The organism is Saccharopolyspora spinosa NRRL 18395, assembly GCF_000194155.1.
In the GTDB taxonomy this organism is placed as follows: Bacteria; Actinomycetota; Actinomycetes; order Mycobacteriales; family Pseudonocardiaceae; genus Saccharopolyspora; species Saccharopolyspora spinosa.
The window spans coordinates 502032-559144 of record NZ_GL877878.1 but is presented as its reverse complement, the minus strand read 5'-3'; the positions used below and the strand labels follow the sequence as shown (position 1 = coordinate 559144).

Below are 57113 nucleotides of genomic sequence, written 5' to 3'. Positions count from 1 at the left end.
CTCGCGGCGCGCGTACGCGCGCTCAGCCGCCGCCGACCGCGTCCGCGGCTTCTCGGTCTTCTGCCCGGACTTCTGGGTCGTCTTCTGCCCGGACTTCTGCCCGGTTTTCTGCGCGGACTTCTGGCTGCTCTTCTGCGCAGACTTCTGGGCGGCCTGACCCGTCCGCGAAGCGGCTTTGCCGACGCGCGTAGGTGCAGTCATCTCGCCTCCCTCGCCTTGCAGCTCATGCGTCCCCCCGGCCGATCCGCTCCGCGGCCCGCAGCCGCACCGACGCGGCCCGGGGGTTGGCCTCTATCTCCTGCTCCCCGGCAAGCTCGGCGCCCCTGGTGAGCAATCGGAATTCCGGTCCGTGTCCTGGCAGTTCCACCGGCAGGTCGACCGGGGTCCGCGACTTCGCCCGCTCGGCTAAGGCCCGCTTGACCATCCGGTCCTCCAGCGAGTGGTAGGACATCACTACGATCCGACCGCCCCCGGCCAGCGAATCCAATGCCGCCGGAAGCGCGCGGTCCAGCACGTCAAGCTCTGCGTTGACCTCGATACGCAGCGCCTGGAACGTGCGCTTGGCCGGATGTCCGCCGGTGCGCCGACTCGCCGCCGGCACCGTGTCGTAGAGCAGCTGGACCAGCCGAGCGCTGCTAGCGAAGGGCTCCTTCTGGCGTTCCCGGACGATCGCGGCGGCGATCTTGCCCGCGAACTTCTCCTCGCCATAGGTGCGCAACACTCGCGCCAGCTCGTCCGCGCTGTAGGTGTTGAGCACCTCCGCGGCGGTGCGCGGCGCCCCCGGGTCCATCCGCATGTCCAGCGGCGCGTCGTGCGCGTAGGCGAAGCCTCGGCCGGTCTCGTCCAGCTGGAGCGAGGACACCCCGAGGTCGAACAGCGCGCCGTCCACTTCGGACATTCCCAGGCCGTCGAGCACCTCCGCCCACTGGTCGTACACCGCGTGCACCAGGTGGATCCGGGAGGCGTACGGCGCCAGGCGCTCACCGGCCAGCCGGAGGGCGTCCGGGTCCCGGTCCAGGCCGACCAGGGTCAGGCCCGGGTACGCGGCGAGCATCGCCTCCGAGTGCCCGCCCATGCCGAGCGTGGCGTCGACGACCACCGCGCCCTCGCGGGATAGCGCCGGCGCTAGCAGCTCCAGCGTGCGGTCGAGCAGTACTGGCACGTGCTTGTCGCGGGCGGATCCGCCCTGATCATGCCGCTGTTCGGCCACGGCGGTCCCTCCCTCCCGCGTGCCCGTTCTCATTGAACATCGCGATCGAATACCCAGATCGCCACGCGCGGAACCACGCGTGGCGACCATCGGTAAGCCCCCTGGTCGTCCGGATCCCGTCAGGTCCCCGCCCGCCCGTCGCGTCCTGATGCCGGGGAAGATGCACCAGGCATGCGATAGCCGAGCGGACCGAGGCCTCACGAAACCCGGATCACTTGCCGTCAACTCCCGTCCCGCCGGTCGGCGGAACGCTCAGAACACGCCGGGCAGCACCTCCTCCTGCGCCTTCGCATAGCTCTCCTCGTGTTCGTCGAGGTATCTCTGCCACCTCTCCGCGTGCCAGATCTCGAGGCGGTTGATCGCGCCGATGACCACGCACTCCTTGGTCAACCCGGCGTAGCGCCGCAGTTCCGCCGCGATCGAGATCCGCCCCTGCCCGTCGGGCTGCTGCTCGTCGGTGCCGGCGAACAGGTACCGCTGGTAGGCGCGGACCGCCTCGTTGGTGAACGGTGCCTCGGCGACCTTGCGCGCCATCTGCTCGAACTCGTCGCGCGGGAAGACGTAGAGGCAGTGGTCCTGTCCCTTGGTGACCATCAACCCCCCCGCCAATGCCTCCCGGAACTTCGCCGGCAGCGTCAGACGCCCCTTGTCGTCGAGCTTCGGGTGGTGGGTGCCGAGAAACATCCCGGTCCACCTCCCCCGCCCAGGCCGCCCGCGTGACGGCCCCGGACCCGCCCCGACGGCGCCCACTCCCTGAACGACGACCGGGCCGGCACTTCCGCTGGACTCGATGATCTGTGGCCATCGGAAGAGGCAGGACCCCCGTTTGCCCCACCTTCCCCCACAGTACCCCACTTCACTCCACCGTCAACACGAGTTGCCACGGTTCCCCCAGCAGGATTGGCACCGTTTGCGCTGGTAGCACAGCGTGGCGGCGAGGTGGGGGGACGGCAGGCCCAACCTTGATCAACCCGTCGGGGTGCGCGGTTATGCTCGTGACCCGCCCGACCCGGTCCCCGGCGGCCGCCGCGGTGGGGCGAAGTGGGGAGGCCGTCCGCCGCGTTCGGCCCTGGTTCGATGTGGGTGTCCCACCGGGCATCGCTGGTTTGGCACACTGCACGTGCACGCCGGACTCGATCAGGCGATCGTTGCCGCTTCGCCGGAGGACGCCGGCGCGGACCACCAGAGCCGCCCACCGGCCGCAGACTTTGGAGGTTTGCATGCGCGACCGCCCCGGCGAGCCGACCCCGCCGCACCAGGTGATCGCGCGCCGCAACGCTCAGGAGGTGGCGTGACGCCGAAAACCCAGCTGTCCGACGCCGCGGCCGACGCCGCGACGCCGAGCATCGACCAACTGCACAGCACCATCCAGCGCATCGCCGCCAACGTCGAGCAGGTGCTGGTCGGCAAGCCCGAGGTGGTGCGGGTCGCGCTGGTCACCATGCTCGCCGAGGGCCACCTGCTGGTCGAGGACGTGCCGGGCGTCGGCAAGACCTCGCTGGCCAAGGCGCTGGCCCGGTCCATCGACTGCACGGTCAGCCGGATCCAGTTCACCCCGGACCTGCTGCCCAGCGACATCACCGGCGTGTCCATCTACAACCGGCAGACCGAGTCTTTCGAGTTCCGGCCCGGCCCGGTGTTCGCCAACATCGTCGTCGGCGACGAGATCAACCGGGCCTCGCCGAAAACCCAGTCGGCGCTGCTGGAGTGCATGGAGGAGCACCAGGTCACCGTCGACGGCGAGACCTACCCGCTCAGCGCCCCGTTCATGGTCATCGCCACCCAGAACCCCATCGAGATGGAGGGCACCTACGCGCTGCCCGAGGCGCAGCGGGACCGCTTCACCACCCGCGTGTCCATCGGCTACCCGGATGCCAAGGCGGAGCTGGCGATGGTGGACGAGCACGCCGGGCACGATCCGCTGCGCGACCTGCGCCCTGTCGCCGACAGCGGCGAGGTGCAGGCCCTGTTGCGGGCCGTGCGCCGGGTGCACCTGTCCATCGATCTCCGGCGCTACGTGATCGACCTGGTCACCGCGACGCGCCAGCTGCCCGAGCTGCGGCTGGGCGCTTCGCCCCGGTCGACCCTGCAGTTGGTCCGCGCCGCCCGGGCGCAGGCCGCGCTGGCCGGACGCGAGTTCGTCGTCCCGGACGACGTCCGGGCGATCGCCGTCCCGGTGCTGGCCCACCGGCTGGTGCTGACCAGCGAGGCGCGCGCCGCGCGCCGCTCGGCGTCCGACCTGGTGTGGCAGCTGCTCAACCGGATCCCGGTGCCGCGCGGCGACAGCGACCGCGAACGCAGGTAGTCGTGCTCTCCGGGCTGACCATCCGCGGGCGCTGCCTGTTGGCAGCGGGCGCGGCCGCCGGCATCTGCGCTCTCGTGCTGGACGAACGGGATCTGCTGCGCGTGTCAGCGTTCGTAATCGCGCTACCGCTGCTGGCGCTGCTGCTGTCCAGCCGCATCCGGTTCGGCATCGCCGCCCGCCGGAAAGTGGTGCCGCCGCGGATCCCAGTCGGCTCAAAGGCCACCGTTGAGCTGCACGTCACCGGCAACGGACGGCTCCCGGTAGACGGTTTGGTGCTGGAGGACAACACCCCGCACGCGCTCGGCGGGCGGCCGCGGTTCCGGCTGGACGCGGTGCCCCGGCACGGCGGCACGCTACTGAAGTACGCGGTGACGCCGACGCTGCGTGGCATTCACCACATCGGGCCGCTGCGCACCCGGATCGGCGATCCGTTCGGGCTCTCCGAGTTCGAGCGGGACCTCGCCGACCGCAGCCGCCTGGTGGCCGTGCCGAAGGTCTTCCCGCTCACCGGACTGCCCGCCGGTTCCGGGCTGGGCACCGGCGACGACGGCACTACCCGCCTGCGCTCCGGGCACGGCGAGGACGACGCGATGGTGCGGCAGTACCGGCACGGCGACGACATCCGGCGCGTGCACTGGAAGTCCACCGCGCGCCGCGACGAGTTGATGGTGCGCGTCGAGGAACGCCCCTGGCACGGCGGCGTCACGGTGCTCCTGGACCGGCGGTCGGCCGCGCACCGGGGCAGCGGCGCGGGGAGCAGCGTCGAGTGGGCGATCTCCGCGGTGGCCAGCATCTGCCTGCACCTGCACCAGAGCGGCCAGCAGGTCCGGCTGGTCACCGAGGACGGGCAGGTGCTGGCGGGCGGCGCCGGGCCGTCCGACGGCGGGCACGACGACGATGCGGTGCTCGACTCGCTGGCCACGGTCCGCAGCTCGCCGCAGCGCGACCTGGTGGCCACCCGCGATCCGGGCTACGGCCACGAGCTCATCGCGGTCCTCGGCGAAACGACCACCGCGGCGGTCACCGAGCTGACCAAGCTCCGTCCACAAGAGACTCGGAGCCTCGCGTTGCTGCTCGACGTCGGGGCCTGGAACGGGGAGAACGGCGGCGGTTTCGACCCGCGGCAGACCGCCCGGCGGTTGCGCGCGGCCGGCTGGACCGTGGTCATCGCGGGCGGCCCCCGGGCCTCGATCGCCGAGGTCTGGCAGCGGCTCTGCCGGGGGACCACGGCACCCGAATCTGAGGTCGTGACGTGACCGCGAACCGGAAGACCGCCGCCATCGACATGTCGTTGGTGGCTACCGCGGCCGGTGCGCTGTCCGTGCTGTGCGCGTCGACGGCGTTCGGGGGCGTGCTGGCCGACGGCCGGTGGGTCTTCCCGGCGATGGTCACCGTGGTGGCCGTCGCCGCGATCGGGGCGTTGGGCCGGCGGTTCCGCAGGCCGGTCGCGGCCACCGTGATGATCCAGCTGGTCGGCCTGCTGCTGGTCCTGACCGCGCAGTTCGCCGAGCACGCGATCCTCGGGTTGCTGCCGGGCCCGGCGGCGATCGCGGATCTCGGCAAGCTGCTCGGCGACGCCTCCGAACTGGTGCGCACCGGCGTTCCGCCGGTGCCCGCCGAACCGGCCTTGCAGGCCGTGGTGTGCCTCGGGCTAGGCCTGGTCGCGCTGGTCGCGGACCTCATCGTGGTGACATACCGCAGCCCGGCGGTGGCCGGGCTGCTACTGCTGTGCGTGTTCGCCATCCCCGCGTCGCTGGCCGACGACATGCTGCCGTGGTGGTCCTTCGTCGCCGGGGCGCTGGGCTACGCCGTGCTGCTGGCCTCGGGCGGGCAGCATCGCAGGTGGCGCCGGCACGAAGACCGCAGCCAGGTCGCGCAGACCCTGTTCGGCCGCACCACGGGCACGGTCGCCGGCACCGCCGGGGTGATCGCGCTGCTCACCGGCGTGGTGTTCACCGGGGTCGGGACCGAAGGCCGGCTGCCCGGGGCGGTGCCGGAGGAGTTCGGCGGCACCGACGGGATCGGGCTGCAACCGTTCACGTCGCTGCGCGGCCAGCTCAACCGGGACCGCGTCGTCGAGCTGTTCCGGGTTCGCGGTCTGCGGGAGGGCACCTACCTGCGGGCGATGACGCTGCGGAAGTTCGACCCGGAACGCGGCTGGGAGTTGGAGGGCCTCACGCAGGGCGTCGACGCCAACGCCAAGCTCGCGCTGCCGGAGGGCACCGGCATCATGCGCGGCGACAGCGAGCGGGTCGAGATCCAGCCAATCGGCTACCGCGATCCGTGGCTGCCGGTGTTCGGCATCCCGCTGTTCGTCTCCGGGATGGGCAGAAACTGGCGTTACGACCCGGCCGCGGGGATCGTGTTCACCCAGACCAACCAGGAAAGCCACCCCTACGTCGAGCAGTTCCTCGTCCAGCGGCCCACTCCGGACCAGCTGCGCGAGGCCCAGGGCCCGATGCCGATCGCCCCGCCCTACCTGGACACCGCGGGAATCCCGCCCCAGGTGGCCGACTTGGCCAGGCGGTTGACCGCGAACGCGCCCACCGCTTTCGACAAGGCCGTCGCGCTCAACCGGTACTTCACCAATCCGTCGAACGGTTTCCGCTACGACCTGAAGACCGCCCCGGCGACCGGCAGCGACGCCCTGTCGGACTTCCTGTTCCGCGGCAAGCGTGGGTTCTGCGAACAGTACGCCTCGTCGATGGCGGTCCTGCTGCGCGCCGTGGGCATCCCGTCCCGGGTGGCGATCGGCTTCACCCCCGGCTACCGCGACGGCGACGAGCGGGTGATCACCACCGAGGACGCGCACGCCTGGGTCGAGGCGTACTTCCCGGGCTGGGGCTGGCAGACCTTCGACCCGACGCCGCTGAGCGACGGCCGCACCGCGCTGCCGGAGTTCCTCAACAGCGAGCTGAACCCGTCGCAGCCGCAAGCACAGGTGCCGGGGCAGCCGGTGCCGAGCACGCCGCCCACCGCGGGTTCGCAGCCCGGGTCGGCGCATCCGGACGGCGCCGATGTCGGCGCGGCGCGCACGCCGCGCGAAGCGGAGGGCACGAACCCGTGGCCGATCACGATCGGCGTCCTCGTGCTCGGCTTGGCGCTGCTGGTGACGCCCGCGCTGGCGCGTGAGGTGCGCAGGCGGCGGCGACTGCGGGCGGTCGCCGAAGGCGCGGAAGGTGCTGCGGGGATCGCGTGGCGAGAGGTGCTGGACGAGTTCCAGGACCGGGGTACCCGACCGGCGGCAACCCACACCGCGCGACGCGTCGCGACGGGCTTCATCGACGATCACGGTCTGGACGAATCCGGGGCCAAGGCGATGCGGGCGCTGGTGGTGGCAGTGGAGCGGGAGTGGTACGCGCCAGCGGGGCAGGAGCCGGACGCGACGCTCCTGGAGACGCTGCATGGTGTGCTGGACAGCCTGCGCCGCGCAGCGCCGCTGGACTGGCGCTCGCGCCTGTTCCCACGCTCGGTGCTGCAGTTCCGCCACGCCAACCGGTAATGCCAAGGCATTCCGCGAAGATCGGTGTGCTTTGCGGCGCGACGTTCCGCTACCCGCACCGCCACGCGAAACGAGCCTGGGGACAGACGCCGGCGCACAGCGATGATCGCCGCCGGTCTGCTCGTTGGCAGCCGACGGCGATCATCAGGTCATCAGCCGTTATTGATCGAAGCGCTTGCGGAAGCGCTCCTCCATTCGCTGGGCGAAGGAACTGCGTCCAGCACTGCGGTTCGCGCCCCTCTTCGGCCGGTCACCACCGCCGTGTTCCAGCCCCGATTCGATGTCGTCCCCGCCACCGCGCAACGCGGACAGGACGATCACTGCTCCGCCGAACATCACGAGGAAGCCGACCACGCTCAACACGGGGATGTCGGCCGGCCTGAGGGCCGGGATCACCGCGCCGATTACCAGCAGGGCCAACCCCAGGACGAAGACGGCTATGCCCTGCAGCCGCCGGCGTCTGGATGGTCGATGCAGTCGTCCTCCGCGCACGGTGGAGGCAAACTTGGGGTCCTCGGCATAGAGCGCGCGCTCGATTTGTTCGAGCTGTCGCTGCTCGTGCTCGGAGAGTGGCATGACTCCTCCTCCGGCACAGGTTTCTCAGTGGCGCCGGAGACCCGGTGAGGTTGCCCACACAGGCTGGGGACCGGCGAACGCTTGGGGGCGTCACCCACGAGGATACGGTTCCCGAGACTGGACGACTACCCGGTCCCAGCACCGGAACTGTGCGAGGTTGCCGACATCATCCCCTCGGGGCAGTAACCGTTTCACGTTCAGGCATCCACCCAGCGGAAAGGGCGGCTCCGAAGGCCCGCCTCGCCGTTTTCGCTCCTCGTTTTCGAGGCGGCGCGGCCAGCTTGGAAGCAGTTGTCAGGCGGGCCTGCGGGCGATTGCGTGCAGTCGGGTTGCGATGTCGCGCAGCGGGGAACGCAGCGCTGCCACTCGCTCCAGCTCGGCCATCGCGTCGGCCGCCCTGGGGTTGTTGTCCAGCACCGATCCGGGCACCAGGTCGCTGAGCACCGCCTGCCCCTGCACCAATTCCACCGAGAGCCCGGCTCCTGCCCCCCCCGCCGCTGCAAGGTGTCCGAGGCCGCGTCGAGCCGGCCGTCCGCGTCCTGGATCAGTTGCAGCGCCTCGGCGACCCGCCCGGCAAGCGCCCACCCGAGGACCGCCGCGTACCGGTTGGCGACCAGCACCGAAACGGCGCCGCCCGGTGCGGTTGCGGCCGCCAGCGCCGCAACCGCGGCCTGGACGTCGTCGACGACCTCCAGGAGGCCGTGCGCGAGCACGAGATCGGCGCCGCCTTCCGGGCTGAGCACGGCCAGCGCGTCGGTGTCGCCCTGCAATGGGGTGATCTGGTCGGCCACCCCTGCGTCGACGGCCCGGCGCTGGAGCATCGCCAGCGCGTTCGGGCTCGGATCGACCACCGTCACCGAGCATCCCGCCGATGCCAGCGGCACGGCCCACACGCCGCTGCCGCCACCGACGTCGAGCACCCGCGGCGGGCGCCCGCCGCGGCGACGCCGAGCGTCGTCGAGTTCGGTTTCCAGCACCTGGTGGACGGCGTCGGATCTCATGGTGAGCAGCGTAATGCGGGGTCGTGGGCGGGTTTCACCGGCGTGCGGAACCCGGGAGGCCGTGGCGCTGCGGGGTTCCGCCTTCGAACGGAGCGAGACGGCGACAGCGGCTCCTGCAGGGGGCCGCCACCCGCGCCGCCAAGCGGATCAAGTTTCAGGTAGAAGTTCTGGGGCGGCCGCCGGTTCCGTAGGCTACGACCGTGCAGACGGTGGCAGTGCTGAGTCTCAAGGGTGGCGTGGGCAAGACGACCGTGGTGCTCGGACTTGCCTCGGCCGCCATGCGCCGAGGGGTTCGGACGCTGGTCGTCGACCTCGATCCGCAGTGCAACGCGACCGCATGCCTGGAGCCGGACAAGACCACCAAGGGCCTCAGCGACGTGCTGGCCGATCCGCGCCCGGAGGTTCTGCGGGCGGCGGTGTCCGGCAGCTCGTGGGGCGAAGAGGTCGACGTCCTGGTGGGCTCCGAGGACGCCGAAAGCCTCAACGGCCAGCACTCCGACGGCGATCACCTGTCCCACCTCACCGACGCGCTGTCCGAACTGGACGGTCTGATCGCCGAGGGCGAGCTGCCGTACCAGCTGGTGCTGCTGGACTGCCCGCCGTCCCTGGGGCGGCTGACCCGATCCGCGCTGATCGCCGCCGACCGCGCGCTGCTGGTCACCGAGCCGACGATCTTCGCGGTCTCCGGCGTGCAGCGGGCGTTCGAGGCCGTGCAGGCCGAGCGCCAGTCGAACAACCCCGATCTGCAGCCGCTGGGCGTCATCGTCAACCGGGTCCGGCCGCGCTCCCACGAGCACCAGTTCCGCATCGACGAGCTGCGGGACATCTTCGGTCCGCTGGTGCTGCCGGTCGCGCTGCCCGATCGGTTGGCCGTGCAGCAAGCACAAGGCGCGTGCATGCCGATCCACCAGTGGGGCACGCCGGGCGCGCGGGAGGTCGCGCTAGCGTTCAACCTGGTGCTCGCCCGCACCCTGCGAGCCGGTCGGCAGCGCCGCTTCGAGCCGGACGACGACGAATTCCTGGAGGAGACCGAGTGAGCACGACGTCGTACTCCGCGTTCCTAGTCGTGGCGCTGATCGGCATCATGACGCCGGGGCTGGACACGATGCTGATCCTGCGGCATTCGCTGCTCGGCGGGCGCCGCGCCGGGGTCACGACGTTCCTCGGCATCAACCTCGGCTGCGTGATCTGGGGCACCGCGAGCGTCGCGGGGCTGACCGCGCTGCTCACCGCCTCCCAGATCGCCTACGACATCGTGCGGGTGGGGGGCGCGGCCTACCTGCTGTGGCTGGGCGGCTCGGCGATCTGGAAGTCCTTGCCCCGCAACAAGGTTCAACAGCCCGAAGACGTCCCTGCCGAACCGGTCCGGCTGACCGGTTGGACGGCGCTGCGGGCCGGGATGACCACGAACCTGCTCAACCCCAAGGTGGGCGTGTTCTACATCAGCTTGCTGCCGCAGTTCCTGCCTGCCGGGCCGGCGGCGTTCGCCTGGGGCCCGCTGCTGGTCGCCACGCACGTCTCCATCGGCCTGCTGTGGGGAACCGCGCTGGTGTGGGTCGCCAGCCGGGCCCGCACGCTGTTCCAGAAGCAGCGGGTGCGCGCCTGGCTGGACCGGGTCACCGCGACGGTGCTGATCGGCCTGGGGCTGAAGCTGGCGGTCGAGGGGCGGTGAGCCGGTCCTGCCCGAAGGCGACACGGTATTCCTCACCTGCCACCGGTTGCACGAGGCGCTGGCCGGGCAGGTCCTGACCCGCGGCGAACTGCGGCACCCGCGGCTGTCCACCTTGGACCTCGCCGGACGCGGGGTGCGCGAGGTGCGGCCGGCGGGCAAGCATCTGCTGATCCGTTTCGACGACGGCCAAACCCTCCACAGCCACCTGCGCATGGACGGCGCCTGGCACCTCTACTCGCCCGGCGCCCGGTGGCGGCGACCGGCGCACCAGGTCAGGGCGGTGCTGGGCACGGCCGAACGGGTCGCGGTCGGGTTCAACCTGCACGACCTGCGCTGGCTGCCGACCTCGGCGGAATCCCGGCTAGTCGGCCACCTGGGGCCGGACCTGCTCGCTCCGGAGTGGGGCGACGAACACGCGGCCGAGGCGGTCCGGCGGCTGACCGCCGACCCGGACCGGGAACTCGGCCTCGCGTTGCTGGACCAGACCGTCATGGCCGGGGTCGGCAACCTCTACAAGACGGAAGTGTGCTTCCTGCTCGGCCGGTCGCCGTGGACGCCGGTCGCGGAGGTCGACGCGGCCCAGGCGGTGCGGCTGTGCCGGGAACTGCTGCTGCGCAACGCCTGGCATCCCGAGCAGTCCACCACCAAGAGCCTGCGGCGCGGCACCCAGCACTGGGTCTACGGCCGCCGCACCTGCCTGCGCTGTGGAGGCCCCGTCCGCCGCGGCGCCCAGGGCGACGGCGTCGAAGCCCGAGTCGCATACCACTGCCCCAACTGCCAACCCTGACCGCAGGCCTGTCAGTGCTCGGCGGCGGCGCTGCGGGCGTCGGCGAGGCTTCGCAGGATCGGGTAGACCAGCACGATGCCGACCGAGCCCCACACCATGCCCGTGACCCGGAGCTCGCCCAACCACAAGGTCAGGTCGCCGACCCCGGCGATCACCGCGGTGCCCAGCACCATCAGGTTCACCGGATCCGCCAAGTCCACCCCGGCGTCCAGCCAGATCCGCGCCCCGACCAGCGCGATCAGCCCGAACAGCACCAGCGTCGCGCCGCCGAGCACCCCGAGCGGGACCGTGTTGATCAAGGCGCCGAGCTTCGGCGAGAAGGACAGCACGATCGCGGCCAGCGCGGCCACCATGCACGCCGCCGTCGAATACACCCTCGTCGCCGCCATGACCCCGATGTTCGCCGCGTTGCTGCTAAGCGCGGACCCACCCACCCAACCGGCCAACGCGGTGGCCAACCCGCCGCCGATCAACGCGTCCCCGACGTGCGGGTCGAGGTTCCGGCCACTCATCGCGGCGACCGCCTTGAGGTGCCCGACGTGCTCCGCGACCAGCACCACCACCAGCGGCAGCACGAACGGCATCACCGAGATGTGCACCTGCGGGGCGATCAGCTGGGGAAACCCGAACCAGGGCGCGGCGGCCAGCTCGTCGAGCCGCTCCTGGACCAGGTCGCCGGCCAGCGCGGCGTAGATCCACCCGACCAGTACGCCGATCAGCACCGCTGCCCGCCCGGCCATGCCCCGGCTGATGACCGTGAGCAGCACGACCGTGCCCAGCGTCAACGCCGCGGGCACCGGCTGCTGCCCGAAGGAGGACACCGACTGCGGCGCGAGGCTCAAGCCGATCATCAGCACGATCGCCCCGGTGACCACCGGCGGCATCGCGGACTCCAACAGTCGCACGCCCAGCGCCTTGACCGCGACGCCGACGGCCATCACCACCAGGCCGACCGACATGATCCCGCCGAGCAGCGCGGCCGGACTCGCACCGGCCTGGTCCGCGGCCGCGCCCAGCGGCACCACGAAAGCGACCGACGCGCCCAGGTAGCTGGGCACCCGGTTGCGGGTGAGTAGCAGGAACAGCAGCGTGCCAACACCGGACAGCAGCAGCGTGGTCGTCAGGGGGAAGCCGGTGAGCAGCGGCACCAGCGTCGTGGTGCCGAACATCGCCAGGAGGTGCTGCAAACCGAAGCCGGTGGTAAGCGGCCAGCTCAGCCGTTCCTCGGATGCCACGACGGCATCACGCACCAGGCGTCGACCGTTGCCGTGCACGGTCCACAACGCCACATCGTCCTCCCCCGAGCCGCCCGGTCGGGCGAGGCCCTGCCACGGCATGTGATGATTGGAGGAAGATTACTATTTCGCATCACACAATCAAGCCAACTCACCGGTAGGTCCGACGATACGTTGACTACCAGCAGTGATATCGGCGCGGCGTGTCGCCTCAGGCCGGACCGGATCCGCGCCGCGGATCGGATCCCGGCCCGCCGGGCCCGAACATCTCCCGCAACCCGGCCGCGAGCCCGGCCAACCGGTCCGTCGCGTCCTGCATCAGGTACTTCTGCTCCGACGCACCGCTGGCGGCGACCGCCCGGCCTGCGGCGGCGACCAGCGCGCCGTACCCGTCGAGGCCCTCGTCCAGCTCCTCGCGCAGCCGCTGCACATCAGCCCGCAACGCGGACTTCTGCGCCGCTGGCGCGTGCGGGATCGCCGCCTCCACGGCGACCAGCCGCTCCGCGACCCGCCGCAGCTCCGCTGCCGCGCTGTCCGCGGTGCTCCGCGCGTCGGCTGCGGCGCTGCCCGCGCCCACCGAGATCAGCTGCGCCAACGCGCGGTGCAGGCTCTGCTCCGCATCGCGCAGCCGCTGCATCGGCTCCCGCGCCACCGACCCCTGCGGGGGCAGCGCTGCGGGCTCCGGCAGCGGCTCGGGCAGCGGCGTCTTCATGAGCCGCCGGTACTTCAGTCCCGCGCTGAGCGCGCCCACGCCGCTGGCGACGGCGACCCCGCCGAGGCCGAAGGTCGCCACGTCCTGGAACAACCACCCCAGGTCGCCCCACATGCCCCAGAACGTCGGGGTGGACGCCGAGACGAACGCCCCAGCGCCGAACACCCCGGTCGAGACCGTGCTGCCCGCGGCGGTCCGCTTGGCTCGCTTGCGCTGCCGGAGCAGCCGAGCCCGCGGATCGCGCCAGGTGGCGAACTTGCGCCGCACCTCGGAGAGGAGTGGGCCGCGCAACTGCTCAAGCGCGGCCTCGCCCAACTGCGCCAGCTCCTGCTTGCGGGACTTCACTCCTCGCTCGCTCAGGCTTGGCCGGCTTGCGGGTTCTGCTGCTGCTGTGGGTTGGTCGCCGGCTCAGCGGAAGTGGCCGAACCGCCCGCGATCTGCTGCTGCTGACCGCCGGTCACCTGCTGCTGCCCACCGCCCATCGAGGCGCGCAGTTGCGCGAGCCGGTTGGCACCGGCGGCGTCGATGGACGCCTGCTGCACCTCGAGCATCCGGCCCTGGACGCTGTTCTGCGCCAGTTCCGCCTCGCCCAGCGCGGTGGTGTAGCGGCGCTCGATCTTGTCCCGGACCTCTTCCAGCGACGGCGTGTTGCCCGGCGCGGCGACCTCGGTCATCTGCCGCATCGACGCGGAGACCTGCTCCTGCATCTTCGCCTGCTCCAGCTGGCTGAGCAGCTTGGTGCGCTCGGCGATCTTCTGCTGCAGGATCTGCGCGTTGCGCTCCACCGCCTGCTTCGCCTGCTCGGCGGCACCCAGCGACTGGTCGTGCAGGGTCTTGAGATCCTCGACACCCTGCTCGGCGGTGACCAGCTGGCTGGCCAGCTGGGTGGCGGTCTCCTCGTACTTCTGAGCGGTGGCCTCGTCGCCGTTGGCGCGCGCCTGGTCCGCCATCACCAGCGCCTGCTTCGCCGAAGCCTGCAGCTTCTCGACCTCGCCGAGCTGGCGGTTGAGCTTCATCTCCAGCTGCCGCTGGTTGCCGATCACGGAAGCAGCCTGCTGGGAGAGGCTCTGGTGCTGCCGCTGCGCTTCCTCGATGGCCTGCTGGATCTGCACCTTCGGATCGGCGTGCTCGTCGACCTTCGACGAGAACGACGCCATCAGGTACTTCCAGGCCTTCACGAACGGATTGGCCATCTCCTCCGCCTGCCTTCTCCTATGCTTGGCTGCCCCATGCCGACACATCCACACCGGGCGTGCCCGCTGGTTCCATCGTGTCAGGTAGTCGTGTCGGCTTCCACCAAACACGGTAGATCCCCGGGAATTACCCGGAGCTACGACCCAAGATCGAACCAGAACCCCGCAGTCCGCCGACCACCGGCCCCCGAAACGGACGCGAGTGCCAAAGCGGACAACGGCCCGCCCTGGCACTCACTCCCGCTACGTCTTTGTCTTTCAAGCGGCGAAGCCGCTTAGCCCACGCGCGCAACTCGCACCGCCGCCGCGGGTTCTCAACAGTGTCCTGCGAGGACACCCCACACGCCGAGCCATCTCGCGAGGACACCCCCGACTAGGTGAATGGCATTCATGATGTCGGGGATCCCACAGCGAGAATTTTAGGTTCCGCTATCCGCACCGCCACGCGGAGCCAGTCGATGAACAGTTTCTACGCGGCCACCACGACGCCTCCGGGCTTGCGCACCGGCGCGCCGATCCGCTGGCTGAGCATCGTCTGCAGCCGCTCCGCGCAAGCGCGCGGCTCGGCGTCCGCACCGGCTTCGGCACCGGCCATCTGCTGCTGGGCCAGTTCCGCGTCGGAGAGCTCGGTACCGATCAGGCTGGGCACCAGGCGGCCACCGTCGATCTCCGCCGACGCGGCCTGGTCGACGACCGACGGCACCAGCAGCGTCTCGTCGAGGTCCCCGGCCACGGTCACCAGGAGTTCCGGCAGCGGCAGGTCCAGGGCGGCGCAGATCGAGGCGAGCAGCTCGCTGGACGCCTCCTTGCGGCCCCGTTCCACCTCGGAGAGATATCCGAGGCTCACCCGGGCAGCGCGCGAAACGTCCCGCAACGTCCGAGACTGTGCGGTCCGGGCGCGGCGCAGCCGTTCACCGACCGCCTCCCGCAACAATACGGTCATCGCGCGCCTCCCTTCCTTCGTCGCCTACCGCGTGCACCACGCGTGAACGCCACCTACGTTACTCATCCGAGGGCCCGAACGAGAACGATCGCCGACAAGTCCGCCAAGGGCGAACGTTCCGTGATCGGTCGGCAGGGCCCGACCGCGCGTGCTCTTGTGCCAGCGCACAGCATCCTGCCGCATCAACGCAAGAGGCCCGCGAAGTGTTCCAGCGACACTCGAACGGCCGCAGCCCGCACGGCGTACCGGTCGCCGTCGAGGCGCACCGAATGCACCGTCGCGCCGCCCGGCCCCGCGAATCCGAGGTGCACGGTGCCCGGTGGTACGCCGTCCTGCGGGTCGGGCCCGGCGACCCCGGTTAGCCCGATGCCCCAGTCCGCCCCGCAGCGCTGCCGAGCGCCGTCCGCGAGCATCTCCGCAACCCGCGGGTGCACCGCACCGTGTGCGGCGAGGAGATCGCGGTCGACCCCTGCCAGCTCCGCCTTCAGATCGGTCGCGTAGACGACCAGCCCGCCCCGGACCACGTCGCTGGCGCCCGGCACCTCGGTCAGCACCGCGGATACCAGCCCAGCGGTCAGCGACTCCGCGGTCGCGACCGTCTCACCGCGCCGCCGCAACGCGGCGAGCAGGGCCGCCACCTGCGACAACGGCAGCCCGATCTGATCGAGGATCACGCGCCGACCTTGGCCCGGCCGGCGGCGCGCAGCCGCACCGCGCGCACGACGTAGTCGAGTCCGGTCCCGACGGTGGCGACCAGCGCCGCGCCCATCACGATCCAGCGCGGAATGTCGGTCCAGCTGCCGAGCGGCAGCAGGTAGAGGCCGATGGCGAGGGCCTGCAGCAGCGTCTTGACTTTGCCGCCGTGGCTGGCCGGGATCACGCCGTGCCGGATCACCCAGAACCGAAGCAGCGTGACGGCCACCTCGCGGCCGATGATCACCCAGGTGATCCACCAGTCCAGGTCGCCGAGCAGGCTCAACCCGACCAGCGCGGCGCCGGTCAGCGCCTTGTCCGCGATGGGGTCCGCGACCTTGCCGAAGTCGGTGACCAGGCCGCGCTTGCGGGCCAGGTCGCCGTCGATGCGGTCGGTGATCGAAGCGATGGCGAACACCCCGGTGGCGATCCACCGCCACAGCGTGTCGTGCCCGCCGTCCCAGAACAGCGCGACGAGGAAGACCGGTACCAGCGCCAGCCGGGAGACGGTCAGGATGTTGGCGATGTTGACCAGCGGCACGGGCGGCGGCTCGGTCGGGTTCACCGCTGCGGAATCGGATGTCGCGCCATCGGCCGTCATGGCTGCTCCCCGGACCGTTTCTGTGCGGGCGTGCTGTCGATCGGGCGCACCACGAGGTCCACGCCTTCGCTTTCCACCACCCGGCAGTGCAGCACATCGCCCACGCTGACCTCCCCAGGATCAGCGACGAGGCATTCCCCGTCCACCTCCGGTCCCTGGTGGTCGGCACGACCGGCGCACTCCTCGTCGCTGACGCGCTCCACGAGCACCCGCACCTCGGTGCCGATGCGGTCCTCGGCGCGCTGCGAGATCAGCTCGTCCACCAGGTCCGAGAGTTGCTCGACGCGCTCGTCGACGACGTCCGGGTCGATCTTGTCGTCGAACCCGGCTGCCTCGGTGCCGTCCTCGTCGGAGTAGCCGAACACGCCGATGGCGTCCAGCCGGGCGCGGGTGAGGAAGTCCTGCAGTTCGGCGAAGTCGTCCTCGGTCTCGCCGGGGAAACCGACGATGACGTTGCTGCGGATGCCCGCCTCGGGGGCGAGCTCACGGATCTGCTCGATGAGCGCCAGGAACGACTCGGTGGAGCCGAAGCGGCGCATCCGGCGCAGCACCGACTCGCTGGAGTGCTGGAACGACAGGTCGAAGTACGGCGCGACGCCCGGGGTTGTGGCGATGGCCCGCACCAGGCCGGGCCGGGTCTCGGCGGGCTGCAGGTAGGACACCCGCACCCGGTCGATGCCCTCGACGGCGGCCAGCTTCGGCAGCAGCACTTCCAGCGCCCGCGCGTCGGAGAGGTCCTTGCCGTAAGAAGTCGAGTTCTCGCTGACCAGGAACAGCTCCTTGGCCCCGTGCTCGGCCAGCCAGACGGCCTCGCCCAGCACCTCTTCCGGCGGCCGGGACAGGAAGGAGCCGCGGAACGACGGGATGGCGCAGAAGGAGCAGCGCCGGTCGCAGCCGGAGGCCAGCTTCAGCGCGGCGACCGGCGAGTCGTCGAGCCGGCGGCGCGCCACCGAGCGGGCAGCCGGGATCCAGCCGTGCCCGGGCACCGCGACCTCGGCGGCCGCGGCGGGGCGGGCGACCGGGCTGATCGGCAGCATCTTGCGCCGGTCCTGCGGCTGGTGCGGCTGGATGGCCTGCCCGGCGAGGACGTCGTCGAGCCGGTCGGCGAGGTTGGCGTAGTGGTCGAAGCCGAGCACCGCGTCGGCCTCCGGCAGGTGTTCGGCGAGCTCGGCGCCGTAGCGCTCGGCCATGCAGCCCACCGCTACGACCTTCGCGTCGGTGTCGGCGGCGGCGAGCAGCGTGTCGACGGAGTCCTTCTTCGCGGATTCGACGAAGCCGCAGGTGTTGACCACCACGACGTCGGCCTGGTCGGCCTCCACGAGGTCCCAGCCGCGGCCGTGCAGGTTGCCGGCGAGCTCTTCGGAATCGACCTCGTTGCGGGCGCAACCGAGCGTGACCAGGGCGACTCGGCGGTGATTTTGCTCGGTTGACATGCGACGAGCGTAACGTCCCCGTCGCCACGCCCCGCGCACGAGCCCACCGGCCGAAAAACCCCCGCCGTGGCCAAGATTACGGCCAGGCGGCGACCAACTAAGCCGATCAATGGTTAGGCTTGCCTAACATGAGAGCTCCCGCCGAGGTGCGACCGGCCAGCGTGCGCGACGCCCGCGCGATCAAGGCACTGATCGACCACTACGCGGGAAAAGTGGTGCTGGGCAAGGAACTCGTCACGCTCTACGAGGACATCCAGGAGTTCTGGGTCGCCGAGCAGGCAGGCCGGATCGTCGGCTGCGGCGCGCTGCACGTCCTCTGGGAAGACCTCGCCGAGATCCGCACCGTCGCGGTCAACCCGATCGCCAAGGGCTGCGGCATCGGGCACGCGCTCGTGGCGCGCCTGATCGCCACCGCCGGCGAGCTGGGGCTGTCGCGGATCTTCGTGCTGACCTTCGAGACCGGGTTCTTCGGCCGCCACGGCTTCCTCCCGATCGCCGACACCCCGGTGCCGCCCGACGTCTACGAGGAGATCCGCCGCTCGCCGGACGAAGGCGTCGCCCAGTTCCTGGACCTGGCACACGTCAAGCCGAACACCCTCGGCAACACGCGCATGCTGTTGCGACTTGGTGCGTGACGCGCATCGCGAATGCGAATGCCGCGGCCCGATCGCGGCGCTACGATGCTTTCATGAATGACTATGCGTCCTCGGCGATAATGATTCGGCGGGCTCGGATCGCCGACGTGCGGACGATCAAATCCCTGGTCGACACCTATGCCGGAGAGGTGCTGCTGGCCAAGGAACTCGTCACGCTCTACGAGGACATCCAGGAGTTCTGGGTCGCCGAGCTGACCGAACCCGGCCAGCTCGGCCGCGTGGTCGGCTGCGGCGCGCTGCACGTGCTCTGGGAAGACCTCGCCGAGATCCGCACCGTCGCCGTGGACCCCGTAGCGAAGGGCCGGGGAATCGGCCACCACCTGGTGCACCAACTGGTCGACCTGGCCCGTGAGCTGGGCCTGTCCCGGGTGTTCGTGCTGACCTTCGAGACCGACTTCTTCGGCCGCCACGGCTTCCGCACCGTCAACGGCGCCCCGGTCAGCCCGGAGGTCTTCGAGGAGATGCGCCGCTCGGTCGACGCCGGCGTAGCCGAGTTCCTCGACCTGGCCAACATCAAGCCCAACACCCTCGGCAACACCCGGATGCTCCTCGACCTGAACGGTTAGCACCCGTCCGGTCGAATCCGCCGCCACAGTCTCGTGCCGGATGCTCAGCCGCCCCGCAGGCATCACATGCACCGGCTATAACACAGGAGAATGATCCTTCGGCTTCGAGGAGACCAGCCCGTGGAACGTTTCCCTGCTCGCCGCGGCTTCATCGCCGGTGCCGCCGCGGCCGCCGCCCTGTTGCTCACCGCCGGGACCGCGCACGCCGACCTCAGCCAGACCCAGCTGCGGAAGGTGACCGACGATTACCTCTTCGAGATCTCCCTCGACACGTTCACCGCAACCCGCGCCGAGCACCCATACGCGGACCAGCTCGACTGGTCCACCGACGGCTGCTCGATGTCGCCGGACAAACCGCTGGGCTACAAGTTCCGCACCAGCTGCGAACGGCACGACTTCGGTTACCGCAACTACAAGAAGCAGGACCGGTTCAGCGGGGACAACCGCAAGAAGATCGACGACAACTTCAAGGCCGACATGTACTCGGTCTGCGGCACCGACGCGGTCTGCAAGGGCACCGCGAACATCTACTACTACGCGGTGCGGGAGTTCGGCGGGACGAGCGTCTCCACCGCCGACGCCGTAGACCAGGCGCAGGTCAAGCCGCTGGTCTCCGGCAACGGATTGCTGCTGGAGTTCCACGCGGTCAACTCCGAAGGCCTGCTCGTGCGGCTCGGCCCGACCGGCTGAGCACCGGGCCGATCACGGTCTGCAACGGGCGCGTCCAAGCGGGCGCGCCCTTCGTCGTCGGCCGGGTTTCTCGCCGCTACGGGTTTCTCGCCGCTACGGAAAGGTAACGTGCCCTTCGCACCCCGGCGCACGGCGAGAACGGAGCACGAATGGTCAAGCGGCAACTTCCGCGCTGGTCCGAACTGCGTCCGCTGCTGCGGGTCAAGCCCCCACAGGTCAACCCCACCGAGCGACGCCTGTCCGCCGCGCACTCGATCGCCGACCTGCGGGCCATCGCCCGCCGCCGGACGCCGCGCGCCGTGTTCGATTACACCGACGGCGCCGCCGAGGCCGAGATCAGCCTGCGCCGCGCCCGGCAGTCCTTCCGCGACGTCGAGTTCCGCCCTTCCGTGCTGCAGGACGTGTCCGAGGTGGACACCAGCACGACGATGTTCGGCAAGCGGTCCGAGCTGCCGTTCTCCTTCGCCCCAACCGGTTTCACGCGGATGATGAACCACGAGGGCGAGCCGGCGGTGGCCCGCGTCGCGCAACGCGCGGGCATCCCCTACGCGCTGTCCACAATGGGCACCACGTCCATCGAGGACGTGGCCGCCGCCGCGCCGAACTCCCGGAAGTGGTTCCAGCTCTACCTCTGGCGCGACCGCGAGGCCAGCCGCGAGCTGGTGCTACGAGCCCAGGACTCCGGCTACGAGGCACTGCTGCTCACCGTCGACACACCGGTCGGCGGCGCGCGCCTGCGCGACACCCGCAACGGCCTGACGATCCCCCCGGAACTGACGTTCAAGACCATCGTCGACGGCGCGACGCACCCGGCGTGGTGGTTCAACCTGCTCACCACCGAGCCGCTGTCGTTCGCCTCCTTCAAGCACTGGCCGGGAACCGCGCAGGACCTGATCAACGCCATGTTCGACCCGTCGCTGAGCTACGCCGACCTGGAGTGGCTGCGGGAGCTGTGGCAGGGACCGCTGATCGTCAAAGGCATCCAGAACGCCGACGACGCCCGGCGCGTGGTCGATCTGGGCGCCGACGGCGTGGTGCTGTCCAACCACGGCGGTCGGCAGCTCGACCGGGCCCCGACCATGCTGGAGCTGCTGCCGTCGGTCCGGGAGGCGATCGGCGACCGGGCCGAGGTGCTGCTGGACACCGGCATCGTCAGCGGCGCGGACATCGTCGCGGCGATCGCACTGGGCGCGGATTCGTGCCTGATCGGCCGCGCCTACCTGTACGGGCTGATGGCCGGAGGCGAGCGGGGCGTGCAGAAGGCGGTGGACATCCTCCGCGACGAGATCGTCCGAACCCTCCAACTGCTGGGCGTCCACGCCATCGGCGACCTCAACACCACCCACGCCACGCTCCGCTGCTAACTCCTCCGCCGAAGGCGCATGGCCCACCTCGCAGCGCTCCAGGTGCGGCCGTGGTCGTCGCTGCGCCACAACCGAATGCTGCTGCGCCGCTACTCGGGATCCACGCCGACCCCGGCGGTTCCGGCCAGCATGTCGCCCACCTGCCGCGCCAGCTCATACGGCGTCGAGCGTCCCCGCATCCGGGCAGATGCGGGGAGGTCGGGTTCACCGGGTCATTCTGCCTCCGGCGGCGGCCCGCCCCGGATCGTGTACAGCGTGTTCTCCAGCTCGTCCGGCTTGATCAGCACCTCGCGGGCCTTCGACCCCTCCGACGGCCCGACCACGCCGCGCGACTCCAGCAGGTCCATCAGCCGACCCGCCTTGGCGAACCCGACCCGCAGCTTGCGCTGCAGCATCGAGGTGGACCCGAACTGGCTGGTCACGACGAGCTCGGCGGCCTGCAGCAGGACGTCGAGGTCGTCGCCGATGTCGGAGTCGACCTCTTTCTTCTCGCCCGCCTTGGCCGCCGTGACGCCGTCGGTGTACTCCGGGTCGGCCTGGTCCTTGGTGAGGGAGACGATGCGGTGGATCTCGTCGTCGCCGACGAACGAGCCCTGCACTCGCACCGGCCGCGACGCGCCCATCGGCAGGTACAGCGCGTCGCCCATCCCGATCAGCTTCTCCGCGCCCGGCTGGTCCAGGATGACCCGCGAGTCGGTCAGCGACGAGGTGGCGAACGCCAGCCGGGACGGCACGTTGGTCTTGATCAGACCCGTCACCACGTCCACCGACGGGCGCTGGGTGGCCAGCACCAGGTGGATGCCTGCGGCCCGCGCCTTCTGGGTGATCCGCACGATGGCGTCCTCGACGTCCCGCGGCGCGGTCATCATCAGGTCGGCGAGCTCGTCGACGATGGCCAGGATGTACGGGTACGGCCGGTACTCGCGCTCGCTGCCCAGCGGGGTGGTGATCTCCCCCGACTTGACCTTCCGGTTGAAGTCGTCGATGTGGCGCACCCGGTTGGCCTGCATGTCCTGGTAGCGCTGCTCCATCTCCTCCACCAGCCAGGCCAGCGCGGCGGCGGCCTTCTTCGGCTGGGTGATGATGGGCGTGATCAGGTGCGGGATACCCTCGTACGGAGTCAGTTCCACCATCTTCGGGTCGATCAGGATCATCCTGACCTCCTGCGGGGTGGCCCGCGCGAGCAGCGACACCAGCATCGAGTTGACGAAGCTGGACTTACCGGACCCGGTCGAGCCGGCCACCAGCAGATGCGGCATCTTCGCCAGGTTCGCGGTGACCATGTGGCCTTCGATGTCCTTGCCCAGCCCCATCACCAGCGGGTGGCTGTCCTTGCCCGCCACGGCAGAGCGCAGCACGTCGCCGAGCCGCACCATCTCCCGGTCGCTGTTGGGGACCTCGATGCCCACCGCGGACTTGCCGGGAATCGGCGCCAGCAGCCGGACGTTGTCGGTCGCCGCGGCGTAGGCGATGTTCTTGGTCAGCGCGGTGATCTTCTCGACCTTCACGCCGGGGCCGAGCTCCACCTCGTAGCGGGTCACGGTCGGACCCCGGGTGAAGCCGGTGACCTGGGCGTCGATGTTGAACTGCTCCAACACCGCGGTGATCGCCTCGATCATGCTGTCGTTGGCCCGACTGCGGCTCTTCGGCGGGTCGCCGTCGGTGAGCACGTCCAGCGGCGGCAGCTGGTAGTCGCCTTCGACGCTCCGGCTGATCTGCGGCTTGCTGCTCTTCTTCGGCTTCTCCTCGGCAGCTTCGGCGACCGGCTTGGCCGGCACCGCGGCGGCTTTCGGCTTCGCCGGCTTGGGCTGCTCGTCGGGCACGTCGTCCAGCGACAGCTGGCGGTCCTCATCGGACATCGCCGCCTGGCGGCGCCGCGACGGGCGGCGCAGCTTGACCGAGGCGGTATCGCCCTCGATCTCCTTGGTGTCGGCCGCCGACCGGGCCTCCTCGGTCTCTTGCCCGAGGCCGCGCAACCGCGCCGCGACCTCGCGCACCGGCGTGCCGGTGAGCACGAGCAGCCCGAACAGCCCGATCAGCACCAGCACCGGCACGGCGACCCAGCTGGTGAGGCCGTGCGCGAGCGGCCCGCCGGCGACGAATCCGAGGGCTCCGCCGGCGTTCGGCCAGTCCTCGGGGTCGAGCGGGGAACCCGCCACGATGTGCAGGACGCCGAGTGTGGTGAAGATCAACAGCATCGACCCGATCACCACCCGGGGCCGCGCCTCCGCGCTGTTCTCGGTGCGCATCAGCAGGACGGCCGTGACCAGCAGCACCACCGGCAGCACCACGGCTGCCGCGCCGATGACCGAACGCAGGGCCCAGTCGAACCAGTGCCCGACCGGCCCCCCGGCCTGCCACCAGACACCGGCGCCTGCGATCACCGCGGTCGCGAGGAAGATCAGCGCCAGTCCGTCGCGGCGGTGCGCTGGGTCGAGATCCTTGGTCTTGCCGACCGCTCGAACCACGCTCCCGACGCCGCGCGCGAGACTCCCGCCGCTCTTGGAACGGGTCTTGGTGGACCGCTTGGGCGCAGGTCTGCGGGGCGCGTGCGTCGATCCGGGGCGGGGCTTGGCGCTCCCCGTGCTCTTCCGCGCTGTGCTCGACCTACCACTCCTGGCAGTGGAGCCGCTACTCCTGGTCGCGCTCTTACCGCGCGACGAGCCACGTCCCCCGTTCGATGTCCGGCTCGCCATGCCCCACACGGTATCTTCACCGGCCTCTCGCGTCACACCAGCCACGGAAGATCGCTGGTCGGACGTTTTTCGGGCGATTCGCTCCAACCGGGGCACCGCGCGTGAGATCCTCGACCATCATGGTTGCTTTACCTTCCAGCCCCTACGAGCCGACACGCCGAACCGACCACGAGAAACTGTTCCGCGACGCGCCGCTGCTGTGGCGCGTGCTGATGCGGGTGGACCGGGCGGTCGTCGGGCTCACCGGGCGGCTGGAAGTGACCGGCGACGTGCCGGATTCGGTGCGCGGCAGGCCGCTGCTGCTGGCCGCCAACCACATCGGCAACCTAGACGCGCTGGTGCTGATCGCCGCCTGCCGGACCCGGCGGCTCGCGCCGCGCTTCCTCGCCACCGGCGGGCTGTTCGACACCCCGGTGCTGGGCAAGGTCCTCCGCGCCTGCCGGCACGTCCGCGCCGACCGCGGCAAGAGCACCGCGGGCGAGGCGCTGGGGCGGGTCGTCTCGGCGCTGACCAGCGATCATCACCCGGTGCTGATGTACCCGGAGGGCCGCATCACCCTCGAACCGGACATGTGGCCGGAGCGCGGGAAGACGGGCGTGGCCCGGATGGCGCTGGCGTCCGGCGCCACGGTAATGCCGATCAGCCAGTGGGGGGCCCACGAAGCGATGTGCTACGGCATGGTCCGCGTCGAGGGGTTCGGCGACCTGTGGCTCCTGTTCGTGTCGTGGCTGCGGGCCGTTCGCCGCAGGCCGAAGCTGAAAGTCCACTTCGGAGCGCCGGTGGACCTGAGCGACCTGTCAGCCGACCGGGTCGGCGACGCCGCCAGAGCCCGCGACCGCATCATGCGCGCCATCGCCGCCGGCATGGTGCCGCTGCGAGCGGGCGAACTCGGCGCACCCCACCACTTCGACCCGACCCGCCCGGCCACCGACAAACCCAGCCCCTGGCGCCCGTGAATGAAGCCGATTAGCCCGGTCGTCCGCACGTGAGCGGCTGAACGTCGTAGCGCGCCGTGGTTAGTCCACATCGGACTTCGGCGCGGCTCTGCCACCGTTGTTCAACTTCAGGTGGCGCGGCCGCTACACAACGAGCAAATGTGTGACATATTCACAAGTGATCGTGGTTGTCCGTTTCTCCCTGACCGGGAACTGCCATGCGATTACCACGCGCCCTCGTCCGCAGACTCTCGTTCCTCGCCCCCGTCCTGGCGATGGTTTTCTCGGTCGCATCGGCACCGACGGCGCTCGCATTCCCGCCCGGCGTCCCCGGGAAGTCCCAGGTGCAGTCCGAGCTCACCAGCCTCAGCGTGCAGGCGGAAGGCGGGATGACCGGCTATTCACGGGACCTGTTCCCGCACTGGCACACCGTTTCGGGCACCTGCAACACCCGCGAGGAGGTGCTCAGGTGCGACGGCACCAACGTCGCCGTGGGCTCGGACTGCTACCCCACCTCTGGAAGTTGGTACAGCTACTACGACGGCGTCACGCGGACCTCTCCGTCGCAGATCAGCATCGACCACATCGTGCCACTGGCCGAAGCCTGGCGTTCCGGCGCGCGCAGCTGGACCACCGCCAAGCGCGAGGCGTTCGCCAACGATCTCACCGGCCCGCAGCTGATCGCGGTGACCACCGAGGTGAACAGCGCGAAGGGCGACCGCGACCCGTCCTCGTGGAAGCCGCCGCGCACCGCCTCGCACTGCGGTTACGCGAAGTTCCGGATCCACACCAAGCACCGTTGGGGTCCGACCCTGCAGTCCGCCGAGAAGACCGCGCTGCAGAACATGCTCAACGCCTGCTCGTACTGATCTGGAACGATGACCGAACTGACGTCCACCTTCACCGCCACACCGGACGGAGTGCTCACCAACGAGGTCGGTGTGATCACCGGCGAGCTGGAACTGCGCACCACCTGCACGGATGACGGCGCACTGCGGCTGGCGATCCGCTACGTCGAGGCGGTGGAGTAGTACACGGTTCGGGGCGAGAACTACCGGTTGCACGACCCGCGCGACCATGAGGTCGTGCACCGGCTTCTCGTCAACGTGCTGCACCGGCCGGTCACTTCCTGACACCAATCGCGCAGGGTGAGCCCCAACCAGACAGGTGATCCCAGCCGGGGGAACCGCGTCCGCTGAACGAAAGTCGCCCGGGCAGAGTAATTCTCGCCAAATGAGCCGCTGGAACACCGATCACCCCGTTTACTGTCCACATTGCTCGCCGTTGGAAGGTGGGCCCAACAGGACAGACGGGGACAATCGTGAGGAAAGTCGTCACTGCTGCGATAGCCGTCGGTCTGCTGGCCGGCCTGGCACCGGCCGCCGGAGCCACAACCGCCGCGCCCGCACCGGTTTTCGAGCCCACACCGGTCAAATGGGGCCAGTGCACGGGCGAGGGCCTGCGGAAGGCCGGGGCGGAATGCGGGATGGTGCAGGTCCCGCTGGACTACGCCGACCCAGCGGGTGAGCAGGTCTCGCTCGCGGTTTCGCGGGTCAAGCACACCGTGCCCGACGACCAGTACCAGGGCGTGATGCTGGTCAACCCGGGCGGCCCGGGCGGATCCGGCCTGTCCCTGTCGGCGCTCGGCGCCTACGTGCCCAAGAACGCCGGCGCAGCCTACGACTGGATCGGCTTCGACCCGCGCGGAGTGGGCGCCAGCGTGCCCGCGATTTCGTGCGACCCGAACTACTTCTCCTACGACCGCCCGCACTACGTGCCGACCACGCCGGAGCTGGAGAAGGCCTGGCTGGACCGGTCCGAGGGCTACGCGCGGGCGTGCGGGAACAACGGCAAGCTCCTCGACCACATCAAGACGACGGATGTCGTCGAGGACATGGACAGCATCCGCAAGGCTCTGGGCGCCGAGCAGCTCAACTACTACGGCTTCTCGTACGGCACCTACCTCGGCCAGGTCTACGGCACCCTGCACCCCGAGCGGATGCGCCGGGTCGTGATGGACGGCGTGGTGAACGCAGGCGACGTCTGGTACGACGCGAACCTGAACCAGGACGTGGCCTTCGACCGCAACATCAAGATCTTCTTCGACTGGATCGCGAAGCACGACGGTACGTACCACCTGGGCACCACCGGCGCCGACGTGGAGAACCTGTACTACGAGCAGCTCGCCAAGCTCGACCAGCAGCCGGCGGGAGGCGTGATCGGCTCCGACGAGTGGACCGACGTGTTCCTGACGGCGGGCTATTCGCAGTCCGCCTGGGACCGCCGTGCCAAGGCGTTCTCGGGTTGGGTGCGGGGCGGCGACTGGCAGACGCTCAAGACGATCTACGACGGCGCCAACACCCCGGGCGACGACAACGGTTTCGCCGTCTACCTCGCGGTCCAGTGCACGGACATCAAGTGGCCGGCGAGCTGGGAGCAGTGGCGCAAGGACAACTGGGCCGTCCACGCGAAGGCACCGTTCGAGACCTGGGCGAACGCCTGGTACAACGCGCCGTGCCGGAACTGGTCTGCGAAGCCGGGCAAGCCGGTCAACGTCGACGGCAGCAAGGTGGCCGGTGCGCTGCTGATCAGCGAGGAGCTGGACGCCGCGACCCCGTTCCCCGGCGCGCTGGAAGCGCGCAAGCGCTTCCCCAACGCCAGCCTGATCAGCCTGCCCGGCGGCACCACGCACTCGGGTTCGCTCGGCGGCAACGCGTGCCTGGACGACCAGATCGCCGACTACCTTGCCACCGGCAAGCTGCCGGTGCGGCAGCCTGGCGAAGGCCCGGACACCAAGTGCGAACCGCTCCCCCAGCCAACCCCTGAGGGTGTGGGCGCGCTGAACGTCCGCCCGCAACAACCCGCGGTCCTGCAGGAAGCCCTGAAGTCCAACTGGCACTGATCACCCCGCAGAAGGGCCGGTCTCCCCGCGGAGACCGGCCCTTTTTGCAGCATGGTGCGGGTGAATCCGGATCATGGTCGAAACGCTGGGATCGTGCTTCGATTCGAACCAAGTCGAATACGCAGCCGCCACATGTTGTGTGCCCCACACCCGAAAGGCGCACCCAACAGGCTATCCACGCCTGACGGTGGCCTCCACAGCGCATGGTCCGGGCGGCAACCTCCAACATGGACGAAAACCGTCAAAAGCAAGGCTTGACTCGAATCCCCTTATCCGGCAGCGGAAGCCAACCGCACAACATGCTCTCGCGCGCGACTCCCGACCACACGACGAGCGCAGCGCTCTTGCAGCGATTGGAAGGTCACGGCGCGCTGGTGATGCAACAGAAGGGCCGACCCCTGGGGGAGGTCGGCCCTTCTTCGCAGTTGACGTGAGGTCTTCGCGTCAGTGGTCGAGGATTGGCGCGTTGACGCAGTTGTTGATCTGCGGGGACGCGAACGGTGCCACGATGGCGAGCGCGCCAATGTTGTTGCCGCACAGCTGAATCGGCAACACGCTGGTGTTGTTGTCGTCCAGGACGTTGATCCCGTCGTTGCCGTAGCTGTCGGCGAACGCCGGGGAGCCGACAGCCAGCATCGCGGCCGCAGCGGCGGCGGCGCCGAAGAGTCGAGCGGAAATACGCACTTCTGACCCCAATCTCCTGTGTGGTGATTCCCCAGGTCCGAAGTGCTCCCCTTCGGGGTGGATGCGCTCCGAACCGGTGCCACCAACCCTTGCAGCGAGGTCCCGATCAAGCCTGCCGTGTGCTCCGAACGGGTTTCTCAGATCACCCCGTGGAGATCACGGCAACCGACAGTGATCAAATATGCCCGACAAAACGGACCACCAAGCCACCCGAGCGGGCGGTGAATCAGGATCCGACCGGGAGCACGTTCGGCACGATCATCGGCCGCCGCCGGTAGGTATCGGCCACCCAGCGCCCCACCACCCGGCGCACCGCCTGGGCGATCCGGTGAGTGTCGGTGATGCCCTCCGCCTCGGTACGGGCCAGCTCCATCTCCACCAGCGGCACCACGTCGTCCAGCGCCTTCGGGTCGTCGGAGAACCCGCGCCCGGAGATCGTCGGGGAGGACACCGCCCGGCCGGTCGACGCCTCGACGGCGACCGTGATCGCGATGAACCCGCCCTCGCCCAGCACCAGCCGGTCCGACAACGTGGACTCGCCCACGTCACCGACCGACAGGCCGTCCACGTAGACGTGCCCCACCTCGACCCGACCGGCGATCGAGGCGATCCCGTCCACCAGGTCCACCACGACCCCGTCCTCGGCGATCACCACGCGATCCGCCGGGACCCCGGTTAGCCGCGCCAGCTCGGCGTTCGCCCGCAGGTGCCGCCACTCGCCGTGCACCGGCATCACGTTGCTCGGCCGCACCGCGTTGTAGAGATACAGCAGCTCACCGGCCGAGGCGTGACCGGACACGTGCACCTTCGCGTGGCCCTGGTGCACCACGTTGGCACCCAACCGGACCAGGCCGTTGACCACGCCGAAAACCGCGGTCTCGTTGCCGGGGATCAGCGAACTCGCCAGCACGACGGTGTCTCCGGCCCGGATCCGGATCTGCTTGTGCTCGCCGCGCGCCATCCGCGACAGCGCCGACAGCGGCTCGCCCTGCGAACCGGTGGAGACGAACGCGACCATGTGCTCCGGCATCGACAGCGCCTCGTCGAGGTCCACCAGCAACCCGTCGGGCACCTGCAACATGCCCAGATCGGTCGCGATGCCCATGTTGCGCACCATCGACCGGCCGACGAAGCACACCTTTCGGCCGTGCGTCTCGGCGACCTCCAGCACCTGCTGCACGCGGTGCACGTGGCTGGCGAAGCAGGCCACGATCACCCGCTGAGTCGCCTTGCCGATGACCCGGTCCAGCACCGGGCCGATCTCGCGTTCGGGCGTGACGAACCCGGGCACCTCGGCGTTCGTGGAGTCGACCAGGAACAGGTCCACGCCCTCGTCGCCGAGCCGGGAGAACCCGGCGAGGTCGGTCAGCCGATTGTCCAGCGGCAGCTGGTCGAGCTTGATGTCACCGGTGTGCAGCACGATCCCGGCCGGGGTTCGGATGGCGACCGCCAGCGCGTCCGGGATGGAGTGGTTGACCGCGAAGAACTCCAGCTCGAAGCCGCCGTGCTGGCTGCGCTGACCCTCCGCAACCTCGACCAGCACCGGGTCGAGCCGGTGCTCTCGGCACTTCGCGGCGAGCAGGGCGAGCGTGAACTTCGACCCCACCACCGGCAGGTCCGGCCGCAGCCGCAGCAGGAACGGCACCGCCCCGATGTGGTCCTCGTGCCCGTGCGTGAGCACCAGCGCGTCGATGTCGTCGAGACGGTTCTCGATCGCGGCGAAATCCGGCAGGATCAGGTCCACGCCGGGGGCGTCGTCCTCCGGGAACAGCACGCCGCAGTCGACGATCAGCAAACGGCCCTCGTGCTCGAACACGGTCATGTTCCGGCCGACCTCGCCGATGCCGCCGAGCGCCACGACGCGCAACCCACCGTCGGCCAACGGGGGCGGTGGGTCCGACGATGTCGGCGTCACCGGGTGGTACTCGGTGGCTGTCGCCTTTGCGCTCAACGCTGGTTCACCTCTGTGCGGCGTCCGGATTGACCAGTACCAGGCCAGCATCCCACAGGTCGCTGGTGATCAACCGAACCTGCTCCTCGGTGGCGGCCGGCAGCGGCAGCCGCGGCTGGCCGGTCTCGTAGCCGCAGAGCCGCAGCGCCGTCTTGGAGAAGATGACGCCGCCGACGAAGTTCATCGACCGGTACACCGGCAGGAGTCCATTGTGGACCTCCCTGGCGCCCTCGACGTCGCCAGCCTCGAAGGCGTCCAGCATCTTGCGCAGCCGGTCCCCCACCACGTGGCCGATCACGCTGACGAACCCGACCGCGCCGACCGACAACCAGGGTAGGTTCAGCGGGTCCTCGCCCGAGTAGTACGCGAGGTCCGTGCTGGCCAGCACCTCGCTGCCGGCGAGCAGGTCGTGCTTGGAGTCCTTGACCGCCTTGATCCGCGGGTGCTCGGCCAGCCGCTTCAGGGTGTCGACCTGGATCGGCACGACGGAGCGCGGCGGGATGTCGTAGAGCATCACCGGCAACTCGGTGGCGTCGGCGACCGTCCAGAAGTGCTGGAACAGCCCCTCCTGCGGCGGGCGCGAGTAGTACGGCGTCACGACCAGCAGGCCGTGCGCACCGGCCCGCTCAGCGGCCTGGGCCAGTTCGACCGAGTGCTCGGTGTTGTTGGTGCCCGCGCCAGCCACCACGGTCGCGCGGTCACCCACCGCCTCGACCACGGCGCGCAGCAGCTGCTCCTTCTCGTGGTCGCTGGTCGTGGGGCTCTCACCGGTGGTGCCGTTGACGATCAACCCATCATTGCCGACGCTGTCGACCAAATACGTGGCGAGCTCCTGCGCCAGCTTCAGGTCGAGCTTTCCGTCTTCGTCGAACGGCGTGACCATAGCGGTCAGGACGCGGCCGAACGGGCGGCCCGTAATGGCGGTGGGGCAGACGGTCATGACCCTGACGCTACCTGGTTGGTTCCCCGTTCAGATCCACCGGACGGACCTCGAACCAGATGCCGGAAACCCGGCGTCCGCAGCCCGCGGAACGCCGTGTTTCTTCCTGCCGGGCGAGCATCGCGCGAGCGAGTTTTCGGCGCGCCCGGAAGAGATTCCTAGAACGAACGGCGCAAGTCCTCGACCGCGAGCACGTCGGCCTCGTTGCCCTCGACGGTGATCTTCGCCGCACGGCGGCTGAAGGCGTGCAGGATCAGCTCGCTGGGCTCGCCGCGCCGCTGAACCGCACCGTGCGCGGACCGCGCTTGGCCGCGATCTCGGTGCCGTCCGGGCGTCGCAGCACCACGCCCACCGGGCTGCGTCCGTAGAACATCTTCGCCACCCGGGTCAGCGACTTCCAGAGCGCTTCCTCACGCACCGGGTCGGACGGGCGCGGCTGCCAGCCCGGCTGCGCACGCCGGACGTCCTCGTGGTGCACGTAGTACTCGGCGGCGTTCACCGCCTCGTCCACTCCACCGAAGCTGAGCGGGTTCCACTTCGGCGGGCCCTGCCGGATCTGGTCGACCAGCTCCGGCCAGGACAGCGCGCGCAGTTCGTTCTGGATCCGCTCGCTGCGATCGACGAGTGCCTTCACGAACTTGCCGGCCACCGCGTCCGGACGCCGCTCGCGAACCACGAGGTGCACCGCGAGGTCCTTAGTGGTCCACCCCTCGCACAGCGTCGGCGCGTCGGGGCCGAGCTGCTCGAACAGGTCGCACAACTGCTGGCGTTCATCGCTAGCCACACCCATACGACCACTCTAGCCACCCCCGATCGGCGCGGTGACGCAACCGATTATTTCGTCGCGGACGCCTGCAGCTTGTCGCCGGACGCGCTGTGAAGGGCGCAGTAGATCTGCTGTGAACCGACCTTGCGGTCGCCCTCAGCCTGCCGGTGCGCGTTCCAGGACTGCGCCGAGGGGATGAGGGCGAGGTAGCGCAACGTGGTCTGCTTGCCCGGCGTGACGACCTTGTCCGAGGCGAAGTACATCGAGCAGTAGCCCTCGCCGTATGCGGTCAGCGCGGCCTCCCCGGGATAGGCCATGTCGTAGCTGGAGGAGCTGAACGCAGCTCCCGACGCGTAGAACTCGAAGTCGTGCGGGTCGGAGCAGGACGTCGTGTTGTTGACGGGCTTGCCCGGGGTGATCTTCCCGATGCCGCAGTCCTGGCCGTCCGGGTCGAATTCGTCGACGTCGCCGCCCTTGCCGAACACCAGGGTCGAATCCATCGCGGCCGGTGCACCGCCGCCGACCAGCGCGAACCGTCCGATCAGGACGCCGGCGACGAACAGCACGACAGCGGCGACGGCCGCAACGATGAACCACGGGCGCTTGGACCGCTTCTGCTGCGACGCCCCCTGGGCGACCCGGGTGGGCGGCCCGACCGGGTGGGTGGTCGGCTCCGGCGCACCGCTGGCGGGCGCGCTGTCCAGCAGCGCCCGGACCTGCGGGCCGGTGAACCGCGCCCGCGGGTCGCCGATCAGCAGCCCGGTGATCACCGAACCGATCACGCCGTGCGGGCGCGACAGCTGGGGCATCTCGTTGAGCACCGCGTGCAGCGTGGCTGCTGTCGTCTGCCGCTCGAACGGCACCCAGCCCTCGACCGCGAAGAACAGGGTCGCACCAAGCGACCAAAGGTCGCTGGCCGGCGACGCGTCGGCACCCTTGATCCGCTCCGGGGCCATGAACGACGGCGAGCCGACGATCGCGCCGCTGGTGGTCAGCCGCGGGTCGTCCAGGGTCTGGGCGATCCCGAAGTCGGTCAGCTTGACCCGCCCGTCGGCCACCATGATGTTGCTGGGCTTGACGTCGCGGTGCACGATTCCGGCCGCGTGCGCGGCCTCCAACGCGGACAGCACCTTGCGCGCCAGGTCCGCGGCCTGCTCGGGGCGCAGCGGACCCCACTGGGCGATGTAGTCGCTGAGCGTGACCGCTTGCACGAGCTCCATCACGATGTAGGTAGTGCCGGACTCGGCCAGCACGTCGTGCACCGTGACCACCGCAGGGTCGTTCAGCCGCCCCGCCGTGCGCGCCTCGCGGAGCACCCGCGCCTCGAAGACCTCCCGCTCGGCCAGCGGCACGCCGTCGGGCAGGTGCAGCTCCTTGATCGCCACCTCGCGGCCGATGACCTGGTCCCAGGCCCGCCACACGATCCCCATGCCACCGCGCCCGAGCTCCTGGACGACCTGGTAGCGACCACCGATCACCCGAGCCTGCTGCTGCGGTCCGACCTGCTCCACCACTGCGCCGTCCTCCACCGAAGTCCCCGCGCGCGACCACGCAGCGCACACGTCCCTAGTCGCCGATCATCCAATCAGACGATTCCGGCCGGCCCTTGGACTGTGCTGCCGAACGATCGGTTCCCGGCCGCGAGGAAGCCGTGCGAGCCGACCCCGTGGCAGTGCCCCACCTGCGGATCTGCCGCGGCCCCGGACAGCAGAACGCAGGCTTCCGGAACCCTTGGCCGGGTTCCCGGAAGCCCGCGTGCGCGCGGCTTCAGCCCTCGGTGACGAACGGGCTGGAGGCGACTTCGGTGCCGTCCTTCAGCGTGGTGATCTCGAAGTCGCTGAACACGTTCGGCGCGGCCTTCTGCAGTTGGCGGAGGCACTCGATGGCGAGGGCGCGGATCTCGACGTCGGCTTGCTCGGACGCGCGCATCGCGACGAAGTGCCGCCACGCCCGGTAGTTGCCGGTCACCACGATCCGGGTCTCGGTGGCGTTGGGCAGCACCGCGCGGGCCGCCTGCCGCGCCTGCTTTCGGCGCAGCGTCGCCTTCGGCTCGTCAGCGAACTTCTCCTCTAGCGTGGCGAGCAGATCCGTGTAGGCGGCGACGCTGGCCTCGGTGGCCGCCACGAACTTCTCGTGCAGCTCCGGGTCCTGGGCGATGACGTCCGGCTCGACCATCGCGGCGTTGCGCTCCGGTACGTACCGCTGCGACAGCTGTGAGTAGGAGAGGTGCCGGTGCCGGATCAGCTCGTGGGTCAGCGAGCGGGACATCCCGGACAGGTAGAACGACACGGAGCCGTGCTCCAGCACGGACAGGTGTCCGACCTCGAGGATGTGCCGCAGGTAGCCGGCGTTGGTGGCGGTTGCCGGGTTCGGCTTGCGCCACGACTGGTAGCACGCGCGACCGGCGAACTCGGCCAGCGCCTGCCCGCCGTCGGCGTCGGTCGACCAGTCCACGTCCTCCGGCGGGAAGAACTCAGTCTTGCCGATCAGCTGCACTTTCGGCCGCACGATCTCGGTCACGACGGGCGGGCCCCTTTCCTGCTCTGCACGGCGGTCGGCGACTGCCGCAGCTTCTCCCCAATGTGTGCATCGAGCGTAACCGGCGGACCCGACAAGATCCCATGACGCCAGTTGACACCATCAGGCCATTGCATGACGCCATTCATGCCGTCATAGTGGTGTCATGGATCTGAGCCCTTACATCGAACAGCTTCGCGAAGACCTGAGCTCCGCTGCCTCCGCTGGCGACGAGCAGACCCGGCAGACCGCGGCGGTGCTGTCCGGCGCGATCGAGCCGGCCGCGCGGCTGGCGATCATGAACGCACTGTCCGACCTGGCAGCGGAGGTGACGACCCAGCTGGACGGCCAGGTCGTCGACATCCGCCTCGACGGCCGCGACGTCAGGGTGGTGGTCAGCGGCGGCGCCACGCCACCAACGGTGGACGACCAAGCGGAGCCACTGCCACCCCCGCCGAGCGGCGAGAGCGGCGACATAAGCCGCATCACGCTGCGCCTGCTGGAAGAGATAAAGACGCAGGCCGAACAGGCCGCCGTGAGCCAGGGCGTGTCGCTGAACACCTGGGTCGCCCAAGCTGTCCAGGGCGCGCTGCACACCGGGCGTCCGCGCGGCCCGTGGGACCACCCCCGGCACGGGCGCGGCCGACCGTGGGGACCGCCCGGCGGCGGCCCGCGTGGGCGGTGGGGCGGCGAACCCGGCTCGCGATTGCGCGGCTGGGTGGAAGGCTGAGAGGAGGGATCGCGATGGCGAACGACGAAACCACGGGCAACGGCCCGGCAGAGCCCGAGGACCGGCCGGGCGCGGAGGAGCGGTTGGCCGAGCTGGTGCGCAGCCAGGACTTCGACACCGGCGGGCCGATCCGCATCGACATCGGCAACAGCCTGGGGCCTGTCGTGGTCGAGTTGGCCGAAACCGCGACCACCCACGTCGAGGTCCGGCATGATCCCGCCGCCAGTGGCCCGGACTGGCGTAGCGGCCTGACCGGGTTGCTGAGCTGGGTCACCGAGCAGTTCGGCGAGGCGGGGATCCGCACCGGCGGCGACGCCGAGCGCGGTCGCGGGCCGCAGGAGCCGGTCTCCGAGGCCGTGCGGCGGACGCGGATCGACCTCACTGGCAACCGGCTCGCCGTCCGAACCCCGGCCAACACGCCGCTGCGCAACATCCCGCTGGCGGTCAAGGTGCGCGCCCCGCTGGACTCCGAGGTGGGTGTGCACTCCAGCTCCGGCGAGGTGCACGTGACCGGCGAGGCCGGGCGGGTCAGCATCCAGGCCGGTTCCGGCACTGTGTGGGTCGAGCGGGCCACGGATCGGGCCACGGTCCGGACCGGTTCCGGCCAGCTACGACTCGGCACGATGGCCGGCGGCGTGCACGCACGCAGCGGCAGCGGCGACGTCGAGATCAGCACGATCGAAGCGGCGTCGTCGGTCGCCACCGGCAGCGGCAACGTTTGGCTGGGCACCGTGTCCGGCGACGTGATGGTGCGTTCGGGCAGCGGCGATCTGACGGTCGCGGACGCAACGGCCGGGCAGGTCGAGCTGATCACCGGTTCCGGCGAGCTGCAGGTGTCGATTCACCGCGGAACCGCGGCGGAGGTCGACCTCACCTCGTCAACCGGCACCGCGAGCAGCGACCTGGCGGTGTCCGATGAACCTCCCGAAAAGGAGCCGAAGTTGCAGATCTTCGGCCGCACAGGAACGGGTGATGCCGTTTTGACAACCGCTACGTAAGACCGGGAGACCGGGCGCGTGCAGCACCGAAAATGGTGTCGCTGGATCGGCCGGGAGCCGGCTGCTACGGCGATACCGCCGGGCCGGGCGTCGACGCTGATCAGGTCCCAGTGCCGTATTCGTTCGGAGGCAGCATCGCCTGTGCGTCGACGCCGCCGAACACAGGCCGATCAGGAACGCGTGGTGGCTTCCAACGGCGCCGCATGTTCCAGCCGACCGCCGTCGCCGGGTTCGCAGCCGATGTTGGTTACCAACGACCGGTCGGTTGCGATCGCGTCGGGGTCGTCCCCGCACAGCGGAACGACCAGTGGCCGGCCGTCGAAAACCGGTGGGGTCAAACGCCAAACGGACTGGTGGCAGGTGTCGAAGGCCTTGACGACGTCGCGCCCCGACCGTCTGGACGGCGATCTGTTTGGCGATCGACGTGCCGACGGGGCGATCGAGGACGAAGCGATCGGAACGACAGCATTCGTGCAGTCGATCAACGCCTTGCCGCGCAACGCTCCGGCCTCGGCTCCTCCGGCGGACAGCACATCGGCGGCCGCGGGGTGTAGCACGGCGACGAGGACGACATCGCCGAACTCGGCGGCTTCCGCAAAGGTTCCGCTCTGCGTCGACGACCCGAGCCGATCGGCGAGCACCCGCGTCTTCGCCGGATCGCGACCGCCCACCAGCACTTGGTGACCGGCTCGCGTCCACTGTGTACCGAGCGCATCGGCCATGTTCCCAGCGCCCAGAATCCAATCCTCATCGAGCGCTCCCGTCTTCACCTGGCTGCCCCGGCTGGATGCTGTTCCAACGCTATGGGGTCGCCCGATAGCTACCAAACGGTGCCTGACGACGGGGCAAGGTGGGCTCTTGGCAGGTGAGGAGAGGCCGATGACCGAGGTACCCGGGGCGTTTCCCACGAACAACGAGTTCCTCGCCGACTGCCGTGCGGTCGGCCCGATCGACTTGCGGCGCCGGATCGGCGGGATCCGCACCAGGGTGCTTTCCGGAACGCTGTGCCGGCTCCAGTACAACGGCCTGGTCGATAGGTGCACATACCGGGAAGCTCCGCCACCGGTCGAGTACCGGCTCACCTAGCGGGGCGAAAGCCTGCTCGGCCCGATCGAGGTGCTCCGCGAACGGGGATTTCGCCACGGCAACGAAGTCATGGCAGCGCAAGAAGAACACGACCGCGCGGACGACACCTGCGCGAGCTGAACGCGCCGCTCGCGAAACCGCCGACCGCACGGTCACCGAATCTTCCGCGCGTGGTCGCGGTCAGCGGCTGGTTGCGCGGAGGGGCTTGGCCAGGTCTCCCCTGCCGCCGATGACGACGTCGTCGAGGCCCAGCCAGGAGGCCATGTCGCGCAGCGCGGCGGACAGTTGCGGAAGCACCTGGCCCGCGTCGCAGCCGGATTCGAGGAACGCGCCGGGCACCCGGAGCACGCCTGCGGTCCGGTCGGCCTTCAGATCGACGCGGGCCACCAGTTCACCATCGAGGAGGAAGGGGAAGACGTAGTAGCCGTACTGCCGCTTGGGTTCGGGGACGTAGATCTCGATGCGGTAGCGGAACTCGAAAAGCCGTTCGGCGCGGGAACGTTCCCAGATCAGCGGGTCGAACGGGCAGAGCAGCGCACGGCCGGTGATCTTCCTGGGGATGCGGGCCGCCGCGTAGCGGTACGCGGGCTGCCGCCAGCCGTGCACCGCGACCGGCTCCAGCACGCCGTCCTCGACGAGCTCGGCCACGGCCTGCTGGGACTGCGCGGGCGAGAGCCGGTAGTAGTCCCGCAGATCCGGTTCGGTGGCGACGCCGAGTGCGTGCGCAGAACGCTCCACCAACGCGCGAATCGCTTCGTCGTCCTCCGGCTCGTGCGCGAGCACGTGCGCGGGCAGCACGCGTTCGGGCAGCTCGTAGAGCCGTTCGAAGCCGCGCCGGGTGCCGGTCGTCAGCTCGCCCATCGCGAACAGCAGCTCGCAGGCCCGTTTCGTGTCGGTACGGTTCCACCAGGGTCCGCGCCCCTGGCGTTCGCTGCCGCCGAGTTCGCGGTCCAAGCTGCCCGCGCCGATCGGCCCGAGTTCCTTGACCGCGGTCAGCACGTCGTCGATCAGCTGCGGCGATTGTTCCAGCATTTCGCGGCTCCGCTGCCGCCAGGCACCGCCGTAGTCCCGCATCCGCCACCGCAGCAGCGACCAGTCCTCGACCGGGATGAGCGACGCTTCGTGCGCCCAGTATTCGACCAGCAGCCGCGGTTGCCGTGCCCGGTGTGACCAGGCCGCCGCGTCGAGGAGCTCCGGTGCGTAGCCGCCGAGTCGGCTGAACAGCGGCATGTAGTGGGCCCGGACGGCCACGTTGACCGAGTCGAGCTGCAGCAGTTTGGTGCGGGCCAGAGCGCGCTGCAGGTGTCGGCGTGTCACCTCGCCGCGTGGCGGTGGGTCGGCGAAGCCCTGGGCTGCGAGGGCGATTCGGCGTGCGGTGTCGCGGCTCATGGTCTGCACCCGGCAGATCGTGCCAACAATCCCCGACAGCCGGATCACCACCGAGCAACGACGCCCGGTAGTTGGAGCGAACGGCCCGTTTGCTCGCCCTGGCGGGTCGAAAGCCCCGCCGTACAGATTCAGTTCCGGCAAGGAGACGGGACCGCGAGCGACAACTCCTAAAGAACGCGAGCAGTTTCTGAACGACCCCACCGGCCGGTTGGGTGATCGGCCGGACGCGTTAGGTTGTGGCTATGGCCGATGCCGACGTGCGGGAAGCGGTGCCGTCCGATGCCGCGGAGATCGCTCGCATCCAGCTGACGACGTGGCGCACCGCCTTCAGCGAACTGTTGCCGGCGGAGGTGCTGGACGGGCTGGACGGCGCGGCGACCGAGCAGGAGTGGCACCGGACGCTGACCGGCGGGCCCGCCTCGGTGCTGGTCGCGACGGAGGGCCAGTGGATCGTGGGGTTCTGCGCGGCCGGTCCGGCCCCGGAAGCCGAGGCGGCTGCGGCCAACGGCACGCCGCCGTCCGATGCGGCCACGGTCGCACTGGTCAGCGCGCTGCTGGTGGAACCGCGCTGGGGGCGACGCGGTCACGCCGGTCGGCTGCTCGGCGCGATGGTGAAGCGCCTCGCCGAGGGCGGCGCCACGCGGGGCATCACGTGGGTGCCCGAGGCCGACACTGCGTCAATGGCGTTCTTCCGCAGCGCGGGCTGGGCACCGGACGGTACGGTACGCACGTTGGACGCGGGGGGACGGCCGCTGCGGGAGTTGCGGTTGTCGGGCCCGATTGAAATGCAGTTCGAGGATCGATGAACTCGGGCGGCGTTCGTCGGTTCCCGGTGAACGCGGGTTGTTGGCCTCTCCGCTAACTGGGGTTCAAGCGCGCTGGGAGCGATCGTGCTGGCCGTGATCGGTTTGCTGTCCACCACCTTCGGGGTGTCGGTGGCATCGGCTCTGCTCCCGTTGATCAGCGTCGAACTGTTCGCGATCGGGCTGGTGCTCAACGGCACGGATATCCCGTGGTGGCTGTTGGCGCTGGTCATCGCCGCTGGCCAGATCGCCGGGAAGCTGCTGCATTTCTACGCGGCGCGCGGCGCGATCCGGCTGCCCGGGCTGTTCCGGCGCAAGGTCGGCGAGCGTGAGCAGAAGGGCCGCTGGCGCGAGTGGTTGGAGAAGTTCCGGTCGAACTGCCAGCAGCGGCCGGTGTGGACGGGCACGGTGTTGCTGATCAGCGCGGCCGCGAGCCTGCCGCCGTTCGCCGCGATCGCGGTGATCGCGGGTTGGGCGAAGGTCCCGCTGGCCATGTTCGTGGTCACGGGCTTCGTCGGGCGTTTCGTCCGGTTCGGCGCGCTCGCGATCGCTCCGGGCGTCGTCGCCGGTTGGCTGTGAACCCCGACTCCGATCGACGACCGCGAGGAAATCCGTTCCTGGCGCGGCATTCGCGGCCGTGCCGAGGCCACCGCCCAGCGATCCCGGCAGGTTCCGCACGTCCGGAACCACCGCGTCGGCGATGTTCTCGTCACCGGCCCAGACAAGCAGCAATTGCTTGCGCTTGCCGTCGGACTGCGACTTCTCCAACGCGCTTTTCACCGCGTGGTTGGTGACGGTGTAGTCCTTGCCACCGGCGCCTTTCACAAATTGCGTCGAAACTTCGACATCCGCATAGGCGTCCTGGACGGGTAACGTGACTTCGCCGACCGCCAGCAGAACGGCGGCCAGCCCAGTGGGCAGTCTGCGATCGGACCAGCGAGAACCTGCGTTGGCTAGCTGTGCCCGGTTCCGCGAAAGTAGAGTTCTAGCGGGCGCAACAGAGGGCGCTGGCCTGCTGCAACAAATCGACATGTAGGCGAACCATCAAAGTGGCGAACCCTGACATGGCAGAAATGATCAGGATTGCGGGCAACTCAGTCAATGGCCGACCCCTTGGTGAGATCGCCGGACGATCGTTACCCGGAGAAGCGCAGCACGCGTCCGCGTTCACCCGAAGAGCGGTAGAGGGGTTAACACGGCATCTCTACTTTGCCGCCGTGGCGCGCATTTCGTTCCGGAGACCAGTCGCCTTCCGCTGCCCCTGAAGAAAAAGGCCATACCGAGCGAGAGGAGTTTGAGCGCTCTGTCCATTTTGACCTGAGGCGCACAAACCCGGTAGCGGGATTTGCACGTCCCGCGAGTCCTTCAGCAGAGCGAAACCCGCGTCACTCGGCGGGTTCCGCGCGTTCGAGTTCGATCGCGCGGCGCATCGCCTTGCGGCCGCGGTTGCGGTCACCGGCCAAGTCGTAGGCCTGCGCCAGCGCGAACCAGCGGCGCCAATCCTGCGGCGCTGCTTCGAGTTCAGCCTGCTTCTCGTCGAAGTAAGCGTCGGCCGCCTCTCGCTCCACGCGGCCGGAGGGGCGGCACGGAAGATGCGAGACGTCCGGCAAGGCGTCCTCGTCGTAGAGCCGCTGCGCGAGCCGCTCGGTGCTCACCCCGAACCGCAACTGGTCGACGACCAGCACGGCGCCGAGCACCGGCAGCACGAAAACCGCCACCCCGAGGGCGATGAACACCGGCTGCCCGCTGGTGATCATGGTGACCGCGCGGCCACCCATCAGCACCAGGTACACCAGCAGCACGATCGCGACCACGAACGCGGACGTCCGCGGTTTCATCAGCTTGCGCCGCTCGGCCACTCAGATCCCCAGCAACGCGTCGAGGCCGACAGTCAGGCCCGGCTGGGCGCCCACCTCACGGATGGAGAGCAGCACCCCGGGCATGAACGAGCGGCGGTCGTAGGAGTCGTGCCTGATGGTCAGGGTCTCCCCTTCGGTGCCGAACAGCACCTCCTGGTGCGCGACGAGACCGGTCATCCGCACCGAGTGCACCCGGACGCCGTCGACGTCCGCGCCGCGGGCGCCGCCGAGTTCCTTGGTCGTCGCATCCGGCACCGCACCCAGGCCCGCCTCGGCGCGCGCCTGCGCGATCACCTCAGCGGTGCGCGCGGCGGTGCCCGACGGGGCGTCGGCCTTCTTCGGGTGGTGCAGTTCGACGATTTCCACGGACTCGAAGAACTTCGCGGCCAGCTCGGCGAATCGCATCGACAGGACCGCGCCGATCGCGAAGTTCGGCGCGACCAGCACGCCGACCTCCGGCCGGTCGGCCAGCCAGGAGCGAACGGTGTCCAGTTCCGGGGCACCGAGCCCGCTGGTGCCGACGACCACGTGGATGCCGTGCTCGACGCAGAACCGGATGTTTTCGAGGACCGCGTCGGGGTGGGTGAGATCGACGGCGACGTGTGCGCCGCCCTCGACCAGCCCGGTCAGGCTGTCCTCGCGGTTGATCGCGGCGACCAGTTCGGTGTCGGGGGCCTCTCCGACGGCGCGAACCGCCTCGGATCCCATCCGCCCCCGGGCACCCAGCACGCCGACCTTGATCGGGCTGTTCACGTGACGACTACCTTCCCACCTCGACGTCGCACTGCCGCGAGTCTATGCACCGGTGCTTTTCCGGCACGAGGCGCACCCGCACGAGCAGGACTCGCGCCCCGAAAAGCGGTTTCGCCTGGTCAGGCCAGGTGAGGGCTTCGGGTTGCGGTTGTCCCTCGAAGGCCACGCGGGCCCTGCCCCGGGCAGGACGTGACTCACACCCCGTCGGGCAGATCCGCCGGCGAGTCGTACGGCCCGACGATGGTGGTGGTGAGCGGGCGCCGCAGGAGCTCGGCAGCCAGCTCCGCCACCTCCGCCGCGGTGACCGCGTCGATGCGCTCCAGGGTTTGCTCGACCGTGAAGTGCCTGCCGTAGTTGAGCTCGGTCTTGCCGATCCGGCTCATCCGCGAGGCGCTGTCCTCCAGACCGAGCACCAGGCCGCCGCGCAGCTGCCCGCGCCCGCGCTCCACCTCGTCCTCGGTCAACCCGTCGGCCGCGACACCGGCCAGCACGTCGCGGATGACCGTCGCGACCTCGCCGAGTCTGTCCGGGGTGCAGCCCGCGTACACCGAAAACGTCCCGGCGTCGGAGTACGCAGTGGTCGCCGAGTACACCGAGTAGGCAAGGCCCCGCCGCTCGCGGACCTCCTGGAACAGCCGCGAGCTCATGCCGCCGCCCAGCGCCGCGTTGAGCACCCCGAGCGCGAACCGGCGCTCGTCGTGGCGGTTGAAGCCGCGACAGCCCATCAGCAGATGCGCCTGCTCGGTGTCGTCCGTCTGCAGCGCCAGCGGCTGCTGCTTCGGCAACCGCGCCCGCCCCATGCGCGGCGGCGCGGGCTGCACGTCGCCGTCCAGCCGGGCGCCGAGCGCCTTGCGGAGCAGCCGCAGCACGCGGCCGTGGTCGACGTTCCCGGCCGCGGCGACGACCATCTTCGGCATCTCGTAGCTGCGCCGGTAGAAGCCGTGCACCCGGGCCCGGGTCATGTTGGCGATTGAGTCCTCGGTGCCCAGCACCGAGCGGCCGAGCGGGTGATCGCCCAGCACGGCCGAGGTGAACAGCTCGTGCAGCAGGTCCTCGGGGTCGTCGTCGCGCATCGCGATCTCCTCCAGGACCACGCTGCGCTCGACGTCCACATCGGACTTCGCGTTCAGCGCGTCGAAGACCACGTCGCAGAGCATGTCGATGGCCAGCGGCAGATCCCGGTCCAGCACGTGCGCGTAGTAGCAGGTGTGCTCCTTGGACGTGAACGCGTTCAGCTCGCCGCCGACCGCGTCGATCTCCTGCGCGATGTCCACCGCGGTGCGCTTGGCGGTGCCCTTGAACAGGAGGTGCTCCAGGTAGTGCGCGGCGCCTGCCTGCGGGCGTCCCTCGTCGCGCGAGCCCACCGCGACCCAGATCCCGACGGAGGCCGAACGCACACCCGGGACGGGTTCGGTGACGACCCGCAGCCCGCCGGGCAGCACCGTGCGGCGCACCGCGGCGTCGCCATTTCGACCGAGGACTCGAGTGGTTCCGGGACGCTGAAGGTGCCCGGCGCGTGTCTGCTTCTGCTTCATGTCCCTTTTAAAAGTGTGCCGTCGTTTTGCGTGGCGGTGCGGGTAGCGACCCCCCTGCGGGGGCTACCGTCGCCCCCTCGGTCCGGGATCCCCGACTCACGTATGGCCAGATACGCCAGTCTGGGGTAGGTCCTCCCAGCGGAGCCCTTCGGGGCGGGCCTAGCCTGAGAACCCGCGGCGGTGCCAGTTGCGTGCGCGGCAGAAAGCTGCTGACGCCGCTTGCCTGACGCCAGCGTCCAGTTGAACACGTCGCCACACCCCTGAACCGCACGAGTTCCAAACCACCCAAGACGATACGGCCCGCCCCGGGAGTCCGGGACGGGCCGCATCAATAGTGCGTCTTCCGATCACTGCGCCGGGGTCTCGGCCTCCGGCTTGGCCTCGCCCTCGGCCTCGTCGTTGACCAGCACCAGGCTGATCTTGCCGCGGCTGTCGATGTCGGCGATCTCCACGCGCAGCTTGTCGCCGACGTTCACCACGTCTTCGACCTTGCCGATGCGCTTGCCGTTGCCCAGCTTGGAGATGTGGACCAGGCCGTCCTTGCCCGGCAGCAGCGAGACGAACGCGCCGAAGGCCGCGGTCTTGACCACGGTGCCCAGGAAGCGCTCGCCGACCTTCGGCAGCTGCGGGTTCGCGATGGCGTTGATCTTGTCGATCGCGGCCTCCGCGGACGGGCCGTCGGCGGCACCGACGTAGATCGTGCCGTCGTCCTCGATGGTGATCTCCGCGCCGGTCTCCTCGGTGATCGAGTTGATCATCTTGCCCTTCGGGCCGATGACCTCGCCGATCTTGTCCACCGGGATGCTGATGGAGGTCACCCGCGGGGCGTGCGGGCTCATCTCGTCGGGCTTGCCGATCGCCTCGGCCATCACCTCGAGGATGGTGAACCGGGCGTCGCGGGCCTGGCCGAGCGCCTGCGCCAGCACCGCGGACGGGATGCCGTCGAGCTTGGTGTCCAGCTGCAGGGCGGTCACGAAGTCCTTCGTGCCGGCGACCTTGAAGTCCATGTCGCCGAAGGCGTCCTCGGCACCGAGGATGTCGGTCAGCGCCACGTAGTGGGTCTGGCCGTCGACCACGTCGGAGACCAGGCCCATCGCGATGCCGGCCACCGGCGCCTTCAGCGGCACACCCGCGTTCAGCAGCGACAGCGTCGAGGCGCAAACCGAGCCCATCGAGGTGGACCCGTTGGAGCCCAGCGCCTCGGAGACCTGCCGGAGCGCGTACGGGAACTCCTCGCGCGACGGCAGCACCGGCATCAGCGCCCGCTCGGCCAGCGCACCGTGGCCGATCTCACGCCGCTTCGGGCTGCCGACCCGGCCGGTCTCACCGGTCGAGTAGGGCGGGAAGTTGTAGTGGTGCATGTACCGCTTCGTCGTCTCCGGGGACAACGAGTCGATGGTCTGCTCCAGGCGCAGCATGTTCAGCGTGGAGACGCCCAGGATCTGGGTCTCGCCTCGCTCGAACAGCGCCGAGCCGTGGGCCCGCGGGATCACGCCGACCTCGGCGGACAGGCTGCGGATGTCGGTCAGCCCGCGGCCGTCGATGCGGACCTGGTCGCGGATGATCCGCTGGCGCACCAGCTTCTTGGTCAGCGACCGGAACGCGGCGCCGATCTCCTTCTCCCGGCCCTCGAACTGCTGGCCCTCGCCGGTGCCGACCTTCTCCAGCACCGCGGCCTTGATCTCGTCGAGGCGGTTCTCCCGCTCCTGCTTGCCGCCGATCTTCAGCGCCTCGGCGAGCTCACCGGAGACGGCCTGCTCGACGGCGGTGAAGGCGTCCTCGGCGTAGGCCGGGAACACCGGGAACTCCTGGACGGCCTTGGCGGCGGCCTGCGCGAGCTGCTGCTGCGCCTGGCACAGGGTCCGGATGAAGGGCTTCGCGGCCTCCAGACCGGCGGCGACGACCTCCTCGGTCGGCGCCTGCGCGCCACCGGCGACCAGCGCGACGGTCTTGTCGGTGGCCTCGGCCTCGACCATCATGATCGCCACGTCGTCGCCGACGATGCGGCCCGCGACGACCATGTCGAACACGGCCCGCTCGAGCTGTTCGTGGGTCGGGAAGGCCACCCACTGGCCGTCGATCAACGCCATCCGGGTGCTACCGATCGGGCCGGAGAACGGCAGACCGGACAGCTGGGTGGACGCCGACGCGGCGTTGATCGCCAGCACGTCGTAGAGGTCGCCCGGCGCCAGGCTCATCACCGTGACGACGACCTGGACCTCGTTGCGCAGGCCGTCCACGAAGGACGGGCGCAGCGGCCGGTCGATCAGCCGGCAGGTCAGGATCGCGTCGGTGGACGGGCGGCCCTCGCGGCGGAAGAACGAGCCGGGGATGCGGCCCGCGGCGTACATCCGCTCTTCGACGTCGACGGTCAGCGGGAAGAAGTCGAAGTGCTCCTTCGGCTGCTTGGACGCCGTGGTGGCGGACAGCAGCATGGTGTCGTCGTCGAGGTAGGCGACGACACTGCCGGCGGCCTGCTTTGCCAGTCGGCCCGTCTCGAACCGGACGGTCCGGGTGCCGAACGCGCCGTTGTCCAGCACGGCGGTCGCCTCGTACACGCCCTCATCGATCTGGGGTTCAGTCAAGGTTGACTCCTCGGGTTCACGAGGCCCACGGCAGGAGCATCCGGTTCGTGGTCCGACGAGGCCGGCCATCGATCGAAGCCCCCGGGAACGTCTGTTGCGACGATTTGCCCGGCAGCCACTACCGAGGACCGGCGGACGCCTGTCCGGTGCGTGCCACCGTGAGCGCTCTTCAGTTACGACGGCGCCGGGCGCCGTCCGTCTTTCATGCACCGGGGGGAGCGGCCCGTTGGCCGCTCCCCCCGGTTTTCGTCAACGACGCAGACCGAGTCGCTGGATCAGCGAACGGTAGCGTTCGATGTCCACCTTGGTCAGGTAGTTGAGCAGCCGACGGCGGCGGCCAACCATCAGCAGCAGGCCACGACGCGAGTGGTGGTCGTGCTTGTGCTGCTTGAGGTGCTCGGTCAGCCCGGTGATCCGCTTGGTCAGCAGGGCCACCTGGGCCTCCGGCGAACCGGTGTCGCCGTCCTTCAGGCCGTACTCGGCCAGGATCTGCTTCTTGTCGTCAGTGGACAACGCCACGAATTGACTCTCCTTCGATGTCCCGTGTCAGCTGCGCCCGACCAGCCGGTCGGGTAGCGGGTCAACGCGTAGTCGACCGGATTCGGCCACCACGGACTGCAGCCGTTCCACAGGCCAGGATAACAGGGAGGACTGCTGCTACCGGGCTAGCCCGGCGTCTCGCGCGTCAACGCGACGCGGTGCACCGTCCGGTACTCGCGACCGCCTTCCCGCAGGTCACTGCGCACCACGGCCAGCTCGCGCGACTGCCACCAGGGGCCGGCGTAACCGGCGAGCAGCCCGGGCAGCAGCTCCCGGTCGGCGCGCCCGGCGGCCCATCGGGCGATGGTGAGGTGCGCTGTGTAACCGCGCGGATCGCCCCCGGCCGCGCGCACCAGCCCGCGCAGCGCGGCGTCGTCGGAATCGGTACCCGGCTCGACGCCGATCCACAGCACCCCGCGGAACGTCCCAGCACCGGCCAGCCGGAGCTGCGGCGGCGCCGGGTCGGCCTCCAGCAGGCGGGCGACGCGGTGGTCCAGTCTCTCGATCACGTGCTGCTGGTCGGCGTCGTCGCCGTGGAAGCGCAGCGTCAGGTGCCAGCGCTGCGAAGGCGTGAAGCGGAACTTGCGCAGTCCAGCGGTGGCCTCGGCCACTCGGTCCGGGCGGAGCCTGCCGACCGTCGACGCCAGGTGCCGGACCGCCTCTTCCGACGGCCACAACGCGGTGAACAGACGCATGCTCCCCAGTGTCCGTGCGATTTCAATGGAAATCGAACCGCCGATTTCCAAGAGCGTTTTCCAGCGTCTTCGTGTGTTGCGGTGCGAGTAGCGGAACCTCAGCGGCGGTGCGGGCTGCGATGGTGGGCCATGCACCTTCGGCGCATGCGACGACCTCGCGTCGCGGACTTCAGGCGTCGCGGCTGTGGATCAGCCGGGATGAAAAGGGCTCAATGGAAATCGCACCCGGGGAGGTGGTCAGTCTCCGTTGGCGGCGCGGCGGAGCAGCTGCGCCAGCGCCGGGTAGCGGCCTTCGAGCAGCGACGCCGCCGCCTCCAGCTCGCCGGGCTTGGCCACCTCGCGCAGCACCGGCCAGGCGGCTTCCTCCCCGTTGGCCGCGTGCATGACCGGGAGGTTGTCGCGCCCCACCGACGGTTGCGACTGCCGGACGTCCTCCAGGGCCTGCTTGATCGCGTCCGACTCGCCCACGGCGACCCCGGGGATGAGCACCTTGCGCTCCAGCATCACGAGCCGGGCCAGCACCGACGGGTTGCCGATCTTGGCGCGGCGCCCGCTCATCACCTGGCTGAGCATCGGCGCGCTGATCCCGAGGACCTCGGCGAGCTGGGCCTGCGAGATGCGGAAGGCAACGACCAGGCGGCGCACCCGGTCCCCCAGCGGCTCGCCGTACCACTGCCGCTGCAGTGCCAGGTTCCGCTGGACGTTGCTGCTCTCCGTCACCTTCGCTCCCCCCGTGTCGGCGCCGACCCGGCCGCGGACGGCTGCTGGCCCGGCTGTGAATACTGCCAGGTCACCGGCCCGGCGCGGACGGGAATCCGAAATATGTTCCGCTCGCGGTGCGCCGGGCAGCCGACGCGACTGCCCCGTTCGGGGGATCGGCCTCCCGGATATCACCCGTCCGCCCCCAGGATGCGCCGGGTTTCGGCGACGTCCTGGTGCATCTGCTCGATCAGCGCGTCGACCGTGTCGTAGCGCTCCATCGACCGCAGGCGCTGCACGAAGTCCAGGTCGACGTGCTCGCCGTAGAAGTCGGCGTCGACGTCCAGCACGTACGCCTCGACGGTGCGCTCGGTGCCGGAGAAGGTCGGGTTGCTGCCAACCGACACCGCCGCCGGCAGGGTCTTCCCCTGCTCCTTCGAGCCGCGTCGGCGGTGCGTGAACCACGCCGCGTACACGCCGTCGGCCGGGATCGCCGTGTGCGGCGGGGTGGACAGGTTGGCGGTCGGGAAGCCGAGTTCCTTGCCACCGCGCCCGGCACCGCGCACCACGATGCCCTCCAGCCGGTGGTAGCGGCCCAGCGCGGAGGCGGCCGCGACGACGTCGCCAGCGTCGATGCAGGAGCGGATGTAGGTCGAGGAGAAGGTCACCGAAGTTCCGTCCACGTCGTCGGGGCGCTGCACCGGGCCGGAGACCAGCGCATCGGACTCGACCTCGAAGCCGAACCGCTCGCCGAGCTTGGCCAGTAGCTCGATGTTGCCGGCCGCCTTGTGGCCGAAGGTGAAGTTCTCGCCGACCACGATCTCCGCCGCGTGCAACCGCTCCACCAGCATCGCGTGCACGAACTCCTCGGCCGGGATGCGCGAGACCTCGCGGGTGAACGGCAGCACGCAGAACACATCCACGCCGAGCTGTTCGACGAGTTCGGCGCGCCGCCGCAGGGTGGTCAGCTGCGCCGGGTGACTACCGGGGCGGACCACCTCGGCCGGGTGCGGGTCGAAGGTCATCAGCACGCAGGGCACGTTGCGGCGGTGGGCCTGCTGCACCGCGTGCGTGATCAGCTGCTGGTGCCCGCAGTGCACCCCGTCGAAGACGCCGATGGTGACCACACACCGGCCCCAGCCACCGGGTATCTGCTCCAAACCACGCCATCGCTGCACGACCAGGAAGCCTACTGCGCCGCCACCCGGTCGCTGGAACGCCACCGCCCGTGCCGCGAATCACGCGGCACGGGCGGTCGAGCGGGATGGGGTCGCGCTTGAGCGAGCACGCTTCCCACGACCTCCAGAAACGTGATACAGGTCACCAAAAACGGTTGTGAATCAAGAGGATCCGTCCGGGTGCGATCAGTTCGCCGGAACGATCACCAACACCGCTTTCGCGGTCCGGCCGCGGTCGCGGACCAGGGCGACCGCGCGACCGTCCGGATCGAACATTCCGTAGGTGCCCTCGACCCCGGCCGCGGGCACGACCTGACCGTGGGAGAGGGCCCTGGCGACGGTGGAATCCACGTTGCGGCGCGGAAAAGCGGCCTCGACCGCCTGGTCCAGGCTCATCGACAACGCGGGCTCGGACTCCAACTGCTCCAGGGTGCGCGCCGTGACCAGCCCGAACGGACCGACCCGGGTGCGGCGGAGTTCGGCGAGGTGCCCGCCGGCACCGAGCCCGGCGCCCAGGTCCCGCGCCAGCGCGCGCACGTAGGTGCCCGACGAGCATTCGACGAGCACGTCCAGGTCCGTCGTCCGCTCGGTTCGGCGCAGCGCCAGCACGTCGAAGCGCGACACCGTGACCGGACGCGCGGCCAACTCCACGCTCTCGCCGTTGCGCGCCAGTTCGTAGGCGCGCCGACCGTTGATCTTCACCGCGCTGACCGCGCTGGGCACCTGCTGGATGTCGCCGGTGAGTTCCGCGATCCCGGCCCGGATCGCCTCCTCATCCACTGCGGAGGCGTCCACTTCGGACACCACGTCGCCCTCGGCGTCGTCGGTGGTGGTGGCCGCGCCCAGCCGGATCGTGGCGAGGTAGGCCTTGGTGTCCAGGGCGAGGTGGCCGAGCAGCTTGGTGGCCCGCTCCAGGCCTAGAACCAGCACTCCGGTGGCCATCGGGTCCAGCGTCCCGGCGTGCCCGACGCGGCGGGTGCCCATGATGCGGCGGACCCGCGACACGACGTCGTGCGAGGTCATCCCCGCCGGTTTGTCGATCACCAGCAGGCCGGGCGGAACGGTGGGACGCGTTTTGCGGGAGCGTTCGGACACGAGGCACCATCTTCCCCGACCCGGAGCGGGGCTCGTCGCCAGGGTAGCGGCGCGGTGACGAGGAGGTTTCCCGGTGGCGCTCCGAACAATCAGGCGCTTTGGCGACCCGGCGTTGCGCATGGCGGCCAAGCCGATGACGGTCTTCGACCAGCGGCTGCGCACGATCGTCGCGGACCTGCTGGACACCGTGGACGCGCCCGCGCACGCCGGGGGTCGCCGCGCCGCAGATCGGCGTCGGGGTGCGGGCGTTCAGCTACCGAGTCGACGGTGAGATCGGGTACGTGCTCAACCCGGAGGTCGTGGAGCGCTCCGACGAGGTGCGGGACGACGTCGAGGCGTGCCTGTCGCTGCCCGGCTCGCTTTCGAGACCAGCCGCGCCCAGCATGCCCGTCGTGCGCGGCGTCGACGTGGACAAATCGTCGTAGCGACCCAACAGACTCATGGCCCCGGACCTGCGCTACGCGGTGGCTGATGCCGGTGTTGCGCCGACGACGGCCCAGCGGCCGGAGCGGGCCCGCAGCAGCAGTGTGATCAGGCGCAGGACCATGAAAAGGCTCAGGCCGGTCCAGATCCCGGCCAGGCCCCAGCCGAACGCCAGCGACAGCCAGATCAGCGGCAGGTAGCCGATGGCCGCGCTCGACAACGTCGCGGTGCGCAGGTAGGCCGCGTCGCCGGCGCCGAGGAAGACCCCGTCCAGCGCGAACACCACGCCCGCGACCGGCTGCAGGAACACGAAGAACCACCACGCGTGCGGGATCTCCGACAACACCGCGCCGTCGGTGGTGAACAACATCGGCAGCACACCGGACAGCGCCGCGAACACCAACCCGAGCACGGCGCCGAACACCAAGCCGTACCAGGTGACCTGCCTGGCGATCCCCTTGGCGCGCGGCGCGGAACCGGCGCCGAGCGCCGCACCGACCAGCGACTGAGCCGCGATCGCCAGCGAGTCGAGCACGAGCGCCAAGAAAGTCCACAGCTGCCACACCACCTGGTGCGCGGCGGCGGTCTCCGCGCCGGTCCGCGCCGCGACCGACGTCGCCGACAGGAAGCACGCCTGGAACGCCAGCGTCCGCAGCACCAGGTCGCGGCCGAGCCCGAGCTGGGCGCGCATCTTCGCGGGATCCGGCCTCAGCGGCGCCCGTTCGACGACCAGCGCCCGCAGGAACAGCGCGGCGGCGATGGTCTGGCCGATCAGGTTCGCGACCGCCGAACCCTCCAGGCCCCAGCCGAAGGGGTAGACGAACAGCGGGCACAGCACCGCCGACACACCGTTGCCGACCAGCACGTAGCGCAGCGGACGTGCGGTGTCCTGCACGCCGCGCATCCAGCCGTTGCCCGCCATCGTGATCAGCACCATCGGCGCGCCGCAGAGCGCGATGCGCATCCAGGTGCCGGCCGCGTCGGCCACCGGCCCGGGCCCGGCAAGCAATTCGGCCACTGGAACCGCCACCAGCTGCGCGAGCAGCAGGAGAACCACGCCGACGCAGATCCCCAACCACGTCGCCTGCACGCCTTCGGCGACGGCGTCCTTGCGGCGTCCGGCACCGTGCAGCCGCGCGGTGCGTGCCGTCGTGCCGTAGGTGAGGAAGGTCAGCTGGCTCGACACCAGCGTGAACAGCGTGCCGCCGAGCGCCAGTCCGGCCAGCGGGACCGCGCCGAGGTGTCCGACGACGGCGGTGTCGACGAGCACGTAAAGCGGTTCGGCGGCGAGCACGCCCAGCGCCGGCACCGCGAGCGCCAGCAGTTTGCCCGGCGCTACGCGCTCCCCCAGATCGGACACGCTGCCTCCCGGTAAGCTGTGATCGACGGGTTCACCCCTGACGCATCAGGGTACGGTAAGGACCGCACATGGACAACGCTGATTACGCTGCGGTGGCGCTCCGGCTCGCCAGCGCCGACCTGAGCACCCTGGACTCGGTGCGGGCCGCACTCCACGACGAGCCGTGGTGGGCCGACCGGCTGCACGAACCCGACCTGCCGGTGCTGCGCGGCGTGGCCGACGGGCTGCGCCGGGCGCTGGACGCGATGGTGTCGGACGACGACGAGACCGTGCTCGCGGAGATCAACGCGCTGCTGTCGGCGCACCCGCCCCGGCCCAGGCTGTCCGGGCACGGAGGCCGCGACGGCACCCCGAACTGGCACGTCCACGTGGCCGGACCGGACGCACCAGCGGTCGACGAGGTCGCCGCGGCCGCCGCGTGGGGCTTGGCACAGGGTGTCGTCCAGCACGGCACGACGCGCTGGGGACGCTGCGGAGCCGAGGACTGCGGCACTTACTTCCTGGACACCTCCACGAACCAGGCCAAGCGCTTCTGCAGCCCCCGCTGCGCGAACCGGATGCACGTCGCAGCCTTCCGAGCCCGCCGCCGAGCCTGACCTGGCGCCGATTCAGAGCCACCCACAGCGGTGACCGTGCCGGGCCCCTCCATGCCGACGACCCGCGCCGGAGAGGAGACCCGCTGGAGTCAGCCGGCGCAAGAAAAGGTTCCGCCACCCGCACCGCAACCCGGGAAGAGGTTGGAAAACACTCAATGTCCCGTACGGGACGCGTCAGTCCAGGAGCGGGGCTTCGTCGAGGGCTTTGCGGAGCGCCGCGATGATGTCCTCTGCCGGGCCCTGCGCCGTGAAGCCGGACGCGAGCCGGTGCCCGCCACCGCCGCAGGCAGCAGCAGCGTGACCGACGTCGACACGGCTGTCGGCGCGCAGAGACACCGACCATTGCTGCGGCGCGGTCTCCTTGAGCACCGCCGCGACCTCTGCCTCGCTGGTCGTGCGCACCACGTCGATGACGCTGTCCACATCCTCGCTGCGCAGGCCGTCGGATTGCGCCAGCCGGACCGTCGCGTGCACCAGCCCCAGTCCCTGCGCCGCGGCCGTCTCCAGCTCCGCTTCGCCCAACACGCCGGAGAGCATGCTCAGCCAGCCGAACGGATGCGTGTCCAGCAACGGGCGCGTCGTCGCTTCCGGGTCCACCCCGGCCTCTAACAGCCGCCCGGCCACCCGGTGCGTCCAGGCGCTGGCGTGCCGGAACGAACGGGTGTCGGTGACCAGGCCCGCGTAGAGGCACCGAGCGATAGGCAGATCGAGCTCCTCGCCGAGCTCGTCGAGCAACCGCAGCACGATCATCACCGTCGCCTCGGCGTGCTCGTCGACCACGTGCAGCGTGCCGTAGCGGGTGTTCGACACGTGGTGGTCGATCACGATGACCTCACCGCCGGCGGCGATCGTCGCAGGCACCCGATCGGCGAGCCGGCCGAGCCGCTGCAGGCTCCCGGTGTCGCAGACGACCAGCAGCGGCGGCGCGGCGGGCACCTCGTTCGCGGGCACCACCAGCCCGTCGCCGTCCAGATCGCGCAGCGAGAACGGCGGCAGCTCGGGTTTCCCGAACGACACGCGGACCGTGCAGCCCCGCCGCCGCAGCGCCCTCCCCAGCGCCAACGCGCTGCCGAGCGCATCGGCGTCCGGGTTGATGTGCGCGAACAGGGTCACATCCGAGGCTTCGGCCAGCTTGCGGGCGGCCTCGGCAACGGCTGGTGCGACCGGGTCGATGGCGGTCGAAGGACCGCCGTCGGAGCGGCCGGATTCAGATTGCCCGCGCACAGGTTCACCTCCACGACATCGGCGGCCGTGCTGACCACCGGTGTCCAACGCACCTGATGCTGCGCTGCGACTCAACCACTCTGTGGCCCACGACGCACATCGACGTCGGAAAACGACTCCAGGTCGGCACCGTCGGTGGCGAATGCGTCATCGTCGGTGCTGGTGCGGTACGGGTCGGCGTCACCGGCGGGCACCGCGCCGGAAGCCAGCCGGGCCACCTCGTCGTCGGCCTCCTTGGCCTTGGCGAGCAGCTCCTCCATCCGCCGCGCGTTGTCCGGCACGGTGTCCGCGACGAAGGTCAGCGTCGGGGTGAACCGGACGCCGGTCTGCTGGCCCACCCGGGACCGCAGCACCCCGGTCGCGCTGGCCAGCGCCGCGGCGGTCGAGGCGTAGTCGGCGTCGTCGCCGAACACGGTGTAGTACACAGTGGCGTCCCGCAGGTCGGGGGTGACCCGCGCGTCGGTGACCGTCACCATCGCCAGCCGCGGATCTTTCACCTCGTGCTCCAGCCCGGATGCCACGATCTGGGCGATGCGCTTGGCTAGCCTGCGGGCGCGCGCTGTATCAGCCACAGCGCACCTCCTTCGGGGAAAGTTCAGTTCATTTGACAAGCGGTGCCAGCCGCTTGCGGGTGTGGGACTCCGCTCGCACCGCCGCGGGTGGCGTCCGAGGTTCCGCCACCCGCACCGCGACGCAAAACGACCACGAAAAGCTCCTAGTCCTCCGGCCCCAGCATGCGCTGTCGGGCCGAAAGCAATTCGAGTTCGGGGCGTGCGGCGACCAAGCGCTCGCACGCGTCCAGCACATCGCGCACGTGCGCGGCGTCGCCGGAGACCGCCGCTACGCCGAACAGCGCGCGGCGGTGCAGGTCCTGGTTCCCGGCCTCGGCGACAGCAACCTCGAAGCGCCGCCGCAACTCGGCCACCACGGGCCGGACGACAGCGCGCTTCTGCTTCAGGGAGTGGACGTCGCCGAGCAGGACGTCCAGTTCGAGCACACCAACGTACATGGGTGTTCCTCACGCGGGGACGAACCGCTGCGCAGGGGGCCGCCGAAGTGACGACCCCCTGCGCAGTACCGGCTCAGTCGCGCGGCTTCTCGCGCATCTCGTAGGGCTCGATGACGTCCCCGACCTTGAGGTCGTTGTACGACCCCAGGGTCAGACCGCATTCGAAGCCTTCGCGGACCTCGGTCGCGTCGTCCTTGAACCGCTTCAGCGAGTTGATGCTGAGGTTCTCGGCGACCACCACGTTGTCCCGCAGCAGGCGTGCCTTGGCGTTGCGCTTGATGATGCCCTCGGTGACCATGCAACCTGCGATGGAACCGACCCTGGAGGACTTGAAGACCTCGCGGACCTCGGCCCTGCCCAGTTCGACTTCCTCGTACTCGGGCTTGAGCATGCCCTTGAGGGCCTGCTCGATGTCCTCGATCGCGCGGTAGATCACCGAGTAGTACCGGATCTCCACGCCCTCGCGGTTGGCGACCTCGGTCGCCTTGCCCTCGGCCCGGACGTTGAAGCCCAGGACGATGGTGTTCTCCGCAGTGGCGAGGTTGATGTCCGACTCGTTGATGCCACCGACGCCGCGGTGGATGACCCGGAGCTCGACGTCGTCGCCGACCTCGATCTTCATCAGGGACTCTTCGAGCGCCTCGACGGTACCCGAGTTGTCACCCTTGATGATCAGGTTCAGCTGGTTGGTCTCCTTGAGCACCTTGTCCAGGTCCTCGAGGCTGACCCGCTTGCGCTTGGCCGCGTTCTGCGCCTCGCGGATGCGGGCCCCGCGGCGGTCGGCGATCTGCCGGGCCACCCGGTCCTCGTCGACCACCAGGAAGGTGTCGCCCGCACCCGGCACCGACGTGAAGCCGATGACCTGCACCGGCCGCGACGGCAGCGCCTCGGTGACGTCCTCGTCGTTCTCGTTGATCATCCGGCGGACGCGACCGTAGGCGTCGCCCGCCACCACCGAGTCGCCGACCCGCAGCGTGCCCCGCTGCACCAGCACCGTGGCCACCGGACCGCGACCGCGGTCGAGGTGGGCCTCGATCGCCACACCCTGAGCGGGCATGCTCGGGTTGGCCCGCAGGTCCAGCGCGGCGTCCGCGGTGAGCAGGATCGCCTCGAGCAGGTTGTCGATGTTGGTGCCCTGCTTCGCCGAGATGTCGACGAACATGGTGTCGCCGCCGTACTCCTCGGCGACCAGGTTGTACTCGGTCAGCTGCTGGCGGATCTTGGCCGGGTTCGCACCCTCGACGTCGATCTTGTTGACCGCGACCACGATCGGCACACCGGCCGCCTGGGCGTGGTTGATCGCCTCCACCGTCTGCGGCATGACGCCGTCGTCGGCGGCCACCACCAGCACGGCGATGTCGGTCGACTTGGCACCACGGGCACGCATGGCGGTGAACGCCTCGTGACCGGGGGTGTCGATGAACGTGATCGGCCGCTTGTTGCCTTCCAGCTCGGTGATGACCTGGTAGGCACCGATGTGCTGGGTGATGCCACCGGCCTCACCGGCCTGCACGTTCGTCTTCCGGATGGTGTCCAGCAGTCGCGTCTTACCGTGGTCGACGTGACCCATGACGGTCACCACCGGCGGACGGGCCGCCAGCTCGTCCTCGGAGCTGCCCGGGTCGCCGTAGCTGATGTCGAACGACTCCAGCAGCTCCCGGTCCTCGTCCTCCGGACTGACCATCTCGATCTTGTAGTTCATCTCCTGGCCGAGGAGCTCCAGCACCTCGTCGGAGACGGACTGGGTCGCGGTGACCATCTCACCGAGGTGGAACATCGCCTGCACCAGCGAAGCCGGGTTGGCGTTGATCTTCTCGGCGAAGTCGGTCAGCGAAGCACCACGGCGCAGGCGAACGGTCTCGCCGGTGCCGCGCGGGAGGCGGACGCCGCCGACCGACGGCGCCTGCATGTTCTCCATGTACTCCTGGCGCTTCTGCCGCTTCGACTTGCGACCGCGCTTGGCCGGACCGCCGGGGCGACCGAACGCACCGGCCGCACCGCCGCGACCACCGGGACCGCCCGGACG

General features: G+C 70.0%; 56 protein-coding genes and 1 pseudogene (1 of these 57 only partly in view). 22 read left to right on the top strand and 35 right to left on the bottom strand.

Annotated elements, in window-relative coordinates; genetic code table 11:
• The 3 genes from ftsL to mraZ all read right to left on the bottom strand — a co-directional run.
• On the bottom strand, positions 1–201 hold the start of the coding sequence (gene ftsL / locus SSPN_RS54215; protein ID WP_010306481.1) for a cell division protein FtsL. The gene continues 585 nt to the left of window position 1, outside the view; 201 of the gene's 786 nt are visible here — the first part of the coding sequence; its start codon is at positions 199–201; the stop codon falls past the left edge of the window.
• Between the two features lie 22 nt (positions 202–223).
• Positions 224–1243: a 16S rRNA (cytosine(1402)-N(4))-methyltransferase RsmH gene (gene rsmH, locus SSPN_RS0102775; RefSeq protein ID WP_083821578.1), complete on the bottom strand. Its 1020-nt coding sequence runs from the start codon at positions 1241–1243 to the stop codon at positions 224–226.
• A gap of 219 nt (positions 1244–1462) precedes the next feature.
• Positions 1463–1894 (bottom strand): division/cell wall cluster transcriptional repressor MraZ, encoded by a 432-nt coding sequence (gene mraZ, locus SSPN_RS0102770; protein ID WP_010306477.1) that lies wholly within the window; start codon positions 1892–1894, stop codon positions 1463–1465.
• Positions 1895–2501: 607 nt separating this feature from the next.
• Between mraZ and SSPN_RS0102765 the strand changes: the two genes are divergently transcribed.
• The 3 genes from SSPN_RS0102765 to SSPN_RS0102755 are packed head-to-tail and all read left to right on the top strand — an operon-like array spanning position 2502 to position 7017.
• Positions 2502–3515 carry an AAA family ATPase gene (locus tag SSPN_RS0102765; RefSeq protein ID WP_010306476.1) on the top strand — a complete coding sequence of 338 codons (1014 nt, stop codon included), beginning with the start codon at positions 2502–2504 and terminating at the stop codon, positions 3513–3515.
• Between the two features lie 2 nt (positions 3516–3517).
• Positions 3518–4771 carry a DUF58 domain-containing protein gene (locus SSPN_RS0102760; protein WP_010306474.1) on the top strand — a complete coding sequence of 418 codons (1254 nt, stop codon included), beginning with the start codon at positions 3518–3520 and terminating at the stop codon, positions 4769–4771.
• Complete coding sequence (locus SSPN_RS0102755) at positions 4768–7017, top strand: transglutaminase TgpA family protein (protein WP_010306472.1); 2250 nt, start codon at positions 4768–4770, stop codon at positions 7015–7017. Before SSPN_RS0102760 ends, SSPN_RS0102755 begins: the two co-directional genes overlap by 4 nt.
• 159 nt (positions 7018–7176) lie before the next feature.
• On the opposite strand, the gene SSPN_RS0102750 is transcribed toward SSPN_RS0102755, so the two are convergent.
• Entirely contained in the window at positions 7177–7593 is a 417-nt protein-coding gene (locus tag SSPN_RS0102750; protein ID WP_010306470.1) for a DUF3040 domain-containing protein, read from the bottom strand.
• A gap of 294 nt (positions 7594–7887) precedes the next feature.
• Positions 7888–8594 (bottom strand): annotated as a pseudogene (locus SSPN_RS42175) (class I SAM-dependent methyltransferase).
• Between the two features lie 200 nt (positions 8595–8794).
• On the opposite strand from SSPN_RS42175, the gene SSPN_RS0102740 reads away from it, so the two are divergent.
• Genes SSPN_RS0102740 through SSPN_RS0102730 form a run of 3 tightly spaced genes read left to right on the top strand, consistent with a single transcriptional unit; the run spans position 8795 to position 11053 of the window.
• Positions 8795–9631 (top strand): ParA family protein, encoded by an 837-nt coding sequence (locus tag SSPN_RS0102740; protein ID WP_083821577.1) that lies wholly within the window; start codon positions 8795–8797, stop codon positions 9629–9631.
• On the top strand, positions 9628–10266 hold the full coding sequence (locus tag SSPN_RS0102735) for a LysE family translocator (RefSeq protein ID WP_010306465.1): 639 nt from the start codon (positions 9628–9630) through the stop codon (positions 10264–10266). Before SSPN_RS0102740 ends, SSPN_RS0102735 begins: the two co-directional genes overlap by 4 nt.
• A 7-nt stretch (positions 10267–10273) precedes the next feature.
• Positions 10274–11053, top strand: a complete 780-nt coding sequence (locus tag SSPN_RS0102730; RefSeq protein WP_029534904.1) for a DNA-formamidopyrimidine glycosylase family protein — start codon at positions 10274–10276, stop codon at positions 11051–11053.
• A gap of 11 nt (positions 11054–11064) precedes the next feature.
• On the opposite strand, the gene SSPN_RS0102725 is transcribed toward SSPN_RS0102730, so the two are convergent.
• From SSPN_RS0102725 to rimO, 7 genes are all read right to left on the bottom strand, one after another.
• Positions 11065–12342, bottom strand: coding sequence for a uracil-xanthine permease family protein (locus SSPN_RS0102725; RefSeq protein WP_010306460.1), 1278 nt, complete (start codon positions 12340–12342; stop codon positions 11065–11067).
• Positions 12343–12499: 157 nt separating this feature from the next.
• Positions 12500–13345 carry a phage shock envelope stress response protein PspM gene (gene pspM, locus SSPN_RS42170; RefSeq protein WP_010306457.1) on the bottom strand — a complete coding sequence of 282 codons (846 nt, stop codon included), beginning with the start codon at positions 13343–13345 and terminating at the stop codon, positions 12500–12502.
• An 11-nt stretch (positions 13346–13356) separates the two neighbouring features.
• The gene (locus tag SSPN_RS0102715) at positions 13357–14193 is read right to left on the bottom strand and encodes a PspA/IM30 family protein (protein WP_010306454.1); all 837 of its coding nucleotides are present in this window, start codon (positions 14191–14193) and stop codon (positions 13357–13359) included.
• Positions 14194–14662: 469 nt separating this feature from the next.
• Positions 14663–15136 carry a helix-turn-helix domain-containing protein gene (locus tag SSPN_RS0102710; protein ID WP_010306452.1) on the bottom strand — a complete coding sequence of 158 codons (474 nt, stop codon included), beginning with the start codon at positions 15134–15136 and terminating at the stop codon, positions 14663–14665.
• Positions 15137–15318: 182 nt separating this feature from the next.
• Positions 15319–15810 (bottom strand): CinA family protein, encoded by a 492-nt coding sequence (locus tag SSPN_RS0102705; protein WP_010306450.1) that lies wholly within the window; start codon positions 15808–15810, stop codon positions 15319–15321.
• Positions 15807–16430: a CDP-diacylglycerol--glycerol-3-phosphate 3-phosphatidyltransferase gene (gene pgsA / locus SSPN_RS0102700; protein ID WP_010306448.1), complete on the bottom strand. Its 624-nt coding sequence runs from the start codon at positions 16428–16430 to the stop codon at positions 15807–15809. Before pgsA ends, SSPN_RS0102705 begins: the two co-directional genes overlap by 4 nt.
• A complete protein-coding gene (gene rimO, locus SSPN_RS0102695) occupies positions 16427–17863 on the bottom strand; it encodes a 30S ribosomal protein S12 methylthiotransferase RimO (RefSeq protein ID WP_010306445.1) in 1437 nt (478 codons plus the stop codon). The genes pgsA and rimO overlap by 4 nt, the downstream gene beginning before the upstream one ends.
• A 128-nt stretch (positions 17864–17991) precedes the next feature.
• Here rimO and SSPN_RS0102690 point away from each other — a divergent pair, with 128 nt between their 5' ends.
• The 4 genes from SSPN_RS0102690 to SSPN_RS0102675 all read left to right on the top strand — a co-directional run bounded on the left by SSPN_RS0102690 (position 17992) and on the right by SSPN_RS0102675 (position 21139).
• A complete protein-coding gene (locus SSPN_RS0102690) occupies positions 17992–18498 on the top strand; it encodes an amino-acid N-acetyltransferase (protein WP_029534903.1) in 507 nt (168 codons plus the stop codon).
• A 53-nt stretch (positions 18499–18551) separates the two neighbouring features.
• Positions 18552–19085: an amino-acid N-acetyltransferase gene (locus tag SSPN_RS0102685; RefSeq protein WP_237710424.1), complete on the top strand. Its 534-nt coding sequence runs from the start codon at positions 18552–18554 to the stop codon at positions 19083–19085.
• Between the two features lie 120 nt (positions 19086–19205).
• A complete protein-coding gene (locus SSPN_RS0102680) occupies positions 19206–19775 on the top strand; it encodes a phospholipase (RefSeq protein WP_010306437.1) in 570 nt (189 codons plus the stop codon).
• 149 nt (positions 19776–19924) lie between these two features.
• A complete protein-coding gene (locus SSPN_RS0102675) occupies positions 19925–21139 on the top strand; it encodes an alpha-hydroxy acid oxidase (protein WP_010306434.1) in 1215 nt (404 codons plus the stop codon).
• Positions 21140–21351: 212 nt separating this feature from the next.
• Here SSPN_RS0102675 and SSPN_RS0102665 read toward each other — a convergent pair whose 3' ends face one another.
• Positions 21352–23835, bottom strand: coding sequence for a DNA translocase FtsK (locus SSPN_RS0102665; protein WP_187764700.1), 2484 nt, complete (start codon positions 23833–23835; stop codon positions 21352–21354).
• Positions 23836–23954: 119 nt separating this feature from the next.
• Here SSPN_RS0102665 and SSPN_RS0102660 point away from each other — a divergent pair, with 119 nt between their 5' ends.
• The 4 genes from SSPN_RS0102660 to SSPN_RS0102645 all read left to right on the top strand — a co-directional run bounded on the left by SSPN_RS0102660 (position 23955) and on the right by SSPN_RS0102645 (position 27672).
• The gene (locus tag SSPN_RS0102660; RefSeq protein ID WP_010306427.1) at positions 23955–24791 is read left to right on the top strand and encodes a lysophospholipid acyltransferase family protein; all 837 of its coding nucleotides are present in this window, start codon (positions 23955–23957) and stop codon (positions 24789–24791) included.
• Positions 24792–24988: 197 nt separating this feature from the next.
• Positions 24989–25639 carry an HNH endonuclease family protein gene (locus tag SSPN_RS0102655; protein ID WP_029534901.1) on the top strand — a complete coding sequence of 217 codons (651 nt, stop codon included), beginning with the start codon at positions 24989–24991 and terminating at the stop codon, positions 25637–25639.
• A 9-nt stretch (positions 25640–25648) separates the two neighbouring features.
• Positions 25649–25801, top strand: coding sequence for a hypothetical protein (locus SSPN_RS59170; protein ID WP_010306419.1), 153 nt, complete (start codon positions 25649–25651; stop codon positions 25799–25801).
• Positions 25802–26091: 290 nt separating this feature from the next.
• Positions 26092–27672, top strand: a complete 1581-nt coding sequence (locus SSPN_RS0102645) for an alpha/beta hydrolase (protein WP_010306413.1) — start codon at positions 26092–26094, stop codon at positions 27670–27672.
• Positions 27673–28116: 444 nt separating this feature from the next.
• Here SSPN_RS0102645 and SSPN_RS42160 read toward each other — a convergent pair whose 3' ends face one another.
• From SSPN_RS42160 to thyX, 6 genes are all read right to left on the bottom strand, one after another.
• Positions 28117–28356, bottom strand: a complete 240-nt coding sequence (locus SSPN_RS42160; protein ID WP_010306410.1) for a hypothetical protein — start codon at positions 28354–28356, stop codon at positions 28117–28119.
• 226 nt (positions 28357–28582) lie between these two features.
• Positions 28583–30307, bottom strand: coding sequence for a ribonuclease J (locus SSPN_RS0102635; protein ID WP_010306408.1), 1725 nt, complete (start codon positions 30305–30307; stop codon positions 28583–28585).
• 7 nt (positions 30308–30314) lie between these two features.
• Positions 30315–31247: a 4-hydroxy-tetrahydrodipicolinate synthase gene (gene dapA / locus SSPN_RS0102630; protein WP_010306405.1), complete on the bottom strand. Its 933-nt coding sequence runs from the start codon at positions 31245–31247 to the stop codon at positions 30315–30317.
• A 253-nt stretch (positions 31248–31500) separates the two neighbouring features.
• Positions 31501–32031: a TIGR03085 family metal-binding protein gene (locus SSPN_RS42155; RefSeq protein ID WP_337466311.1), complete on the bottom strand. Its 531-nt coding sequence runs from the start codon at positions 32029–32031 to the stop codon at positions 31501–31503.
• A 50-nt stretch (positions 32032–32081) separates the two neighbouring features.
• Positions 32082–33542 (bottom strand): serine/threonine-protein kinase, encoded by a 1461-nt coding sequence (locus SSPN_RS0102620; RefSeq protein WP_237710423.1) that lies wholly within the window; start codon positions 33540–33542, stop codon positions 32082–32084.
• A gap of 238 nt (positions 33543–33780) precedes the next feature.
• Positions 33781–34533, bottom strand: coding sequence for an FAD-dependent thymidylate synthase (gene thyX, locus SSPN_RS0102615; protein ID WP_010306390.1), 753 nt, complete (start codon positions 34531–34533; stop codon positions 33781–33783).
• Between the two features lie 163 nt (positions 34534–34696).
• Here thyX and SSPN_RS0102610 point away from each other — a divergent pair, with 163 nt between their 5' ends.
• Both SSPN_RS0102610 and SSPN_RS0102605 read left to right on the top strand, forming a co-directional pair.
• Entirely contained in the window at positions 34697–35260 is a 564-nt protein-coding gene (locus tag SSPN_RS0102610) for a toxin-antitoxin system HicB family antitoxin (protein WP_010306385.1), read from the top strand.
• Positions 35261–35274: 14 nt separating this feature from the next.
• On the top strand, positions 35275–36258 hold the full coding sequence (locus SSPN_RS0102605) for a DUF4097 family beta strand repeat-containing protein (RefSeq protein ID WP_010306382.1): 984 nt from the start codon (positions 35275–35277) through the stop codon (positions 36256–36258).
• A gap of 170 nt (positions 36259–36428) precedes the next feature.
• Here the strand turns inward: SSPN_RS0102605 and SSPN_RS42150 are convergent, their stop codons facing one another.
• A complete protein-coding gene (locus SSPN_RS42150; protein ID WP_010306378.1) occupies positions 36429–36980 on the bottom strand; it encodes an NADPH-dependent F420 reductase in 552 nt (183 codons plus the stop codon).
• 157 nt (positions 36981–37137) lie between these two features.
• On the opposite strand from SSPN_RS42150, the gene SSPN_RS59165 reads away from it, so the two are divergent.
• Positions 37138–37344 carry a winged helix-turn-helix transcriptional regulator gene (locus tag SSPN_RS59165; protein ID WP_010306372.1) on the top strand — a complete coding sequence of 69 codons (207 nt, stop codon included), beginning with the start codon at positions 37138–37140 and terminating at the stop codon, positions 37342–37344.
• A 180-nt stretch (positions 37345–37524) separates the two neighbouring features.
• Here the strand turns inward: SSPN_RS59165 and SSPN_RS0102590 are convergent, their stop codons facing one another.
• A complete protein-coding gene (locus SSPN_RS0102590; RefSeq protein WP_010306368.1) occupies positions 37525–38742 on the bottom strand; it encodes a winged helix-turn-helix domain-containing protein in 1218 nt (405 codons plus the stop codon).
• A 233-nt stretch (positions 38743–38975) separates the two neighbouring features.
• Between SSPN_RS0102590 and SSPN_RS0102585 the strand changes: the two genes are divergently transcribed.
• Together SSPN_RS0102585 and SSPN_RS0102580 are read left to right on the top strand one after the other, a co-directional pair.
• Positions 38976–39539: a GNAT family N-acetyltransferase gene (locus SSPN_RS0102585; RefSeq protein ID WP_010306365.1), complete on the top strand. Its 564-nt coding sequence runs from the start codon at positions 38976–38978 to the stop codon at positions 39537–39539.
• 84 nt (positions 39540–39623) lie between these two features.
• Positions 39624–40115, top strand: a complete 492-nt coding sequence (locus SSPN_RS0102580; RefSeq protein ID WP_010306362.1) for a VTT domain-containing protein — start codon at positions 39624–39626, stop codon at positions 40113–40115.
• Between the two features lie 806 nt (positions 40116–40921).
• Here the strand turns inward: SSPN_RS0102580 and SSPN_RS0102575 are convergent.
• The 9 genes from SSPN_RS0102575 to truB form a co-directional block, all read right to left on the bottom strand.
• On the bottom strand, positions 40922–41374 hold the full coding sequence (locus SSPN_RS0102575) for a hypothetical protein (protein ID WP_029534897.1): 453 nt from the start codon (positions 41372–41374) through the stop codon (positions 40922–40924).
• A gap of 21 nt (positions 41375–41395) precedes the next feature.
• Entirely contained in the window at positions 41396–42148 is a 753-nt protein-coding gene (dapB, locus tag SSPN_RS0102570) for a 4-hydroxy-tetrahydrodipicolinate reductase (RefSeq protein WP_010306356.1), read from the bottom strand.
• A gap of 194 nt (positions 42149–42342) precedes the next feature.
• Positions 42343–43683, bottom strand: a complete 1341-nt coding sequence (locus tag SSPN_RS0102565) for a M16 family metallopeptidase (RefSeq protein ID WP_010306353.1) — start codon at positions 43681–43683, stop codon at positions 42343–42345.
• Positions 43684–44030: 347 nt separating this feature from the next.
• Complete coding sequence (locus SSPN_RS0102560) at positions 44031–46268, bottom strand: polyribonucleotide nucleotidyltransferase (RefSeq protein WP_010306350.1); 2238 nt, start codon at positions 46266–46268, stop codon at positions 44031–44033.
• A gap of 249 nt (positions 46269–46517) precedes the next feature.
• Positions 46518–46787: a 30S ribosomal protein S15 gene (gene rpsO, locus SSPN_RS0102555; protein ID WP_010306347.1), complete on the bottom strand. Its 270-nt coding sequence runs from the start codon at positions 46785–46787 to the stop codon at positions 46518–46520.
• Between the two features lie 146 nt (positions 46788–46933).
• Positions 46934–47503, bottom strand: a complete 570-nt coding sequence (gene thpR / locus SSPN_RS0102550) for an RNA 2',3'-cyclic phosphodiesterase (RefSeq protein WP_029534896.1) — start codon at positions 47501–47503, stop codon at positions 46934–46936.
• Positions 47504–47740: 237 nt separating this feature from the next.
• Positions 47741–48223 carry a helix-turn-helix domain-containing protein gene (locus tag SSPN_RS0102545; protein WP_010306339.1) on the bottom strand — a complete coding sequence of 161 codons (483 nt, stop codon included), beginning with the start codon at positions 48221–48223 and terminating at the stop codon, positions 47741–47743.
• Between the two features lie 170 nt (positions 48224–48393).
• Positions 48394–49380 (bottom strand): bifunctional riboflavin kinase/FAD synthetase, encoded by a 987-nt coding sequence (locus SSPN_RS0102540; protein ID WP_083821812.1) that lies wholly within the window; start codon positions 49378–49380, stop codon positions 48394–48396.
• Positions 49381–49566: 186 nt separating this feature from the next.
• Positions 49567–50475 (bottom strand): tRNA pseudouridine(55) synthase TruB, encoded by a 909-nt coding sequence (gene truB / locus SSPN_RS0102535; protein ID WP_010306331.1) that lies wholly within the window; start codon positions 50473–50475, stop codon positions 49567–49569.
• A 73-nt stretch (positions 50476–50548) separates the two neighbouring features.
• Here truB and SSPN_RS59160 point away from each other — a divergent pair, with 73 nt between their 5' ends.
• Both SSPN_RS59160 and SSPN_RS59155 read left to right on the top strand, forming a co-directional pair.
• Positions 50549–50746 (top strand): polypeptide deformylase, encoded by a 198-nt coding sequence (locus tag SSPN_RS59160; RefSeq protein ID WP_010306327.1) that lies wholly within the window; start codon positions 50549–50551, stop codon positions 50744–50746.
• Positions 50715–50900: a peptide deformylase gene (locus SSPN_RS59155; RefSeq protein WP_010306324.1), complete on the top strand. Its 186-nt coding sequence runs from the start codon at positions 50715–50717 to the stop codon at positions 50898–50900. Before SSPN_RS59160 ends, SSPN_RS59155 begins: the two co-directional genes overlap by 32 nt.
• Positions 50901–50932: 32 nt before the next feature.
• Here the strand turns inward: SSPN_RS59155 and SSPN_RS0102520 are convergent, their stop codons facing one another.
• Positions 50933–52258: an MATE family efflux transporter gene (locus SSPN_RS0102520; protein ID WP_010306322.1), complete on the bottom strand. Its 1326-nt coding sequence runs from the start codon at positions 52256–52258 to the stop codon at positions 50933–50935.
• Positions 52259–52326: 68 nt separating this feature from the next.
• Here SSPN_RS0102520 and SSPN_RS0102515 point away from each other — a divergent pair, with 68 nt between their 5' ends.
• Entirely contained in the window at positions 52327–52854 is a 528-nt protein-coding gene (locus SSPN_RS0102515) for a CGNR zinc finger domain-containing protein (protein WP_010306319.1), read from the top strand.
• Positions 52855–53028: 174 nt separating this feature from the next.
• On the opposite strand, the gene SSPN_RS0102510 is transcribed toward SSPN_RS0102515, so the two are convergent.
• The 4 genes from SSPN_RS0102510 to infB form a co-directional block, all read right to left on the bottom strand.
• Positions 53029–54027, bottom strand: coding sequence for a DHH family phosphoesterase (locus SSPN_RS0102510; protein WP_029534895.1), 999 nt, complete (start codon positions 54025–54027; stop codon positions 53029–53031).
• 122 nt (positions 54028–54149) lie between these two features.
• Positions 54150–54650 carry a 30S ribosome-binding factor RbfA gene (gene rbfA / locus SSPN_RS0102505; RefSeq protein ID WP_010306311.1) on the bottom strand — a complete coding sequence of 167 codons (501 nt, stop codon included), beginning with the start codon at positions 54648–54650 and terminating at the stop codon, positions 54150–54152.
• A gap of 143 nt (positions 54651–54793) precedes the next feature.
• Complete coding sequence (locus SSPN_RS0102500; protein WP_010306306.1) at positions 54794–55087, bottom strand: DUF503 domain-containing protein; 294 nt, start codon at positions 55085–55087, stop codon at positions 54794–54796.
• Positions 55088–55160: 73 nt separating this feature from the next.
• Positions 55161–57113: translation initiation factor IF-2 (gene infB / locus SSPN_RS42135; RefSeq protein ID WP_010306303.1), on the bottom strand; the 1953-nt coding region annotated here is incomplete at its 5' end.

Excerpts from the sequence above, each read along its gene's own strand:
- SSPN_RS0102605 (WP_010306382.1), top strand. The coding sequence starts at position 35,275 with ATGGCGAACGACGAAACCACGGGCAACGGCCCGGCAGAGCCCGAGGAC.
- thpR (WP_029534896.1), bottom strand. The coding sequence starts at position 47,503 with ATGCGTCTGTTCACCGCGTTGTGGCCGTCGGAAGAGGCGGTCCGGCAC.
- SSPN_RS0102675 (WP_010306434.1), top strand. The coding sequence starts at position 19,925 with ATGGTCAAGCGGCAACTTCCGCGCTGGTCCGAACTGCGTCCGCTGCTG.
- SSPN_RS59165 (WP_010306372.1), top strand. The coding sequence starts at position 37,138 with ATGACCGAGGTACCCGGGGCGTTTCCCACGAACAACGAGTTCCTCGCC.
- SSPN_RS42150 (WP_010306378.1), bottom strand. The coding sequence starts at position 36,980 with ATGGCCGATGCGCTCGGTACACAGTGGACGCGAGCCGGTCACCAAGTG.
- rimO (WP_010306445.1), bottom strand. The coding sequence starts at position 17,863 with ATGTCAACCGAGCAAAATCACCGCCGAGTCGCCCTGGTCACGCTCGGT.
- SSPN_RS0102655 (WP_029534901.1), top strand. The coding sequence starts at position 24,989 with ATGCGATTACCACGCGCCCTCGTCCGCAGACTCTCGTTCCTCGCCCCC.
- SSPN_RS0102715 (WP_010306454.1), bottom strand. The coding sequence starts at position 14,193 with ATGGCCAATCCGTTCGTGAAGGCCTGGAAGTACCTGATGGCGTCGTTC.
- SSPN_RS0102665 (WP_187764700.1), bottom strand. The coding sequence starts at position 23,835 with ATGGCGAGCCGGACATCGAACGGGGGACGTGGCTCGTCGCGCGGTAAG.
- SSPN_RS0102710 (WP_010306452.1), bottom strand. The coding sequence starts at position 15,136 with ATGACCGTATTGTTGCGGGAGGCGGTCGGTGAACGGCTGCGCCGCGCC.
- SSPN_RS0102660 (WP_010306427.1), top strand. The coding sequence starts at position 23,955 with ATGGTTGCTTTACCTTCCAGCCCCTACGAGCCGACACGCCGAACCGAC.
- SSPN_RS0102515 (WP_010306319.1), top strand. The coding sequence starts at position 52,327 with ATGGACAACGCTGATTACGCTGCGGTGGCGCTCCGGCTCGCCAGCGCC.
- SSPN_RS0102690 (WP_029534903.1), top strand. The coding sequence starts at position 17,992 with ATGAGAGCTCCCGCCGAGGTGCGACCGGCCAGCGTGCGCGACGCCCGC.
- SSPN_RS0102585 (WP_010306365.1), top strand. The coding sequence starts at position 38,976 with ATGGCCGATGCCGACGTGCGGGAAGCGGTGCCGTCCGATGCCGCGGAG.
- SSPN_RS0102610 (WP_010306385.1), top strand. The coding sequence starts at position 34,697 with ATGGATCTGAGCCCTTACATCGAACAGCTTCGCGAAGACCTGAGCTCC.
- SSPN_RS0102575 (WP_029534897.1), bottom strand. The coding sequence starts at position 41,374 with ATGAAACCGCGGACGTCCGCGTTCGTGGTCGCGATCGTGCTGCTGGTG.
- SSPN_RS0102685 (WP_237710424.1), top strand. The coding sequence starts at position 18,552 with ATGAATGACTATGCGTCCTCGGCGATAATGATTCGGCGGGCTCGGATC.
- pgsA (WP_010306448.1), bottom strand. The coding sequence starts at position 16,430 with ATGACGGCCGATGGCGCGACATCCGATTCCGCAGCGGTGAACCCGACC.
- dapA (WP_010306405.1), bottom strand. The coding sequence starts at position 31,247 with ATGACCGTCTGCCCCACCGCCATTACGGGCCGCCCGTTCGGCCGCGTC.
- SSPN_RS59170 (WP_010306419.1), top strand. The coding sequence starts at position 25,649 with ATGACCGAACTGACGTCCACCTTCACCGCCACACCGGACGGAGTGCTC.
- SSPN_RS0102500 (WP_010306306.1), bottom strand. The coding sequence starts at position 55,087 with ATGTACGTTGGTGTGCTCGAACTGGACGTCCTGCTCGGCGACGTCCAC.
- SSPN_RS0102750 (WP_010306470.1), bottom strand. The coding sequence starts at position 7,593 with ATGCCACTCTCCGAGCACGAGCAGCGACAGCTCGAACAAATCGAGCGC.
- mraZ (WP_010306477.1), bottom strand. The coding sequence starts at position 1,894 with ATGTTTCTCGGCACCCACCACCCGAAGCTCGACGACAAGGGGCGTCTG.
- rsmH (WP_083821578.1), bottom strand. The coding sequence starts at position 1,243 with ATGAGAACGGGCACGCGGGAGGGAGGGACCGCCGTGGCCGAACAGCGG.
- SSPN_RS0102565 (WP_010306353.1), bottom strand. The coding sequence starts at position 43,683 with ATGAAGCAGAAGCAGACACGCGCCGGGCACCTTCAGCGTCCCGGAACC.